This is a genomic window from Serratia sp. CY71090 (assembly GCF_052166845.1).
Classification (GTDB): domain Bacteria; phylum Pseudomonadota; class Gammaproteobacteria; order Enterobacterales; family Enterobacteriaceae; genus Serratia; species Serratia nematodiphila.
This window is the reverse complement of record NZ_JBJNOA010000003.1, coordinates 391,703-447,605: the sequence shown is the minus strand read 5'-3', so window position 1 is coordinate 447,605 and position 55,903 is coordinate 391,703. Positions and strand designations below refer to the sequence as shown.

Genomic DNA, 55,903 nt, shown 5'->3' with positions numbered 1-55,903 from the left:
GAGATCGGTGCACAGCGGCCCCAGCGCGGCCAACAGGCCAAGCACGACGGCGTACACCAGACGTTGTCTGGCTAAGTGTTTGGTCATGGGAGATTAAGATTTCCTGAACAGGTGAGAAATGGCCTGCTGATACAGATCGCGCAGCAGGGACGCATCGGCTTTTTGCGTGGTAAGGATCCGGTAACCGGTGCCTTCGCTCATGACGGCGATAAACTCCACCCGGGCGGCGATCTCTTCCTCGCTGAAATGGGGGTACAGCCGCTGCAGATTGTGGCACACGTGGCGAAACAGCCGCGCTTCCGCATCGCTGAGCATTTTGGCCACCACCGGGTTGCGCGTGGCCTCGGCGGTCACTTCCAGCATCAGCATGTGATCGGTTTCGCTCTCGCCCGGCTGCTGAAACAGCGTGCGCGCCGCCAACGTGCCGGCGATCAGGTTGATGTGATCGCCAAGGTTTTCCAGCCGCTGCATCTTGTTGGTGATGATGCGGTTGACGATCTCTTCGATGATCGCGTCTTTATTGGCGAAATAGCGATAGATTTGCCCGACGCTAAGCTGCGAGCCCTGGGCGATCTCCGCCATGCTGGCGGCGTGGAAGCCGTGGCGGCGAAAGCTGGTTTTCGCCGCTTCGACGATCTGATCGCGGCGAGCCTGCACTTTGGCCTGTTTACTGTCGTTGGGGGGGAGCATCTGCCCGATCCTTTGCTACGCGTGAGCCGGGTTCACATTTTTGGGTGTGAACGTTCATTCTCAATTGTAGTGTAACCGACCGGAAAGACGCAAGATGAACGCGTGCTGCGATAAAAGGCGTTTAAGCGAACAGGTAGGATTTGATAAAGGCGGCGACGATCAGCACGCACAGCGCAACGGCGATCGCTTCGGCGGCGGTTTTCGGCAGGCTTAACATAGCGATTTCTCATCCAGTCAGGGGTACTGGATGAGATTATGCGCATGCAAGATTAAGGAAACATTAAGGCCTTATCGCCCGTTGACCCACATCACCAGCATAAAGGCCAGCAGCGTCATCGCCAGCGAGCCGGCCAGGTTGAGCAGCATGTTGGCCAGCGCCCAGCCGAAGCGGCCATCCTGCATCAGGTATACCACCTCCAGCGAAAAGGTGGAGAAGGTGGTCAGGCCGCCGCAGAATCCGGTGGTGATCAGTAATTTCCAGGTGGGATCCAGATGCGTCATGCGGGTGAAAATCGCCATCGCCAGGCCGATGATAAAACCGCCGATCAGATTGACCATCAGCGTACCGAGCGGAATGTGGGCGTTCAGCGGATTCATTTTCATACTTACCGCCCAGCGCAAAACGCTGCCGACGCCGCCGCCGATAAATACGGCCAGTAAAGAGCTCAACATGGGGCAACTACCTTTCAATCAGAGAAATTCACGAGGCTCGGAAAGGGACAGGCGTAACGCTACGCGCCTCTCTCCGAGAGGTTACGTAGACATCATCAGCCTGTGAAGGCGGTTAGGGAGGAATGTCATCTCCAGCGTGCCGCACGGCCTTTTTCGCCGCACCCGGTGGATGTTACACCTAATGCCGCCTATTTTGTAGTATCGACACTCTGCGAGGTAAAACGGATGGAAATCAGAACGGCGCGTCTGAGCGACCGGCACGCTATCGCTGAATTAATGACGGCGCTGGGTTATCCCGGCACCGAGGCGTTTCTGACACAGCGGATGCACCAACTTCTGGCGCACCCGGACGAGGCGTTGCTGGTGGCGGAGCAGGGCGAACAAGTGCTGGGCGTGTTGTCGTTGCATTTTCTGCCGCAGTTGGCGTTGGCCGGCGACATTGGCCGCATCAGCTATTTTTGCGTCGACGATCGGGCGCGCGGCGCGGGCGTAGGGCGGCGGTTGCTGGCGGCAGGCGAGGCGCTGGCGCACCGTCGCGGCTGCGATCGGCTGGAAGTCCATTGCCACAGCCGCCGCGAGCGGGCGCATGCGTTTTACCGGCGTGAAGGCTTTATCGAAGCGCCGAAGTATTTTGCCAAGTTATTAAGTCAGTAAGTTACTCCCCTGGCGGCGCCGCCGTTTCCAGCCGGTTGCGGCCATTCTGCTTCGCCCGATAGAGCGCGCCGTCGGCCGCTTTCAGCCAGTCCAGATAACCGCCCAGCGCGGGGTGGAAGTTAGCGATGCCGGCGCTGATCTGCAGCCGCAGCTGCGGCGCCTCCTTGAAGCTGACCGCGTCCAGCCGCTGCTGGATACGGCGCAGAACGATTTCCGCCTGTTCAGCACTGGTGTTCGGCAGCACTGCGCCAAACTCGTCGCCGCCGTAGCGCCCGACGATATCCACGTTGCGCATGCCGATCAGCAGCTCTTCCGCCAACGCCGCCAGGGCTTCATCTCCCAGCGGATGACCGAAGGTGTCGTTGATGGTTTTGAAGCGATCGATATCCATCAGGATCAGCGTGGCGTTGTCCTGGTAGCGGCGGCAGCTGTCGAACTGGCGATGCAGCAGGTGCTCCCAGTGGCGGCGGTTATATAAGCCGGTCAGCCCATCGCGGGTGCTGATGCGCTGCAGCTCCTGTTTCTTTTCCGCCAACCGTTTGGCGGTGCGGTAGGTCACCAGACCAAGCAGCGTCGGATAAAGGTAGATCATCGGCAGGCACAGATAGATTTGCAGTGCCGTGCTGTGCGGGTGAAACGGGAAGCCGAGCAGCGCGGCGGTGAGCATCGCCGTGGCCAGTTGAATGACCAATCCTTTCACAAACAGCGTTTTGCCGGCTGAAGCGATGTTATTCATGCTCATCATCGACAGGATGACGATGGCGGGCAGCGCGTTGAACGCCATCATCGCCGCCCAGAAGCCGCCGAAGGCGGAGTCGATCAAGAGGTTGCGGATCTCGGCTTTGAACGGATCTTTGGCGCGGCAGGCCAGGCGATAGGCGAGATGCGGCCAGAGAAAGCCGTGAAAGGCCAGCAATAGCCAGACCGCCGTGGGCGGAGCCAAGGGGTAGAGCGCGGCGCAAACGCAGATAAAGCCGAGCCCCAGACCGGCGACGCGGGGCAGATAGGTGCGTTTGGCGAAGCTGAGGCCGGATTTTCGGGCATCGAAAATGGGTGGAGCAATATACATCCGGCATCTCCCTGATAGGCATCACGGCAGAGTAGCATGCGGGTGATAAACTAAGAATAGTCTGGGATTCACGCCGCGGGGGCGCGTGACATTCCTGCGACCGATCTCACTCTGTTACATGTTGCGGTTGTGCAAGCCGAAGGAAAGTCGCTAAATATTCGCAGGCAAGGTCAGTTTTTCTCGCTGTTCACGCAGCGTTTTATGATAAGAAGGTGAGTATGGAAGGTATCAGCATTACCAAACTTCTGGTGATTGCGGTGTTGGTGATTTTACTGTTCGGCACCAGCAAACTGCGCACGCTCGGCGCCGATCTTGGCGCGGCGCTGAAAGGCTTTAAAAAAGCCGTAGGCGACGACAGTACGCCGCCGGCCGCCGGCAACAATGCCGCCGAAAGCCAGTCCGCGCAGCAGAGCGTCGAGAAGAAAGACGTTTAATCTCGTCTGATGGCGCACAATAAAAAACGGATGCCTTGCGGACATCCGTTTTTTGGCGTTTTCGCCGTCTTTAGCGTAACAAACTATTACGCGTTATTTCACTTCCATCCCTTTGGCCTGCAGATCGGCGTGGTAAGACGAACGCACGAACGGGCCACAGGCGGCATGGGTGAAGCCCATCGCCATCGCTTCTTCTTTCATCTCGTCAAACTCGGCTGGGCTGACGTAGCGCTGCACCGGCAGGTGGTGACGGCTCGGCTGCAGGTATTGGCCCAGCGTCAGCATGGTCACGCCGTGGCGACGCAGATCGCGCATCACTTCAATGATTTCCGCGTTGGTTTCGCCCAGGCCAACCATCAGGCCGGATTTGGTCGGGATATCCGGGTGCGCTTCTTTAAAGCGCTCCAGCAGCTTCAACGACCACTCGTAGTTGGCGCCCGGGCGCACCTGGCGGTAGACGCGCGGCACGTTTTCCAGGTTGTGGTTGAACACGTCCGGCGGCGTGGCGGTGAGGATCTCCAGCGCGCGATCCATACGGCCGCGGAAGTCCGGCACCAACGTTTCAATTTTGATGTTCGGGCTCTTGGCGCGGATGGCCGAGATGCAGTCGGCAAAGTGCTGAGCGCCGCCGTCGCGCAGATCGTCGCGGTCAACCGAGGTGATCACCACATAACGCAGCGCCATGTCGGCGATGGTTTGCGCCAGCTTTTCCGGCTCGTTGGCGTCCGGCGCGATCGGGCGGCCGTGGGCCACGTCGCAGAACGGGCAGCGACGGGTGCAGATGGCGCCGAGGATCATAAAGGTGGCGGTACCGTGGTTGAAACACTCGGACAGGTTAGGGCACGAGGCTTCCTCACAGACGGAGTGCAGGCCGTTTTTACGCATGGCGGCTTTGATGCCCTGAATGCGCGTAGAGTCGGCAGGCAGTTTGATCTTCATCCACTCGGGTTTACGCAACAGCTCCTGCCGTTCGGTGACCACCGTTTTGACCGGGATCAGCGCCATTTTGTCAGCATCGCGGTATTTGACGCCGCGTTCCATCTGAATTGGTTTACTCATAATCGTGCAGGTTCCAGTTACGAAGCTCGACCGTCTGGTAGCCGAGTAAATGAACAAATTCCTGTACCAGGATTGGGTGTATGTCTTCAATGCCAACGCCGGGCGCCAGCGCGCTGACCTGCGTCATCTGCATGCCGGCGTAACCGCAAGGGTTGATGCGTTGGAAGGGGCTGAGATCCATCGCCACATTCAGGGCCAGGCCGTGGAATGAACTGCCTTTGCGGATCCGCAAACCCAACGAACAGATTTTCTGCTCCCCCACGTACACGCCGGGCGCATCCGGACGGGCGCGCGATGCGAGGCGGAAGTGGGCGAGGGTGTTGATAACCGTATCTTCTATCGCCGTGACCAATTGGCGTACGCCGACCTTATTGCGTTTCAGATCGACCATCACGTACATCACCTGCTGGCCCGGCCCGTGGTAGGTCACCTGGCCGCCGCGATCGCTCTGGACAACCGGGATATCGCCGGGCATCAGCACGTGTTCGGCTTTGCCGGCCTGGCCCTGGGTGAATACCGGGTGATGCTGCACCAGCCACAGCTCGTCCGGCGTAGTCTCGGTACGACTGTCGGTGAAGTTATGCATGGCTTGGGATACAGGCGCGTAGGGCTGCAACCCCAGCTGACGCAAAATGATCTTGTCTGGTTGCAAAAGAGTCATCGTCAGGTTACAGAAGTGGTAAAGCCATTATACCGGGCGCTCCGGCTTGCGGCCAGCCTTTCGCTGACCAAAAATGCGCAACCCGGGAAGACGCTGCGCCATCCCGGGTTGATAAGCAGGGTTTTATGCTGGAATTACAGCACCATGCGAACAATTTCAATGTTGCCCAACTCCTCGTACAGGGTTTCGACCTGCTCGATATGAGTGGCGTTGATGGTGATGGAGACCGAGTGGTAGTTGCCTTTACTGCTTGGCTTAACCTGCGGGTTGTAATCGCCCGGCGCATGGCGCTGCACCACTTCAACTACCTGGTCAACCAGCTCAGGCTGCGCCAGGCCCATCACCTTGTAGGTAAACGAGCAAGGGAATTCGAGCAGTTCGTTCAGTTTAGTTTTTTGCATGTGCGTGCGCTCCAGAGTGCTAGCTAATCTATAAATTATAACTCCCGCCGGGGCGGGAGTTAATGTTATTCAGTATATGGGGGCAATTTCGCCCGTTTCAACCGTTAACCGAACCAGTGGTGGAACATCAGTTTGATGTAGTCCACGATGCGGCTGAAGAAACCACCTTCTTTCACTTCGTTCATCACCACCAGCGGACGCTGGTCGATGGTTTTGCCGTCCAGCTGGAAGTTGATGCTGCCCACCACCTGGTTTTTCGCCAGCGGCGCGTGAATTTCCGGCGTGTTCAGCACATAGCTGGCCTTCAGATCTTTCATGCGGCCGCGCGGGATGGTCAGGTAGACGTCTTTATCCACGCCCAGCTCAACGCGATCGGCATCGCCGAACCAGACCGGCTCGGAGGCGAACTCTTTACCGACTTTCAGCGGCGCCACGGTTTCGAAGAAGCGGAAGCCCCAGGTCAGCAGCTTCTTGCTCTCGGCTTCGCGGCCTTTGTAGGTGCGGCCGCCCATCACGGCGGAGATCAGACGCATCTGGCCTTCGGTCGCCGAAGCCACCAGGTTGTAACCCGCCGCGTCGGTGTGGCCGGTTTTGATGCCGTCGACGTTCAGACTGTTATCCCACAGCAGACCGTTGCGATTCATCTGGCGGATATTGTTGAAAGTGAACTCTTTTTCTTTGTAAATCGCGTACTCTTCCGGCACGTCGCGGATCAGCGCCTGGCCGATCAGCGCCATGTCGCGCGCCGAGCTGTACTGGCCCTGGGCATCCAGGCCGTGTACCGTCTGGAAGTGAGTGTTCTGCAGGCCCAGCTTGCTGACGTAGGTGTTCATCAGGTTGACGAACGCGTCCTGGCTGCCGGCGACGTAGTCGGCCATCGCCACGCAGGCGTCGTTACCGGACTGCAGGTTGATGCCGCGGGTCAGTTTGGAGACCGGCACGCGATCGCCCGGCTTCAGGAACATCAGCGAGGAACCTTTGAACACCGGGTTGCCGGTCGCCCAGGCGTCCTGGCCGACGGTCACCAGATCGTCCTGGCCGATTTTACCCGCTTTCAGCGCCTGGCCGATGACGTAGCTGGTCATCATTTTGGTCAGGCTGGCCGGATCGCGACGCGCATCGGCGTTCATCTCGGCCAGCACCTTGCCGGAGTTGTAATCAATCAGGATGTACGCTTCCGCATCGATCTGCGGGACACCTGGGATCATGGTTTTGATGTTAACGTCATCGGCATGTGCAACGGAGGCTGCGCTCATTGCGATAACGGTGCCGAGTGCGATGCTTTTGATTAAGCGAAAAGAAGTTACTTGTTTCATGATCGGGACTACAACATCCGTGAAAGTAAAGTTAAAAAACGAGCCACACTATAGCAGATGCGATCCCGGCAGGCATTATCCATTCATCTGACTAATTGCGGTTAGTGCCCTTTTAGCTGCAAGAAAATGTTTCAGCTAAATAACCGCTTAACAGCCGTGAATGCCCGCCGGGTTTAACGCTCAGGGTGCAGCAGTAACGAAAGACTGTTGTTGCGCTTCGCTGGCCAGGCGTTGTTGCAGTTGGGCCGCCTGCTGACGGCTGCTGAACGGGCCGAGCTGGACGCGGTAAACGTTGCCGCTGGCCGCCACTTTGCCCGGCACGCCAAACTGTTGGCTCAGGCTTTGCTGCCAGCTCTGGGCGCGCTCGGCGCTGCTCAACGCACCGACCTGCACCACGTAGCCGCCGGAGGAGGAAGCGGCAGCCATGCCGGCAGCGGCAGCGCCGGCCGCGACCGGTGCGGCTACTGCGGCGGCTTCAGGCTCGGCACTTTCCAGCACGCCGGCCGGTAATGCGCTTGGCGCGCCGAGGAAACCACTGCGGCCGTTGGCTGCGTTGCCGGCGTTCGCAGGCGCGTCGTCATCGGTGCGCAGGGTGCTGTTATCAATAGGGCGCACCGCCGCGCCGCTGGCGACCGGCACGTCCTGTTGGATCGGGGTGCCCATGCCGCTGGAGCCAAGATCCGGGCGCGCCGGCAATGCGTAGCTCTGTTTCGCCACGATGGTGCCGATGGTGCCAGGGCCGCTCAGCGTGCCGTCCGGCGCCACGTTGATGAAATCGACTTTGACCTTGGTGTTGTTGGACAGGTTGAGACGATCGGCGGCGGCTTTCGACAGATCGATGATACGGCCCTTGGTGTAAGGCCCGCGATCGTTGACGCGCACCACCAACTGACGGCCGTTGGCCAGGTTGGTGACGCGCACGTAGCTTGGGATCGGCAGCGTTGGGTGGGCCGCAGTCAGGCCATTAGGATCGAACTGCTCGCCCAGCGCGGTGGTGTTGCCGTTGGCCTCTTCGCCATACCAGGCCGCCAGGCCGGTCTGCGAGAAGTTCTGCGGATCTTTTACGATGCGGTAAGTATCGCCATTAACCTTATAATCCTGCATGTTATTAGGGTTATAGGGTTCATATTGAGGCTCGACGCCGCCGATTTCCACCACCGGGCCGTTGTACGGCTGCGGAGGGGCTTGCTGTTCCGTGGTTGGGGCGGTACAGGCGGAGAGCAACACCGCCGCGACGCCGATCCAAAGCCATTCCTTACGCATTACTCACCTCTTATAAACTTTTAGACAGCATTTTCCGATGCGTGTGGATCGACATGATGATGCCGAAACCGGCCATCAACACTATCAGCGCCGAACCCCCGTAACTGACCAGAGGCAAAGGTACGCCAACTACCGGCAAAATGCCACTGACCATACCGATGTTAACAAAGACATAAACGAACAAAATCAGCATCAAGCCGCCGACCATCACGCGGCCGAAGGTGGTTTGCGCCTTGGCGGCGATCATCAGCCCGCGGATGATCACCAGCAGGTAGAGCGCCAGCAGCACCAACACCCCGATCAGCCCCAGCTCTTCGGCCAACACGGCGAAGATAAAGTCGGTATGGCGCTCCGGCAGGAACTCCAGCTGCGACTGGGTGCCGTGCAGCCAGCCCTTGCCGGACAGGCCGCCGGAGCCGATGGCGATCTTGGATTGAATGATATGATAACCGGCGCCGAGCGGGTCGCTCTCCGGATCGAGCAGCATCATCACGCGGTCGCGCTGATAGCCGTGCATCAGGAAGAACCACAGCACCGGGATGAAGGCCGCCAGCGCGACGGCGGCGACGGCGATCAGCTTCCAGCTCATGCCGGACAGGAACAGTACGAACAGGCCGGAAGCGGCGATCAGGATAGAGGTGCCCAGATCCGGCTGCGCGGCCACCAGCAGCGTCGGCAGGAAGATCAGCACCAGCGCGATGGCGGTGTTTTTCAGCGAAGGCGGGCAGACATCGCGGTTCATAAAGCGCGCCACCATCAGCGGCACGGCGATCTTGGCGATTTCCGATGGCTGGAAGCGCACCACGCCGAGATCCAGCCAGCGCTGCGCGCCTTTACTGATCTGCCCGAAGGCGTCCACCAGGATCAGCAAAATCACGCAGAAAATATACAGATAGGGCGCCCAGCTTTCGTATACGCGCGGCGGGATCTGCGCCATGACGGCCATCACGATCAGCCCCATGACGATCTGCCCGATCTTGCGCTCCATCATGCCGATGTCCTGGCCGCTGGCGCTCCACATCACGAAGGCGCTGTAGACCAGCAGGGCCAGGATCAGCAGCAGGAACGTCGGATCGATGTGGATTTTGGTCCAGATCGAGCCTTTTTGTTGGCTTTCAGTCATGTTCTACCTTAGTCACCTTCTACGCCAGGCGGCAGCGGGGCCTCGCTTGGCAATTGCGTATTGTTGTCGCCCAGCAGAATATGGTCGAGGATCTGGCGGGTGATGGTGCCCACCGCCGGACCGGAGCCGCCGTTTTCCAGAATGATGGCGACCGACACCGTCGGGTTGTTGAACGGCGCAAAGGCGGTCATCAGCTTGTGATCGCGCAGGTGCTCCGCCAGTTTATGGGCGTTGTAGGTTTCGTAACCGAAGACCTGTGCGGTGCCCGATTTCGCCGCGGCTTTATAAGATGCGTCCGCAAAGTACTTGCGCGCCGTCCCGTTCGGACGGTTGGCCACACCGTACATGCCGTCTTTGGCGATTTCCCAGAAGCCGGAGTGAATATCGCCGATCTGCGTGCTTTCTTCCTGTTTGAACGGCACCAGCGCGCCGTTGACGCGGGTGCTCTGCAGCAGGTGCGGCGTTTTGACGGTACCGTCGTTGATCAGGGTGTTCAGCGCCTTGGCCATCTGGATCGGCGTGGCGGTCCAGTAACCCTGGCCGATGCCCACCGGAATGGTGTCGCCCTGATACCACGGTTTTTTATAGCGTTTCAGCTTCCATTCGCGCGTCGGCATCAGGCCGGAGCGCTCTTCGGCCAGATCGATGCCGGTGTACTGGCCGTAACCGAATTTGGTCAGCCAGCTCGACAGCCGATCGATCCCCATATCATAGGCGACCTGATAGAAGTAGGTATCCGCGGATTCTTCCAGCGCTTTGGTGACGTTCAGGCGGCCGTGCCCCCATTTTTTCCAGTCGCGAAAGCGTTTTTCCGAGCCGGGCAGTTGCCACCAGCCGGGATCGAACACTACGGTGTTCTTGGTGATCACCCCGGCGCTGAGTGCCGACACGGCGATATAAGGTTTCACCGTCGACGCGGGCGGATAAACCCCCTGCGTGGCGCGGTTGATCAGCGGGCGATTCGGATCGTTCAGCAGACCCTGATAGTCCTTGCTGGAAATGCCGTCCACGAACAGGTTCGGATCGTAGCTCGGATTGGACACCATCGCCAGGATGGCGCCGGTGCGCGGATCGCTCACCACTACCGCGGCGCGGCTGCCAACCAGCAGCTGTTCGATATAGCGCTGCAGATCAAGATCGAGCGTCAGGTAGACGTCCTGGCCGGCGGAAGGCGGCTGCTCGTGCAATTGGCGGATCACCCGGCCGCGGTTGTTGACTTCAACCTCTTCGTAACCGGTTTTACCGTGCAGCGTGTCTTCGTAATAGCGTTCGATGCCCAGCTTGCCGATATCGTGGGTGGCGGCGTAGTTGGCCAGCTTGCCGTCTTTGTCCAGACGTTCAACGTCGCGGTCGTTGATCTTCGACACATAGCCGGTGACGTGGGTGAGGGCGGATCCGTAAGGATAGTAGCGGCGCTGGTAGCCTTTCACTTCCACGCCGGGGAAGCGGAACTGATTGACCGCAAAGCGGGCGACCTGCACCTCGGTCAGCGCGGTTTTCACCGGAATGGAGACGAAACGGCGCGAGCGCTTGCGCTCTTTTTCGAAATTGGCGATGTCGTCGTCAGTCAGATCGACCACAGTGCGCAGCGCCTGCAGCGTGGCCTTGAGATCGTCGACCTTCTCCGGCATCAGCTCCAGCTGATAAATGGTGCGGTTGAGCGCCAGCGGGGTGCCGTTGCGATCGTAGATAATGCCGCGGCTGGGCGCGATGGGCACCAGTTTGATGCGGTTTTCGTTGGAGCGGGTGCGGTAATCCTCGACGCGGACCACTTGCAGATTATACAGGTTGGCGATCAGGATGCCGGACAGCACCAGGATGACCAGGAACGCCACCAGGGCGCGGCGTACAAACAGGGCGGATTCAGCCGTATAGTCGCGAAAAGGGTTACGTTCTATTTTCATCCCGCTGCTTTATTTCACTCTGTCACGGTCACCACCGGCTATTCCCGGTGGTAAGGATGATTTGTTGTAATACTCCAGGCGCGGTAGAGGCTTTCGGCCACCAGGACGCGCACCAAAGGATGCGGCAGCGTCAACGGAGAAAGCGACCAGCTCTGCTCGGCAGCGGCTTTGCAGGCGGGCGCCAGCCCTTCCGGGCCGCCGATCAGCAAGCTGACATTGCGGCCATCCTGCTTCCAGCGCTCAAGCTGCTGTGCCAGCTGCGGCGTTTCCCACGGCGTGCCTGGGATATCCAGCGTAACGATGCGGTTGCCTTTGCCCACCGCCGCCAGCATCTGTTCGCCTTCCTTGTCCAGAATGCGCTTGATGTCGGCGTTTTTGCCGCGTTTGCCGGCCGGGATCTCGGTCAACTCAAACGGCATGTCTTTGGGAAAGCGGTGCAGGTAATCCATAAAGCCGGTTTGCACCCAGTCTGGCATTTTGGTGCCGACCGCCACCAATTGCAGTTTCACCGCTTAGCTCCAGAGTTTTTCCAGCTCGTACAGGCGACGGCTTTCTTCCTGCATCACGTGCACGATCACTTCGCCCAGATCGACCACGATCCAGTCGGAGGCTTCCTGGCCTTTCATGCCGTACAGCTCCATGCCCGCGGCGCGGGATTCCTGCACCACGTGGCTGGCGATCGACATCACGTGGCGCGTTGAGGTGCCGGTGCAGATGATCATGCAATCGGTGATGCTGGATTTGCCCTGGACGTCCAGAGCGACAATGTCTTGGCCTTTCAGATCATCGATTTTATCGATGACGAAATCTTGGAGCGCTTTACCTTGCAAAGGTTCCCCCTCGGGTGTGTTCTGTTCAGTCGGCTGCGGCGGGCAAAATGCGCGCGCCGCGGCGTAACCGGATAATGGTTTCGGCAGGCTGCCGCTGAAAGCCAGCTAACTGGTGACTGCCCGGCCAGCTAAGGTTTCCGGGGTTTTCAGCGGATACCTGAAAAATAGCGGCGCAGTATATCACGCACCTTTCACTAGCGATATAAACCCTGCAACTCGATATAGCGCTGCACCGGGCGCGGCAGCAGGTCGTCGCAGTTGAGGCCCTGATGGCGGCGCTGGCGGATCTCGGTGGCGGAAATTTCCAGCTCCGGCGTATCGGCCAGATAGATATGGCCGTGCGGGCGACGGCTGAGCAGCGCCGGGTCGGCGGTGCGATGGCGTTCCAGCCACTGCTGCAGTTCCGGCGTGTCCATGCGATCGTTATAGCCCGGGCGCGCCAGCACCAGCAGGTGGCAGACGTCCAACAGCGCCTGCCAGCGGTGCCACTTATGCAGCGTCAGCAGCGAGTCCTGGCCAATAATAAACGCCAGCGGCTGGGCGGCGCCACGCTCTTTACGAATCGTTTCCAACGTCTCGATGGTGTAGGAGGGCGTGGTGCGGTGCAGTTCGCGATCGTCGACCGCAAACAGCGGGTTGCCGGCGATCGCCAGCTCGACCATCTTCAGGCGCTGCTGCGCATTGGCCTCCGGCTGCGGGCGGTGCGGCGGCACATGGTTAGGCAGCAGCGTGACGCGATTCAGGCCCACTTCGGCGGCCAGCGCCTCCACCGGCCGCAGGTGGCCATAGTGGATCGGATCAAAGGTGCCGCCGAACAGCGCGTGCAAAACGGTGGGGTTTTCCGGGTTAGTGGGCATCGCTAAAACTCGTGGCCAGGGGTTTGCCGCACAGCAGCATCGACAGGGTTTCCAGTTCCGGCCAGACCGACTGGCCATAGTCCTGCTTGAGGGTCAGCTCGATTTGCGTCAGCAGCTGTACCGCCTGCTGCAACTGGGGGCCGGACAGGCGTTGCAACGCCTGGGTCACCAGCGGGCGGCGGTTCTGCCAGACCTTGTGCTGATCGAACAGCGAGCGCAGCGGCGCGGAAGCCATGCGGCGCTGCAGCGTCAGCAACAGCAACAGTTCGCGCTGCAGGGTGCGCAGCAGGATCACCGGCTCCACGTCCTCTTGCTGCAGCTGCTGCAGAATATGCCAGGCGCGCTTGCTCTTGCCGGCCAGCAGGGCGTCCAGCCAGTGGAACGGCGTGAAGTGGGCGGCGTCGTTCACCGCCTGTTCGACGCGCGGCAGGGTGAGCTTGCCGTCCGGGTGCAGCAGCGACAGCCGCTCCAGCGCCTGCGACAGCGCCAGCAGGTTGCCTTCGTAGCAGTAGCACAGCAGCTGATTGGCCGCGTCGTCCAACTCCAGTTTCATCGACTTGGCGCGCGTGGCGACCCAGCGCGGCAGCTGCGCCTGTTCAGGCGTCTGGCAACTGACGAGAGCGCCGTGCGGGCTGAGCGCCTTGAACCAGGCGCTGTTTTCCTGCGCTTTGGTGAGGCGCGGGCCGCGCAGGATCAGCAAAATATCCTCGTGCAGCAGCGTGGCGAGCTTGGTCAGCTGTTCGCCGATCGGCGCCGTCGGGCCGTTTTCCGGGAAGATCAGCAGCAGCGTCTGGCGGCTGGCGAACAGGCTCATCGCCTGGCAGATGCCGAAGATGGCGTCCCAGTCAGTATGGGCGTCGAGGGAAATGCTGTAGTGCTCGCTGAACTGCTGCTGTTGCGCGGCCTGCCGGAGCAAATCCTGGCTTTCCTGCAGCAGCAGCGGTTCATTGCCGCTCAATAAATAACAAGCGCGCAGCCCCTCTCGGAGCTGCGCGGCAAGTTGTTCCGGATAAATGCGGATCATTGTGCGGTTTGGCTTGCCGCTCGTTCGCCGACGGCAGCGGCTTTCTGCCGGTTTTCTTCTTCCGCCGCGTGCACGGTCAGCAGTTTGCGCACCAGTTGCTGCGCCGCCTGCTCACGCATTTCCTGGCGAATGATCTCCTGCTCGGAGTCCTTGGCCAGCGCGGTCAGCGGGTTGTCGAAGAACGAACGGAACACTTTCACCGACAGCGGATACAGGTCGTGGCCCGGGATCAGCACCTGGGCCTGCACGGTCAGCACCAACTGGTACTCGGCGGTTTTACCGTCCTGGAAGATCGAGGCGGTATCCTGGCTTTCCGTCGCGCCGACGATGCGCAGAGAAGGCACGTCTTTACGCTTCGGATCGCTGACGATGGTCACGGCGTTCAAACGCAGTTGCTCACGCACCGCGCGCGTCAATGGCCCGTAAGGATCCGAACTGTCCAGGATCAGCGTTTTCATTTCATTAGGCACCTGCGTGGTGCCACGCAGGTGAAAACCGCAGCCGGCGGTGACCAGCACCGCCAACCCCAGCAACAGCGTCAGAATACGTTGTCGCACAACTCCTCCTTGTGTTAACCCACAACCAGGTTAAGCAGTTTGCCCGGAACGTAAATCACTTTGCGAATCGTGACGCCGTCCAGATATTTAGCCACCAGATGCTCTTCGGCAGCGCGCGCGCGCACTTGCTCTTCGGTCGCATCGGCAGATACGGTGATTTTAGCGCGAACCTTGCCGTTCACCTGCACCACCACCAGCTTGGAGTCTTCGACCATCGCCTGCTCGTCGGCAACCGGCCATGGCGCGGTGTCCACGTCGCCTTCGCCACCCAGCGCCTGCCACAGGGTGAAGCACACGTGAGGGGTGAACGGATACAGCATGCGCACCACGGCCAGCAGCGCTTCTTGCAGCAGCGCGCGATCCTGCTCGCTCTCCTGCGGCGCGCGGGCCAGCTTGTTCATCAGCTCCATCACGGCGGCGATTGCGGTGTTGAAGGTCTGACGGCGGCCGATATCGTCGGTCACCTTGGCGATGGTTTTGTGCAGATCGCGGCGCAGCGCTTTCTGATCTTCGTTCAGCGACGCCACGTTCAGCGGCTGCACCGCGCCTTTTTCCACGTGATCATAGGCCAGTTTCCACACGCGTTTCAGGAAGCGGTTAGCCCCTTCCACGCCGGATTCCTGCCACTCCAGCGTCATTTCTGCCGGTGAAGCGAACATCATGAACAGACGCACGGTGTCCGCGCCGTATTTTTCCACCATCTCCTGCGGGTCGATGCCGTTGTTCTTCGACTTCGACATTTTGCTCATGCCAGCATAGACCAGTTCACGGCCTTGCGGATCCGTAGCCTTGATGATGCGGCCCTTGTCGTCGCGCTCGACGGTGGCGTCAACCGGGGATACCCAGACGCGCTCGCCGCTGTTGCCGGTGTAGTAGAAGGCGTCGGCCAGCACCATGCCCTGACACAGCAGGCGCTTGGCCGGCTCATCGGAATCCACCAGGCCCGCATCGCGCATCAGCTTGTGGAAGAAGCGGAAGTACATCAGGTGCATGATGGCGTGCTCGATGCCGCCGATATATTGATCGACCGGCAGCCAGTAGTTGGCGGCGGCCGGATCCAGCATGCCCTGGTCATACTGCGGGCAGGTGTAGCGCGCGTAGTACCAGGAGGACTCCATAAAGGTGTCGAAGGTGTCGGTTTCGCGCAGCGCCGGCTGGCCGTCGACGGTGGTTTTCGCCCACTCAGGATCGGCCTTGATCGGGCTGGTGATGCCGTCCATGACCACGTCTTCCGGCAGGATCACCGGCAGCTGGTCTTCCGGCGTCGGCATTACGGTGCCGTCTTCCAGCGTCACCATCGGGATTGGCGCGCCCCAATAACGCTGGCGGGAGACACCCCAGTCGCGCAGACGGTAGTTAACCTTACGCTGGCCTACGCCCTTGGCGACCAGTTTGTCGGCGATGGCGTTGAAGCCCGCTTCATTGTCCAGACCGTCGAACTCGCCGGAGTTGAACAGCGCGCCTTTGTCGGTCATCGCTTCGGCGCTCACGTCAGGCTGGCTGCCGTCGAGGTTCAGGATCACCGGTTTGATCGGCAAATCATATTTGGTGGCGAATTCCCAGTCGCGCTGGTCGTGCGCCGGTACTGCCATCACGGCGCCGGTGCCGTATTCCATCAGCACGAAGTTGGCGACCCACACCGGCAGCTTCTCGCCGCTCAGCGGGTGGACCACGAACAGGCCGGTCGGCATGCCTTTCTTCTCCATCGTCGCCATTTCTGCTTCGGCCACTTTGGTGTTGCGGCATTCGTCGATGAACTCGGTCAGCGCCGGGTTGTTGCGCGCGCCCTGTTGCGCCAGCGGGTGGCCCGCGGCGACCGCCACGTAGGTGGCGCCCATGAAGGTGTCCGGGCGGGTGGTGTAAACCGTCAGCTTCTCTTCGCTGCCAGCCACGTCGAAGGTGATTTCCACGCCTTCGGAGCGGCCAATCCAGTTGCGCTGCATGGTTTTCACCTGCTCCGGCCAGCTTTCAAGCGTGTCCAGATCGTTCAGCAGCTGATCGGCGTAAGCGGTGATTTTGATGAACCACTGCGGGATCTCTTTACGCTCGACCTTAGTGTCGCAGCGCCAGCAGCAGCCGTCGATAACCTGTTCGTTGGCCAGCACGGTCAGATCGTGCGGACACCAGTTCACCGCCGAAGTCTTCTTGTAGACCAGGCCTTTTTCATACAGCTTGGTGAAGAACCACTGTTCCCAGCGATAGTATTCCGGCTGGCAGGTGGCGATTTCGCGATCCCAGTCGTAGCCGAAGCCCAGCAGTTTCAGCTGGTTCTTCATGTATTCGATGTTGTCGTAGGTCCACGGGGCCGGCGCGGTGTTGTTTTTCACCGCTGCGCCTTCCGCCGGCAGGCCGAACGCATCCCAGCCGATCGGCTGCAGTACGTTTTTGCCCAGCATGCGCTGATAGCGCGAGATCACGTCGCCGATAGTGTAGTTACGAACGTGGCCCATGTGCAGTCGGCCGGACGGGTAAGGCAGCATGGATAGGCAGTAGTACTTTTCCTTGCTGTCGTCTTCGGTAACTTTGAAAGTCTGCTTCTCTTGCCAGTGAAGCTGTACGTTCGATTCTATGTCTTCTGGACGGTATTGCTCTTGCATGGCGGCCGGTGGTCCTGTAGGTGTAAACCGTTGCCCCGGTCAGAGGCAACGCAATGAACATTTAGTATTCGTAGATCCGCATAGCATAGCTGATAAGACCTCCCGGCAACAACTCCAAGCGCCTGACTCGGCGCATTTAAAAAAAACGCCGTCATGACGCGGCTCACAACCTGCGGATCCCGCGTCTTGCCAAGTGACATCAGTCATTTACGGCTAAAATAAGAACAAGTAGCTTAGGGGGGATCCCTACAGCCAAGTCCGGCGCAGCGTTTATCGAGGAGAGTCTATGAACAAGGTTGCTCAGTATTACCGCGAATTGGTGGCATCGCTGAGCGAACGCCTGAAAAACGGCGAACGCGATATCGATGAACTGGTGGCCAGCGCGGAGCGGCGCTTGAACGAGGCCGAAGATTTGACCCGCGACGAAGTGCGGCAGGTGACGCAGGCGGTGCGGCGCGATCTGGAGGAGTTCGCCCGCAGCTATCAGGAGAGCCGGGACGAGTTTACCGACAGCGTGTTTATGCGCGTGATTAAAGAGAGCCTGTGGCAGGAACTGGCGGATATCACCGACAAAACCCAGCTGGAGTGGCGCGAGGTGTTCAAGGATGTCAGCCACCACGGCGTTTACCACAGCGGTGAAGTGGTGGGGCTGGGCAATCTGGTGTGCGAGCAGTGTCACTACCATCTGGCGTTTTACACGCCGGAGGTGCTGCCGCTCTGCCCGAAATGCGGTCACGACCAGTTCCAGCGCCGGCCGTTTGAACCTTGAGGACGTTCCCCGCCAGGGCGGGGAACGCTAAGGCCGGCGTTTAACGGAACAGTTTCTTCAGCAGGTTGCTCAGGAAACCGCCGCTGACGGTTGCCGGGGCAACGTCCGCCTGCGCCGGTGCGCTGGCCGGTACGGCGACGCCGGCCGGGATTTTCTGCACGACCGCGATGCGGCTGTCCTGGGCGGCTTTCTCCGCCGCTTCCGGGCCATAGGCGAAGCCTTCCGCCAGCACGAATTCAACGTCGGTGATGCCGATAAAGCCCAGGAACAACTTCACGTACGGCGTGATTAGATCCGTCGGCGTGTCGGCGTGGATGCCACCGCGGCTGGAGATGACGATCGCTTTCTTGCCCGTCACCAGCCCTTCGGCGCCGGCGGAGGTATAGCGGAACGTCTGGCCGGCGCGGGCGATAAGATCGAAGTAGATCTTCAGCTGCGTCGGGATGTTGAAGTTGTACATCGGGGCGCTGATGATCAGCGTGTCGTGCGATTTCAGCTCGGCAATCAGCTCATCGGACAGCGCCAGGGTGCTTTGCTGATGCGGCGTCAGCGGTTTGTCGCCGGCGGTAAAGCCGGCCATCACTTCACCATCCAGCTCCGGCAGCGTTGGGTTGGCCAAATCGCGCATGGTAAACGTGTCTTCAGGGTGAGTTTCACGCCATTGTTCAACAAAAAAATCGACTAATTTTCCAGACTGGGAATATTCACCCAGAATGCTTGATTTCAGGACCAGTACGCGGCTCATTGGCTTATCTCCAGGCGAAGGCTAATCGGTAACGATGTCAGTCGGTGTAAACGCATGGTAGAGGCAAGCCATGAACAGTGATAGCGCAAAAATTCGCTGAGTTAAATCAAAAAAGTTGAATGAGGGGCGCGAGCGCGCCCCGATAGGATCAATAACGCGCTACGCGCTCGGCCAGCAGATCGATAAAGCCCTCGCGGTTGATGCCGGTCAGCACTTCCACGTTGGCCGCGTTGCCGGTTTGCTGGAAATAGTCCACCACCGTCATGCCGACGGTGTATTCCCCTTTGGTCTCCACGCCGACCCAGCGTTCTACGCCGGTGAACAGCTGTGGCGCCAGCAGCCAGGCGATGGTGCAGGGATCGTGCATCGCTGCGCCGGGCAGGCCGCGCGGATGGCTGAGGTACAGCGGCAGATAAAAATCGAGCATCTCCGCGACCGCCTGCGCGACCGGATTGTCTATCTGACGAATGCGCTCGATATCCTGCGGCAACACCAGCGCCTGATGGGTGACGTTCAGCCCGGCCATGGTCAGCGGCACGCCGGATTTCAGCACCATTTCGGCGGCTTCGGGATCGACGAAGATGTTGAACTCCGCCACCGGCGTAGTATTGCCGGCGTTCATGCCGCCGCCCATGAATACGATGCGCTCGATGCGGCTTTTCAACTCGGCATGCTGGGCCAGTAGCAGGGCGATATTGGTCATCGGGCCGGTCACCACCAGGGTGATCGGCTGCGGGCTGGCGCGCAGCAGGTCGGCGATCAGCTCGACGGCGCCGCGGGGATCGGGTTTGAGGGTTGGCGTCGGCAGGTGGGTGTTGCCCATGCCGGTTTTGCCGTGGACATAGTCGGCGATCACCAGCTCGCGCATCAGCGGGCCGCCGGCGCCGGCGGCGACCGGGATGTCCTCGCGCTGCATCAGGGTCAGCAGGCCCAGCGCATTATGCAGGGTTTTCTCCGGCGTCTGGTTGCCGGCGGAGGTGGTAATGGCTTTGACGTCCAGCTCCGGCGAACGCAGCGCCATGGCCAGCGCGATGGCGTCGTCGAGGCCGGGATCGCAATCGATGATAATAGGGCGGGGCATGTTCTTTCTCCTCTGTTTGTTATCCAGCGAGCATCGGATCAAAACCGGGGAGAAACAAGCGCTTTTAGTGCCGGGAGAAAAGATGCGCCCCTGGCGGGGCGCATCGAGAGCGTTTAGTGCAGGATCTTGGCCAGGAAGTCCTTGGCGCGATCGGACTCGGGGTTGTTGAAGAAATCGTCTTTGTTGCGGTCTTCGACGATTTTGCCTTCGTCCATAAAGATCACCCGATTCGCCACCTTGCGGGCGAAGCCCATTTCGTGGGTTACCACCATCATGGTCATGCCTTCGTTCGCCAGTTCGACCATCACGTCCAGCACTTCGTTGATCATTTCCGGATCGAGCGCCGAGGTCGGTTCATCGAACAGCATGGCTATAGGATCCATGCACAGCGCGCGGGCGATGGCGACGCGCTGCTGCTGGCCGCCGGACAGCTGGCCGGGGAACTTGTTGGCATGGGCGGAGAGGCCGACGCGTTCCAGCAGCTTCAGGCCCTTCTCGCGTGAGGCGGTCTTATCGCGCTTGAGCACTTTCACCTGCGCCAGCGTCAGGTTGTCGATGATAGACAGGTGCGGGAACAGCTCAAAATGTTGGAACACCATGCCGACTTTGGCACGCAGCTGCGCCAGGTTGGTTTTCTTGTCGTTGACCGGCGTGCCGTTCACCAGGATGCTTCCCTGCTGGATCGGCTCGAGGCCGTTGACGGTTTTGATCAGGGTGGATTTGCCGGAACCTGAAGGACCGCAGACGACGACCACTTCGCCTTTTTTCACTTCGGTGGTGCAATCGGTCAACACTTGGAAGTGACCGTACCACTTGGAAACATTTTTCAGGGATATCATCAAACAGTCCTTTTCTTCAAATAGCTTACCAGCGCCGAGGCGGCGAGGCTGATAACAAAATAGACAAAACCGGCGAACAGGATCATTTCAACCTGGGTGCCGTCGCGTTCGCCGATGGTCGACGCGGTGCGGAAGAAGTCGGCCAGGCTCAGTACGTAAACCAGCGAGGTATCCTGGAACAGTACGATGCCCTGGGTCAGCAGCAGTGGCACCATGGCGCGGAACGCCTGCGGCAGGATCACCAGCCGCATGGACTGCCAGTGGGTCATGCCCAGCGCCAGCGCGGCGGAGGATTGGCCGCGCGAGATGCTGATGATACCGGCGCGGATGATTTCCGAGTAATAGGCCGCTTCAAACAGGGAAAAGGCTACCATAGCCGAGATCAGGCGAATATCGGTTTTCGGCGACAGCCCTAGAACCTGTTGTAATAAGCTTGGAACCACCAGATAGAACCACAGCAGCACCATCACCAGCGGTACCGAACGGAACAGGTTGACGTACAGGGTGGCGAACCAGCTTATCGGCTTGAACGGCGACAGACGCATCACCGCCAGCACGGTGCCCCACAGGATGCCGACCACGATGGCGGTCACGGTGATCTTCAGCGTGATCACCATGCCTTGCAGCAGATAAGGGAAGCTTGGGACGATCGACGCCCAGTCAAATTCGTACATTATTTACTCCCCAGGTTGCCAGGCAACTGCACTTTCTTTTCGACCAGACGCATAAACAGCATGATAACGGCGTTGATGCCGATATAAGCCAGCGTGATGGCGGTAAAGGATTCATAGGCGTGTGCGGAGTAATCCAACAGCTTGCCGGCCTGCGCGGCCATGTCCACCAGGCCTATGGTGGAGGCGATGGCGGAGTTTTTGACCAGGTTGAGCATCTCCGAGGTCATCGGCGGCACGATCACCCGGTAGGCGTTCGGCAACAGCACGTAGCGGTAGGTTTGCGGCAGCGTCAGGCCCATCGCCAGCCCGGCGGCTTTCTGGCCGCGCGGCAGGGACTGAATGGCGGCGCGCACCTGTTCGCAAACGCGGGCGGCGGTAAACAGCCCCAGGCAGAGCATGGAAGAAACAAAGAACTGCACGTTGGGATCCAGCTCGGTTTTGAACCAGGTGCCGATATTGGCCGGCAGCAGCTCGGGGATCACCAGATACCAGGTAAAGAATTGCACGATCAGCGGCACGTTGCGGAACAGTTCGACGTAACAGGTGCCGAGGGTGGAAAGAAAGCGGTTGGGCACGGTACGCAAGATACCGAACAGTGAACCGACGAAGAAAGCGATAATCCAGGCACAGACGGAGAGGGCCACCGTGACCTGAAAGCCGGACCAGATCCAGCCGAGGTAAGTGGTGTTCCCAAACGGGGCCTGCTGCATGAAGATACCCCAGTTCCAATCTATTGACATAACAAACTCCGATAAACGGGCGCAGGGCGCCGAAGATTGATGACTTGATGAGCGCCGATCGCCGCGCGGCCAGTCTGGCTGGCTTGTTGTGTACGGGTGTCGGTGATGCGCCTTGGGGAAAATGAGGGAGGGGAACGGCCCCCCTCATTCCTGTCTGTCCCAGTCATCAACTGGGCCGGTTTGGCCTGGCGGCCGCGCCGGCTTTTGTTCTATTTAGTTCAACGCTTTGTCGTTTGGCTCTTTGAACAGTTGCTTCATGTCGTCCGACAGTTCGAAGTTCATGTTGAGGTTTTTCGGTGGAATAGGCTGCTTGAACCATTTCTCAAACCACTTGGCCGCTTCACCGGAGGTTTGCGCCTGGGCGATAGTGTCATCGACCAGCTTTTTAAACTCAGGATCGTCTTTGCGCAGCATGCAGCCGTAGGCCTCTTTCGACTGCGGCGTGCCGATGATTTCCCACTGATCCGGTTTCTTGGCCTTGGCGCGTTCGCCCGCCAGCAGGGCATCATCCATCATGAAGGCCACGGCGCGGCCGCTTTCCAGTGTGCGGAAGGAATCGCCGTGGTCTTTGGCGCTGATGATGCGCATGTTCATCTTGTCGCTGTCGTTCAGCTTGTTCAGCAGCACTTCGGAGGTGGTGCCGGAGGTGACCACCACCGGTTTGCCGGCCAGGTCTTTAAAGTCTTTGATGTCGGAGCCCTTTTTCACCAGCAAGCGGGTGCCGACCACGAAAATGGTGTCGGAGAAGGCGGCCTGTTTCTGGCGCTCGAGGTTATTGGTGGTGGATCCGCACTCGAAATCATAGGTTCCGTTTTGCAGCAGCGGGATGCGGTTCTGCGAGGTAATCGGCAGCATTTTCACCTGCAGATTCGGCGCATTCAGCTTTTTCTTAACGGCTTCAACGATTTGGTTGGAGTAGTCCTGAGAGTAGCCCACAACTTTTTGTTGGTTGTCGTAGTAGGAGAACGGCACTGACGATTCGCGGTGGCCGACAACGATCACGCCATTGTCTTTGATTTTCTTCAGCGTACCGGTCAGGTCTTCCGCATGCGCCACGCTACCTGCCGCACCGAGCAGCAGTAACGATAACGCCAATTTACGCATTTGCATGGTCCAACTCCTTTGCTGTTGTTGTGGCTCTGACTAAAGAGCGTCAGGTTAAATCGACTGTTTATTGCTCAAGTTATAAAGATAGTCTTATGAACTGAACGCTGTTAAAAAATAACCGATTGTGAACACCTTGAAACTAAAATGTTTCATTTTTTGAGACGCCGCGCGCACCAAATCAATGCAACAAAACGTCGGCGCACCCGCGCGGTGCGCTTAATGCACCCAAAATGTGCGCAGGTGCGACAAAACGTCAGCAAAAGTAAACCGGCGCGCGATGTCGCCATAGATAAAAGCAAGGAGTGTGCCAGCCGCGTTGATTTAACGACGTTTTCTGACTGAGGCGGGGATATTGACGGGAACGCGGGGCGCGGCGGGCGCGCCCCGGCGAAGAGGATTATTTGCGGCGCAAGCCCAACATCAGCGCCCAGCCGCCCAGCAGCAGGGTAATCACCCACAGCGGTGTGGCGCCGAAGCGCGCATAAGGCGTGACGCCGGTGGTCGGCGTGACCTTCACTTCGAGCACCTGGCGGGTAAACTGCGGGATCTCGGCGATCACCTCGCCGTTTGCATCCACCGCGGCGGTGACGCCGTTATTGGTGCTGCGCAGCAGCGGCCGGCCGAGCTCCAGCGCCCGCATGCGCGCCATCTGGAAGTGCTGCCACGGGCCGATGGAGTGGCCGAACCAGGCGTCGTTGGAGATGGTCAGCAGGAAGTTGGTGTCCGGGCGGAAGTTATCGCGCACCTGCTGGCCCAGCACGATCTCGTAACAGATGGCCGCCGTCAGGTTGTAGCCGCGTACGCTGAGCTGCGGCTGCACGTAGTCGCCGCGGCTGAAACCGGACATCGGCAGATTGAAGAACGGCGCGATAGGGCGCAACAGTTCACCCAGCGGCACGAATTCGCCGAACGGCACCAGGTGATGCTTGTTGTAGCGATCTTTGGCCGGGTAGCTGTACGGCGTCGGTTCGCCCAGCACGATGGCGCTGTTGTATTCCTGCACGCCTTGTGGGGTGGCGCGCGCATCGACGATGCCGGTGATCAGGCTGCTGTTCTTCGCCCGCATCAGGTCATCCATCATGGTCAGGAAGCCGTTCTGACGCGGCTCGAAGTCAGGGATGGCGGACTCTGGCCAGATGATGATCGGCGCCTTGCCCATGTAAGGGCGGGTTTCGTCCAGATAGGTTTGCAGCGTGCTGAGCAGGATGCTCGGATCCCACTTCATTGACTGGGGAATGTTGCCTTGCACCATGGCGACGTTCACCGCTTTCTCCGGCTGCGGGGTAAACCACTGCAGCTGGCGCAGCGGCCACGGCAACAGCAGCAGCGCGGCGGCGATCACGGCTGCCGACAGGCGCCGTTGATTGACGGCGTACACCAGCAGGCCGGCGATGGCCATCAGCACAAAGGTGATGGCGTCAACACCCAGCAGCGGCGCGATGCCCTTCAGCGGGCCGTTGATCTGGCTGTAGCCGAACTGCAGCCACGGGAAGCCGGTCAGCACCCAGCCGCGCAGGAATTCGGTCACCTGCCACAGCGCCGGCGCGGCGATGGCCAGCCGCCACCAACTGGTGGCCGGCCACAGGCGCGTCAGCAGCCCGGCGAACAGCCCGGTGTACAGCGACAGGTAAGCGGCGAGCAGTACCACCAGGAAGACGTTGACGGCGAACGGCATGCCGCCGAAATCGGCGATGCTGACATACACCCAGTTGATGCCGCTGCCGAACAGCCCGAAGCCCCAGACAAAGCCGAGCAGGGCGGACTGTTTGGTGGTGCGATTGAGGGTAACGGCCAGCAGGCCGAACAGGGAGACGATGGCCGCGGGCCAGAAGTCGTAGGGCGAGAACGCCAGCGTCCCGCCGGCACCTGACAACAGCGCCAGCAGGGCGCGAACCCGCTGGCGTTCAAGTAATGAGGCTTTAGCCATGTTGGATTTAATCTTCCAGTTTCGGTGGTGGAGAATCGTCCGGAATTTTTACATGAACCTGGATGATACGTCGACTGTCGGCCATGGCAACTTTAAATAGGTAACCTTCGATTTCAATGGTTTCCCCGCGCGCCGGCAGGTGGCCGAAGGCCTGCATCACCAGACCGCCGATGGTATCGACCTCGTCATCGCTGAAGTGGGTGCCGAAGGCTTCGTTGAAGTCTTCGATCGGGGCCAGCGCGCGCACGGTGTACATGTGGCGGCTGAGCTGGCGGATATCCAGATCGTCTTCGTCGTCATATTCGTCTTCGATCTCGCCGACGATCAGTTCCAGGATATCTTCGATGGTGACCAGGCCGGACACGCCGCCGAATTCGTCAATGACAATCGCCATGTGATAGCGCTGGGAGCGGAATTCTTTCAGCATCCGGTCGACGCGCTTGCTTTCCGGCACCACCACCGCGGTGCGCAGCACCTTGTCGATGCTGAACGGCTCGGAATCTGCGCGCATGAACGGCAGCAGATCCTTGGCCATCAGGATGCCTTCGATGTGATCTTTGTCTTCGCTGATCACCGGGAAACGCGAGTGGGCGGAGTCGATAATCACGTCCAGGCACTCTTCCAGCGTCTGGTTGCGCTTGAGCGTCACCATCTGGGAGCGGGGGATCATGATGTCGCGCACGCGCTGTTCGGCGATATCCATCACCCCTTCCAGCATGTCGCGGGTATCGGGATCGATCAGGTCGTTTTGTTCGGAATCGCGGATCAGCTCGACCAGATCGCCACGGTTTTTGGGCTCGCCGTGGAACAACTGGTTAAGGATAAGAGTAAAGAACCCCTTCTTGGGACTGGGGCTGTCATTGCTTTGTGAATGGTCGTCGCTCATGGCGTTTTCGTTACTGTCACTCATGTCAGAGTTAAGGGGCGTCAGCGACAGCCCCGCAGAGGGGCTGTAGGGTAAACGGCTGACGTCAGACGGGGTCTTTTTCCGCCAGGTACGGATCAGGATAGCCCAGTCCGTGCATGATTTCGGTTTCCAAAGACTCCATTTCTTCGGCTTCATCGTCTTCGATGTGGTCATACCCTAGCAGATGGAGGCTGCCGTGGACAACCATATGCGCCCAGTGGGCCTCCAGCGCCTTGCCTTGCTCAATCGCTTCCTGTTCAACCACCTGGCGGCAGATGATCAGATCGCCGAGCAGCGGCAGCTCGATGCCCGGCGGGGCTTCGAACGGGAAAGAGAGCACGTTGGTCGGCTTGTCTTTGCCGCGGTAGGTCAGGTTCAGCTCGTGGCTTTCCGCTTCGTCCACCAGACGCACGGTCACCTCGGCCTCTTCCTGAAATTGCGGCAGCACGCCTTCCAGCCAGCGCTGGAAGGTGGCCTCGTCCGGCAGGCCGTCGCTGCTTTCACAGGCAATCTGCAAATCCAAAATCACCTGGCTCATGGTGTCTCCTGCTCGGAGGCGGCGAGCGCCTCGCGCTTACGTTGTTCGGCAATCGCGTCTTTGCGTTTCTGTTCGGCCGCTTCCCAGGCCTCATAGGCGATGACCACGCGGGCCACCACCGGGTGGCGCACCACGTCTTCGCTGTGGAAGAAGTTGAAGCTCAGCTCTTCCACGTCCGACAGCACTTCCACCGCGTGACGCAGACCGGATTTCTGGTTGCGCGGCAGGTCGATCTGGGTGACGTCGCCGGTGATGACCGCCTTCGAGTTGAAACCGATGCGCGTCAGGAACATCTTCATCTGTTCGATGGTGGTGTTCTGGCTCTCATCCAGAATGATAAAGGCGTCGTTCAGCGTGCGGCCGCGCATATAGGCCAGCGGCGCGACTTCGATCACGTTACGTTCGATGAGCTTCTCCACGCGCTCGAAGCCCAGCATTTCGAACAGGGCGTCGTACAGCGGGCGCAGATAAGGATCGACCTTCTGGCTCAGATCGCCCGGCAGGAAGCCCAGCTTTTCGCCGGCTTCGACCGCGGGACGGGTCAGCAGAATGCGGCGAATTTCCTGGCGTTCCAGCGCATCCACCGCGGCGGCGACCGCCAGGTAGGTTTTGCCGGTGCCCGCCGGGCCGATGCCGAAGGTGATGTCGTGATCGAGAATGTTGGCGATGTATTGCGCCTGGTTAGGCGTGCGCGGTTTCACCATGCCGCGCTTGGTTTTAATGGTGACCGCCTTGCCGTAATCCGGCACGCTGTCGGCCACCTGTTCCAGCACCCGGCTCTCTTTGATCGCCAGATGGATTTGCTCCGGATCGATATCCGGGATCACGCCGCGAATCGGCGCGGTATCCACGTAAAGATGGCGCAGGATATCGGCGGCGGCGACCACGCACAGGTTCTTGCCGACCAGCTTGAAACGGTTGTCGCGGCGATTGATTTCGATGCCCAATCGGCGCTCGAGTTGCTTGATGTTGTCATCAAACGGGCCGCACAGGCTGAGCAAACGCTGGTTGTCTGCGGGCTCTAACAAAATTTCTTGTGTTGCGACGTTCAAACTATTCCTCTAGGTCACATCGGGCCTGGTTGATGTCACATAGCGCGTCCGGGACGCGCGCGTTCAGGACGAGCCTGAATACTCTCTTTCTTGAATTATTCATGGTGCGCCGCAACGGCGCAAGTTTACCGCTGATCTATCTGTGCGCCGTCGGCGGAATTCAAGGGAAGACAAGGAAAAAACGCGGCGGGGCGCAAAGCCCGCCGCGTCATCACAGGACAAGACAGCTGGGAATCAGTTCTTTTTCACGAATTCGGATTTCAGTTTCATCGGGCCGAAACCGTCGATTTTGCAGTCGATGTTGTGATCGCCTTCCACCAGACGAATGTTTTTCACCTTGGTGCCGATTTTCAGCATCGAGGAACTACCTTTGACCTTCAGGTCCTTGATCACGGTGACCGCGTCGCCGTCCGCCAGCAGGTTGCCGTTGGCGTCTTTGACGATCAGCGCGTCCTGATCTTCCGCCGGGGCGCTGTCGCTCCACTCATGGGCGCACTCAGGGCAGATGAACAGGGCATTGTCCTGGTAGGTGTATTCGGAGTTGCACTTCGGGCAGTGTGGGAGTTGCATGTTATGTCGCCTCTTCAACAATAAAAAAATAAAAAAAAACATCACCGGGCGCGGACGCCCGGCGGAGAAACGGTAAGGAGTAGCGCGAACGGGCGGCGATAAGGCGGCCGCCGCGGCGTCAGGGCTGGTAAATGCCGACGCCCAGCGCGTTTTCTTTGCGGGTACGGGCGATCACCGACTGCGGGGATTCATGTACGCGCAGATCCATCTGCTGTTCGGTGCGCACCACTGCGCCACGCAGGGTGTTGGTCAGCACCTCGGTAATTTCCACGTCGACAAACTGGCCGATCATGTCAGGCGTGCCTTCGAAGTTTACCACACGGTTGCATTCCGTGCGCCCGGCCAGTTCCATCACGCTTTTGCGCGAGGTGCCTTCCACCAGAATGCGCTGGACGGTGCCGAGCATGCGGCGGCTGAACTGCAGCGCCTGCTGGTTGATGCGATCCTGCAGAATGTACAGCCGCTGCTTTTTCTCTTCTTCGCTGACGTCGTCAACCATGTCCGCCGCCGGGGTGCCCGGGCGCGACGAATAGATGAAGCTGAAGCTGACGTCGAAGTTGACGTCGGCGATCAGGTTCATGGTCTGTTCGAAGTCGGCCTGGCTCTCGCCCGGGAAACCGACGATGAAATCGGAGCTGAGCTGAATGTTCGGGCGCGCCTTGCGCAGCTTGCGGATAATCGCCTTGTACTCCAGCGCGGTGTGGGCGCGTTTCATCATGGTCAGGATGCGATCCGAACCGCTCTGCACCGGCAGATGCAGGAAGCTGACCAGCTCCGGCGTGTCTTCGTACACCGCGATGATATCGTCGGTGAACTCGATAGGGTGGCTGGTGGTGAAGCGAATGCGATCGATGCCGTCGATGGCCGCCACCAGGCGCAGCAGTTCGGCGAACGAGCAGATATCGCCGTCATGCGTGGCGCCGCGGTAAGCGTTGACGTTTTGGCCGAGCAGGTTGACCTCGCGCACGCCCTGCGCCGCCAGCTGGGCGATTTCGAACAGCACGTCGTCGCTCGGGCGGCTCACTTCTTCACCGCGGGTGTAAGGCACCACGCAGAAAGTGCAGTATTTGTTGCAGCCTTCCATGATCGACACGAACGCGGTCGGGCCTTCGGCGCGCGGTTCCGGCAGACGGTCGAATTTTTCGATCTCCGGGAAGCTGATGTCGACCACCGGGCTGCGGGTGCCCTGGACGTGGTTGATCATTTCCGGCAGGCGGTGCAGGGTCTGCGGGCCGAATACCACGTCGACGCAGGGCGCGCGGCTGCGGATCAGTTCACCTTCTTGCGAGGCCACGCAACCGCCGACCCCGATGATGACAGACGGGTTCTTTTCTTTCAGCAAGCGCCAGCGCCCCAGCATGGCGAAAACTTTCTCCTGCGCTTTTTCGCGGATCGAGCAGGTGTTAAGCAACAGCACGTCCGCTTCTTCGGCGTTTTCGGTCCACTCGAAGCCGTGCGTGCTGTTCAACAGGTCGGCCATTTTCGATGAATCGTACTCATTCATCTGGCAGCCCCAGGTTTTGATATGTAGTTTTTTCGTCATTGACTTGCCATTACTCAGTGCGGAGCGAAAGTTGCGTTACGCGACATGCAGGGCGCGTATTGTAATCATTTGCCGCCGTTGTGACCAGCGCGGGGGAAAATGGCACGCAACCTGAAGCCGAAGCGAAAATCCGGTACACTGCGCAAAACGCCATGCCGGGTGGGATGGCGAGCATTCACACAGAAAACATAGCCAATATGAAGACATCTCAAAATCGGTATGACGCGGTGGTGGTGGGCGGCGGCATGGTCGGCGCGGCGGCGGCCCTCGGGCTGGCGCAGGCGGGCTGGTCGGTGGCGTTGCTGGAACATCAGGCGCCGCAGGCGTTCGAGGCGCAAAGCCCGCCGGATCTGCGCATTTCCGCTATCGGCTGCACCTCGGTGGGGCTGCTGAAACAGCTTGGCGCCTGGTCCGCAGTGACGGCGATGCGCACGGCGCCGTATCGCCGGCTGGAGACCTGGGAATGGGCATCGTCGCGGGTAGCGTTCGACGCGGTGTCACTGGGGCTGCCGGAGCTGGGCTTTATGGTGGAAAACCGCATTCTGCAGCTGGCGCTGTGGCAGCAGTTCGCGCAGTGCGCCAATCTGACGTTGCTGTGCCCCGCCAGGCTGCAATCGCTGCAGCGGGCGGACAAGGCCTGGCAGTTGACGCTGGACAGCGGTGAAACGCTGCAGGCGCGGCTGGTTATCGGCGCCGATGGCGCCAACTCGCAGGTGCGCAAGCTGGCGGCGATCGGCACCAACGGCTGGCAGTATCGTCAGGCGTGCATGCTGATCACCGTCGATACCGGCGCGCCGCAGCAGGATGTGACCTGGCAGCGCTTCTTCCCGTCCGGGCCGCGCGCCTTCCTGCCGCTGTACGACAGCTGGGCATCGCTGGTGTGGTATGACAGCCCGCAGCGCATTCGCCAACTGCAGGCGATGCCGCCGGCGCAGCTGGAGCGCGAGATCGCCGCCGCTTTTCCAGCGCGGCTGGGCCCGGTCAAGGTGCACGCCGCCGGATCGTTCCCGTTGACGCGGCGTCATGCGCAGCGCTACGTGCTGCCGGGGTTGGCGCTGCTGGGGGATGCGGCGCATACCATCAACCCGCTGGCCGGACAGGGCGTCAATCTGGGATATCGCGACGTGGATGCCTTGCTGAGCGTGTTGAGCGAGGCGCGGGAGCAGGGAGAGGACTGGAGCAGCGAGGCGGTGCTGCTGCGCTATCAACGCCGCCGCCGTACCGACAATCTGCTGATGCAGAGCGGGATGGATCTATTTTATACCGCCTTCAGCAATAATCTGGCTCCGCTGAACGTGGCGCGCAATCTGGCGCTGATGGCCGCGCAGCGGGCGGGCAAGTTGAAAGAACATGCGTTGAAGTACGCCTTGGGATTGTAACCGACAGGGCTCAGCTGCGGCTGGGCCTATTAAGGATGGCAGAACGCCAGACAGCAAAAAGCCCGCCGAAGCGGGCTTTTCTAAATATGGCTGGGGTGCCAGGATTCGAACCTGGGTATGCTGGTATCAGAAACCAGAGCCTTACCGCTTGGCGACACCCCAATTATGGTGGCTACGACGGGATTTGAACCTGTGACCCCATCATTATGAGTGATGTGCTCTAACCAGCTGAGCTACGTAGCCGATGTTACTTTTTACTTCTTTGATTTGCAAGCAGTTTGTTATGGCTGGGGTACCTGGATTCGAACCAGGGAATGCCGGTATCAAAAACCGGTGCCTTACCGCTTGGCGATACCCCACCTGCAAACAAATCTTATGTTGAAACCCCGTTCCCGAAAGAATATGGCTGGGGTACCTGGATTCGAACCAGGGAATGCCGGTATCAAAAACCGGTGCCTTACCGCTTGGCGATACCCCATCAACATACTGCGCCGACGATGAAGAGAAATGGTGCGGGAGGCGAGACTTGAACTCGCACACCTTGCGGCGCCAGAACCTAAATCTGGTGCGTCTACCAATTTCGCCACTCCCGCAAATGCAAAAAAGAGATGGTGGCTACGACGGGATTCGAACCTGTGACCCCATCATTATGAGTGATGTGCTCTAACCAGCTGAGCTACGTAGCCCTCTTTTTTTGCTTTGCCTTCATCGGCGTTGCGGGGCGCATTATGCGTATATGACCGATTTGCGTCAACAAGTTTTTTCCCGAAAAAGCGCCCGGAAGCGCCGTTTGTCTGGGTTGTGAACATTATGGCGATAAAATCGGCAATTCAGGCAGTTGGCGGGCGGAAAAGGCAACAAAAAGGCGGGCCAAGAGGCCCGCCCCAAGGGAAAACGCCGCGCGATTATTTATAGGCGGCCTGGTGCACGCCGACGGCGCGGCCGGAAGGATCGTCCATCTTCTTGAACGATTCGTCCCATTCGATGGCCTTGGCGGACGAGCAGGCGACGGACGGGCCGCCCGGCACGCATTCGGCGGCGCTCGGCAGCGGGAACAGCTCCTCGAAGATTTCGCGGTACAGGTAGCCTTCTTTCGAGGTCGGCGTGTTGTACGGGAAGCGGAAACGCGCGGTTTCGAGCTGTTGATCGCTGATTTGCTGCGCAGCCACCTCTTTTAGCGTGTCGATCCAGCTGTAGCCGACGCCGTCGGAGAACTGCTCTTTCTGGCGCCAGGCCACGCTGGCCGGCAAATAGGACTCGAAACATTCGCGAACGATGTGTTTTTCCATTTTGCCGTTGCCGCACATTTTATCTTTCGGGTTGATGCGCATCGCCACGTCGAGGAATTTCTTGTCCAGGAACGGCACGCGGGCTTCGACGCCCCAGGCGGACATCGCCTTGTTGGCGCGCGCGCAGTCGAACATGTGCAGCGCCAGCAGTTTGCGTACGGTCTCTTCGTGGAATTCGCGGGCGTCCGGCGCCTTATGGAAGTACAGGTAGCCGCCGAACACTTCGTCCGCGCCTTCGCCGGAAAGCACCATCTTGATGCCCATCGCCTTGATTTTGCGCGACATCAGGTACATTGGCGTCGAGGCGCGAATGGTGGTGACGTCGTAGGTTTCGATGTGATAAATCACGTCGCGGATGGCGTCCAGGCCTTCCTGTACGGTGAAGTGGATTTCATGGTGCACGGTGCCCAGATGGTTGGCCACCTCCTGCGCGGCGCGCAGATCCGGCGAGCCCTCCAGGCCGACGGCGAAGGAGTGCAGCTGTGGCCACCAGGCCTCGCTGCGTTCCTGATCTTCCACGCGGCGCGCGGCGTACTTCTTGGTGATCGCCGAAATGACCGAGGAATCCAGCCCGCCCGACAGCAGCACGCCGTAAGGCACGTCGGACATCAGGTGGCTTTTCACCGACTCTTCCAGCGCGGTGCGCAGGGCGGCGGCGTCGGTCACGTTGTCCTTGACGCTGTCGTAATCGAACCAGTCGCGGCGATAATATTCACGAATCTCACCGTCCTGGCTCCACAGGTAGCTGCCGGCCGGGAATTCCTTGATGGTGCGGCACACTGGCACCAGCGCTTTCATTTCCGAGGCGACGTACAGGTTGCCGTGCTCGTCGTGGCCCATGTACAGCGGAATGATGCCCAGGTGATCGCGGCCGATCAGGTAGGCGTCTTTTTCGGTGTCATACAGGGCGAAGGCGAACATGCCTTGCAGATCGTCGAGGAAGTCCGGGCCTTTCTCCTGGTACAGCGCCAGGATCACTTCACAGTCGGAACCGGTCTGGAACGCGTAGCGGTCGCTCAACTGTTGGCGCAGCGCCTGATGGTTGTAAATTTCGCCGTTGACCGCCAGAACGTGGGTGTGCGCAGCGTTGTACAGCGGTTGAGCGCCATTATTGACGTCGACGATCGACAGGCGTTCGTGAGCCAGAATGGCTTTGTCGCTGGCGTAAACGCCGGACCAATCCGGGCCGCGGTGGCGCATCAGACGTGACAGCTCCAGCGCTTTCTTACGCAGTTCAACGGGATCGGACTTCAGATCGAGCACACCGAAAATAGAACACATACAACTCTCCTAACGGGCTTTTATGACTGTGATGTTGTTATGGGCAGCATTGCCGATTTATCAGCGATAACCCGGTTTTGCTGCGCTGTGGTTATGAAAATGCGCCAAAAGCTGCGAGAGATGCAAGTGTTTTAGCCATGCGTTGATAAATAGTTGTTTGCTTAGGTGTGGTTTTTAACGGATGTTCAGTTATCGACGCGAAAAATTATCGATTATGCAATTTTTAGCGTGATGGCGGGATTGCCGGCCAGTTTGGCCGGCAATCGATTAGCGATTAGGCGATGAGCTGCCACAGGGTGAAGGCGGCGTCCGGCGTCCAGCCGGCGTTGGAGGTGTGCGCCTGGATACAGGTATATTTCTTGCCTTTATAGCTCACCACGTCGCCAGCCTTGTAACTGTGGTTGTTCTGCCACTCGGGCGCCCCCGGATCGGGCGGCGTGCCGTCGTTGGCGGTTTTGACCGCCAGCGCGCTGCTCGGCAGCGAGGTATTGCCCTGGCTGTCGGTCGCGGTAACGAAGTAGCTGTACTGGGTCGCCGGCGTCAGACCGCCGTCGGCCAGCGACAGACCGGCGGTTTGGCCGATCGGGTTGCCGTTGCGGTAGACGGTGTAGCTGGCGATCGGTGAGGCGCCGGTGGCGGCGGCCCAGCTCAGTTTCAGCGAGGTGGCGCCCAGCTCGGCGACCGTCAGCGCCGTCGGCGCATTAGGCTTTCCCGGCGGTGGGGTGACGCCGCCCTGAATCAGCGGCGCATAGCGGGTTTTGAACTCCCAATTGTAGGCGACGCCGGCTTTGCTCTTGCCGTTGTCCCAGTTGATTGACCAGGTCATCAGGCCCTTGATCGACAGGTTTTTGGCGTCGAGACGCGAGAAAGCGTTATACACCGCCTGTTTGTCGATCACGTAGCCAGTGGCGGCGGCATCGTTGTTGCTTGGCAGGCCGATGACGAATTTCGCCGCCGGGATCTTCGCATAGCCGCGGGTGCCGGTGACCAGGCTTTCCGTCAGATAGTAGAGGAAGTCCTCTTTCATGGCGTCGTTATTCTGCGTGATCCAGGCGTTGAGTTCATCCACCCAAATACCGTCGCCGCCCTGATTGTAATATTGCGGCGCGATAAAGTCGTAATAGCCTTCTAGGGCGTTGATATAATCCAGGTAGGTGCCGTTGGTGCGTAAATACGGGAATTCCGGCGCCATGCTGATAATAAAGTTTTTTCCCTGCTCGGCGTAATGGTCTTTTACTTTTTTCAATGCCGCAGGCAAGACGGTTTTATTATTGGCGGCGCCGATCGCCGCCTGTTCCAGATCGATATCCAGGCCGTCGAAGCCATAGACTTCCACCAGGCGAATAATCTCGTCTTTCAGCTTGTCTTCATCGCCGGTCTTTAGCTCGATATGCGCGTCTGCGCCGCCGAGGGAGATCAGCACCGCGCGGCCCTGGCTGTTCAGCACGCCCACCTGGCGGCGGAACTCGGCGTCGGACAGGTTGTAAGGCTTGAAGGTCGGGATGCCCTGGCCTTTCATAAAGGCGACGGCCACCACGTTGTATTCGGCGGGAATGTCGGTCAGGTTCATCGTGGCGAACTGCCCTTGCTGGTAGCCGTCACTGGCGCCGGCGGCCCAGTTGTGCCAGAAACCCATCAGGATCTTTTTATTGGCGATAGACGGCATAATGGCCGCGTCATCGGCGGCGACGGCATTAATAATGTTATTGGTGCTCATGGTAGCCTCATTAATTAGGGGTAAGAGTTTTCCGCTCGCCGGCAATATCAGCTATTGGCGGGGCGTAAATTTATAATGAGGATTTTTAGCGCAGGCAGGCTGAAACCTTTTGTGGCCATGAACGAATTAAATTCAAACTGACGCTGAGGGAGAAGGAAATAATGGCGGCCGGGCGGCCGCCATGGCCGCATCAGAAGATGGTGATATCGGCGACGGAAGGGTAGACGTAGCTCGGACGGAACGGCATGGTTTCGATGTCGCTCAGCGTGGAGACGCCGGACAGCACCAGCACGGTTTCCAGGCCGGCCTGGAAGCCCGCCAGAATGTCGGTGCGCAGGTTGTCGCCGACGATCACCGTCTCTTCCGAGTGCGCCTGCATTTTGTTCAGTGCGGCGCGAATGATCCACGGGCTGGGCTTGCCGACATAAAACGGCTTGCGGCCGGTGATCTTCTCGATGGGCGCGCACAGGGCGCCGCAGGCCGGCGAGAAGCCGTGGCCGTGGCTATCCGGATTGGTCGCGATAAAGCGCGCGCCGTTACTGACGAAGTAGGCGGCTTTGTGCATCATGTCCCAGTTGTAAGAGCGAGTTTCACCGACGATCACAAAATCCGGGTTGATGTCGGTGATGGTGAAACCGGCTTTGTACAGCTCATGGATCAGCGCGCCTTCGCCGACCACATAGGCTTTTTTGCCTTCCTGACGGCGCAGGAAGTCGGCGGTGGCCATCGCCGAGGTATAGAACGCGCTCTCCGGCACTTCCAGCCCGGCGGCGGCGAAGCGGTTCGCCAAATCCTGTGCGGTCTGTGACGGGTAGTTGGTCAGCACCACCAGCGGCATGCCTTGTTCCTGGATGCGCGCCAGGAACAGATCGGCGCCGGGCACCGGCGTATTGTCATGCAGCAGCACGCCGTCGATATCGCATATAACGTTTTTGATTTTCATTTGTCGCTGTTTCTCATGATTACGGCAGGCAAGGGGTGACGATAACACACCTGCCAGAAGCGGCGGATCAGCTTTCCAGCAATCGCTGCAAGAGCACGCCGTTGAGCATCGCGCGTTTGGCCAGGGCGAAAGCGCCGATCGCCGAGCGATGATTGAGTTCGGAGGTCACCACCGGCAAGTTTTTGCGGAAGTCCTTCAGCACCTGGGTATTGATGCAGCTCTGGATCGCCGGCAGCAGCACCTTGTCCGCTTCGGTGATCTCACCGGCGATCACCACCTTCTGCGGATTGAACAGGTTGATGGCGATGGCCACCGCCTTGCCCAGATAGCGGCCGACGTGTTCGATCACTTCGCTGGCCAGCAGATCGCCGCGGTTGGCGGCCTTGCAGATGGCGTTGATGCCGCAGTCTTCCAGCGTCAGTTTGCTCGGGTAGCCCTGGCTCAGCAGTTGGCGCACGCGCTGTTCGATCGCCGCGTTGGCGGCCACCGTCTCCAGGCAGCCGAAGTTGCCGCAGTGGCAGCGTTCGCCGAGCGGATCGATCTGGATATGGCCGATCTCACCGACGTTGCCGTTGTTGCCGAGAAAAATCTGCCCGTTAACGATGATGCCGGCGCCGGTGCCGCGGTGCAGGCGCACCAGAATCGAGTCTTCACAGTCGCGGGTGGCGCCGAAGTAGTGCTCCGCCAGCGCCAGGCTGCGGATGTCGTGGCCGACGAAGCTGGTGACGTTAAAGCGCTGCTGCAGGTTGTCTACCAGCGCCCAGTTGCTGACGCTGATGTGCGGCATATAGCGCACCACGCCCAGCGCCGGATCCACCAGGCCAGGCAGGATCACCGCGATGGCGATCAGTTCGCGCAGGCGGCGCTGGTTCGCTTCGATGAATTGGGCGATGGCGGCGAACAGCGCATTCTCCAGTGTTTCCTGGGTGCGTTCCGGCAGCGGATAGTGTTCTTCGCTGAGCGATTTACCGCTCATGTCATACAGCGTGATGGTGGCGTCGTGGCGGCCGAGACGCACCGCGACGGTATGGAAATGACGGGTTTCCGACACGATGGAGATCGCGCGGCGGCCGCCGGTGGAGGCTTGCTGATCGACTTCTTTGATCAGCCCGCGCTCCAGCAGCTGGCGAGTAATCTTAGTGACGCTGGCGGGGGCGAGCTGGCTGAGTTCGGCGATTTGAATGCGCGAGATCGGGCCCTGTTGGTCGATCAGGCGATAAACTGCCGCGCCGTTAAGTTGTTTGACTAAGTCAACGTTCCCTATTTGTGCTTGTCCGCCAGTGCTCATCAATAATGTTACTCGCTGTTCATTGAATTAAACCTCGTTACCGTTAACGAGCGTTTTGGTGATCTTGAAATCACGGGTGAAGGCGGTCAGGTTAGCCACCTTGCCGGCTTCGATGGTGCCCAGACGGCGATCGGCGCCGATCGCGCGCGCCGGGTACAGCGTCGCCATGCGCAGCGCTTCGTCCAGCGCGATGCCGATATGCTCGACGCTGTTTTGCACCGCTTCGATCATGGTCAGCGCGGAACCGCTCAGGGTGCCGTTCTCATCCACGCACAGCCCGTCCCGATAGTATATTGTTTTACCGGCGAAAATAAATTGGTCAATATCTGCACCCGCCGGTGCGGTCGCGTCGGTGACCAAGACCAATTTATCACCTTTCAGGCGTTTGGCGTTACGGATACTCGCCCAGGCCACGTGATGGCCGTCGGCGATGATGCCGGTATAGACCTCCGGCGTGTCGAAGATAGCCCCCATCAGCCCCGGTTCGCGGCCGGTGATATACGGCATGGCGTTGTACAGGTGGGTGGCGAAGCTGATGCCGGCGGCGAAGCCGGTGCGCGCCTGATCGTAGGTGGCGTTCGAGTGGCCGGCGGAGACCACGATGCCGGCCTCGGTCAGCTGCTTGATAAAGTGCGGCTCAACCATTTCCGGCGCCAGCGTCACTTTGGTGATCACGTCGGCGTTGGCGCACAGGTAATCGATCATGTCCTGAGTCGGCTTGCGAATGAACGCCGGGTTGTGGGTGCCTTTTTTCACCGGGCTGAGGTACGGCCCTTCCAGGTGCAGGCCCAACGCCTGGTTTTGGTGCTTTTGCAGATAAGCGCGCATCACGTCGACGCTGTGCTTCATGAATTCGTCGCTGCTGGTGATCAGCGTCGGCAGATAGCTGGTGCAGCCGGATTTCTCGTTGGCGCGCTGCATGATCTCCAGCGTTTCTTCCGAGATCGCTTCCAGCGAATCGTTGAACTGGACGCCGCCGCAGCCGTTCAACTGCACGTCGATAAGCCCGGGGGCCAGGATGGCGCCACCCAGGTCGCGCGTTTCGATGCCGGCGGGCAATTCAGCCACCGGGCAGACTTTCTCGATCAGCCCATCAGCGATAATGACTGCATGGTCATCAAGTACGTCGTGGCCGGTATAGATTCGGCCGTGGGTTAAAGCGAACATCGTAGCCCCCTGCAAAGATTAAAGACTTTTCACGCTTTCCGCTTCTAACTCGCGGAAGTATTTGACGGTTTTGACTTTCAGTTCCATGGTGGCCGGTTCGTCGCACACCACCACCGCTTTGGCGTGCAGCTGCAGGCAGCTGATGGTCCACATGTGGTTGATGTTGCCTTCCACCGCGGCTTCCAGCGCCTGCGCCTTGGCGTGGCCGGTCACCAGGATCATCACTTCTTCCGCGTCCAACAGCGTACCCACGCCGACGGTCAGCGCATATTTCGGCACCAGGCTGACGTCGCCGCCGAAGAAGCGCGAGTTGGCGATGCGGGTGTCTTCGGTCAGCGTTTTGATGCGGGTGCGCGAAGCCAGGGACGAAGCCGGCTCGTTGAACGCGATATGGCCGTCGATGCCCACGCCGCCCATGAACAGGTTAATTTTGCCGTAAGACTTGATCTTCTCTTCGTACTGGCGGCACTCGGCGTCGACATCCGCGGCGTTGCCGTTCAGCAGGTTGATATTTTCACGAGGAATATCAACGTGATCAAAGAAGTTGCGGTACATGAAGGTGTGGTAGCTTTCCGGGTGTTCCTGCGGCAGGCCAACGTACTCGTCCATGTTGAAAGTCACAACATGCTTAAAGCTTACTTCACCTGCTTTGTGCATCGCAATCAGATGTTTGTAGGCTTCCAGCGGCGTGCCGCCGGTAGGCAGGCCGAGTACAAACGGGCGCTCTGCGGTTGGCTTGAATGCGTTGATGCGTTGAACGATATGACGCGCGGCCCATTTGCCGACTTGTGCGGTATCTTTCAGTGGGATAAGTCTCATCTAACACCTCTTGGGATAAGTAAACTAAAGCTATACTGTACGGGCCTGCGGGAGTCCTAAGCGTAACCCAGCTTTATGATTCTCGCGTGAATCGTCCGTCCGGTTGATTTTTTGAATGATAAAATAAGTTTTGTGTGATGGCCAGCAATCTGGGAGGTAAAGACTACTTTTTGGTGATATTTATCACAAAAAGGGAGGTTTTAATTTGCGATACAAAATAAATTTTTTACACTCGGCATGAGTGATACGTGCCATGCGTTTTTTCTAAAAAGGTAGTGAGAGCTCCAAATAAACTACTAATAGGGTCCGTCCGCGGACAACATAGGGGGAAAAGGTGAACATTCTTAGTTATTTGCAAAAGGTGGGACGGGCGCTGATGGTGCCGGTCGCCACGCTGCCCGCCGCCGCCATCTTGATGGGCGTCGGGTACTGGATTGACCCTGTTGGTTGGGGCGGCGACAACGCGCTCGCCGCTTTCTTCATTAAATCCGGCTCCGCTATCATCGACAACATGTCGGTGCTGTTCGCTATCGGCGTGGCCTACGGTATGTCCAAAGACAAGGACGGCGCCGCCGCGTTGACCGGCTTCGTTGGTTTCCTGGTGCTGACCACCCTCTGTTCGCCGGCCGCCGTGTCGATGATTCAGAAGATCCCGCTGGATCAGGTGCCTGCCGCGTTCGGCAAGATCCAGAACCAGTTCGTCGGTATTCTGGTGGGCATCATTTCCGCCGAAGTGTACAACCGCTTCAGCGGCGTCGAGCTGCCTAAGGCGCTGTCGTTCTTCAGCGGCCGCCGCCTGGTGCCGATCCTCATCTCCTTCCTGATGATCTTGGTGGCTTTCATTCTGATGTACATCTGGCCGGTGATCTTCAACGGTCTGGTGAACTTCGGTGAACACATCCAGAAAATGGGCTCGGTCGGCGCGGGCATCTATGCCTTCTTCAACCGCCTGCTGATTCCGGTTGGCCTGCACCACGCGCTGAACTCGGTGTTCTGGTTCGACGTGGCCGGCATCAACGATATTCCTAACTTCCTCGGCGGCCAGCAGTCGATCGAAGCCGGTAAAGCGGTTGTCGGCATCACCGGCCGTTATCAGGCGGGCTTCTTCCCGATTATGATGTTCGGTCTGCCGGGTGCGGCGCTGGCCATTTATCACTGCGCGCGTCCTGAGAACAAAGCCAAAGTGGCGGGCATCATGCTGGCGGCCGCGTTCGCCGCCTTCTTTACCGGTATCACCGAACCGCTGGAATTCTCCTTCATGTTCGTGGCGCCGGTGCTGTACGTGATCCACGCCGTGCTGACCGGTATCTCGGTGTTCATCGCCGCCAGCATGCACTGGATCGCCGGTTTCGGCTTCAGCGCCGGCCTGGTGGATATGGTGCTGTCTTCCCGCAACCCGCTGGCGACTCACTGGTACATGCTGATCCCGCAAGGCCTGGTGTTCTTCGTCATCTACTACGTGGTGTTCCGCTTCACTATCAATAAGTTCAACCTGATGACCCCGGGCCGCGAACTGGCGGTTGCCGGTGACGAAACCGACGGCTACGACGTCAACGTCGACAGCAACGCCGGTAAAGACGAGAACGAAACCACCACGCTGGCCCGTCGCTACGTCGGCGCGATCGGCGGTTCCGACAACCTGACCGGCATCGATGCCTGCATCACCCGTCTGCGCCTGAACGTGAAAGACTCCGCGCTGGTGAACGACGCATTGGCGAAACGCCTCGGCGCATCGGGCGTTATCCGCCTGAACAAGCAAAGCGTGCAAGTGATCGTCGGCACCCGTGCCGAACTTATCGCCAGCGCGATGCGCAACGTGATCGCGTCCGGCCCGGTAGCGGCAGCGGCGGCTCCGGCGGCGGCCCCTGCTGCAGAAGCCAAACCGCAGGCGGTGCCGAACGCGCCGAAAGCCGCGTTTGAAACGCTGGTGGCGCCGGTAACCGGTGAAGTGGTGGCACTCGATCAGGTGCCGGACGAAGCCTTCGCCAGCAAGGCGGTAGGCGACGGCCTGGCGATTCGCCCGACCGACAACATCGTGGTGTCGCCGGCTGACGGCACCGTGGTGAAAATCTTCAATACCAACCACGCCTTCTGCCTGGAAACCGACAAGGGCGCTGAGATCGTGGTGCACATGGGGATCGACACCGTCGCGCTGGAAGGCCAGGGCTTCAAACGCCTGGTGGAAGAGGGCGCGGAAGTGAAAGCCGGTCAACCGATTCTGGAACTGGATCTGGATTACCTGAACGCCAATGCGCGTTCGATGATAAGCCCGGTGGTAGTCAGCAACTCTGACGACTATGCCGGCCTGGCGGCGCTGGCCAGCGGCTCTGTGGTCGCCGGTCAGACCAAGCTGTACGAGATCCAGAAATAAGGCTGTTTTTACCTGAGTAGTACCCGGGGCCGGTCACGCATCATGGCGGAGTTTGCCCCGACTTGGCGGGAAGAGAGCGATCTCTTCCCGCTTTTTTTATCCCATCTCGCTCCACGGCGGTGCGCTGCGCGCCGATGGTGCAATATGCCGCATTTTTCGTGAAACAAACGGTTGTTTCCAGACGTGGCTTGTTGGATCATAGGCGGTTATGTGTAGCGCTTTGCATTGAGGAACAGTGAAATGAGTGAGGCTGAAGCCCGCCCAACCAATTTTATCCGTCAGATCGTCGATGAAGATCTGGCGTCGGGGAAACACACGTCGGTACATACCCGTTTCCCGCCGGAGCCTAACGGCTATCTGCATATCGGCCACGCCAAGTCCATCTGCCTGAACTTCGGCATCGCCAAGGACTATCAGGGCCAGTGCAACCTGCGTTTCGATGACACCAACCCGGTGAAAGAAGACATCGAGTTCGTGGAGTCAATCAAGCACGACGTGGAGTGGCTGGGCTTTGAGTGGAGCGGCAACGTTCATTACTCCTCAGACTATTTCGATCAGCTGCATCAGTATGCGGTTGAGCTGATTACCAAGGGGCTGGCCTACGTCGATGAGCTGTCGCCGGAGCAGATCCGTGAATATCGCGGCACCCTGACCTCGCCGGGCAAAGACAGCCCGTACCGCGACCGCAGCGTGGAAGAGAACCTGGCGCTGTTCGAGAAGATGCGCAACGGCGAGTTCGCCGAAGGCGCCGCCTGCCTGCGCGCCAAGATCGATATGGCTTCGCCGTTTATCGTGATGCGCGACCCGGTGCTGTACCGCATCAAGTTCGCCGAACACCACCAGACCGGCGACAAATGGTGCATCTACCCGATGTACGATTTCACCCACTGCATTTCCGATGCGCTGGAAGGGATCACCCATTCGCTGTGCACCCTGGAGTTCCAGGATAACCGCCGTCTGTATGACTGGGTGCTGGATAACATCACCATTCCTTGCCACCCGCGGCAGTACGAGTTTTCGCGTCTGAACCTCGAATACGCCATCATGTCGAAGCGCAAGCTGCACCAACTGGTGGCCGAGAAGATCGTCGAAGGTTGGGATGACCCGCGCATGCCGACCGTCTCCGGTCTGCGCCGCCGCGGTTATACCGCCGCCTCGATTCGCGAGTTCTGCCTGCGCATCGGCGTGACCAAGCAAGACAACAACGTCGAGATGGTGGCGCTGGAATCCTGCATTCGCGACGATCTGAACGAGAACGCCCCGCGCGCCATGGCGGTGCTGGATCCGGTGAAAATCGTCATCGAGAACATGGGCGATGCGGTGGAAATGGTCACCATGCCTAACCACCCGAACAAGCCGGAAATGGGCAGCCGCGATGTGCCGTTCAGCCGCGAGATCTATATCGATCGCGCCGACTTCCGCGAAGAAGCCAACAAGCAGTACAAGCGTCTGGTGCTGGGCAAGGAAGTGCGTCTGCGCAATGCGTACGTGATCAAGGCCGAGCGCGTCGAGAAGGACGAAGCGGGCGAGATCACCACCATCTTCTGCAGCTACGATGCGGAAACGCTGAGCAAAGATCCTGCCGACGGCCGCAAGGTGAAGGGCGTGATCCACTGGGTGTCCGCGGCGCACGCGCTGCCGGCGGAAATTCGCCTGTACGATCGCCTGTTCAGCGTGCCTAACCCGGGCGCGGCGGAGGATTTCCTCTCTACCATCAACCCGGAATCGCTGGTCATCAAGCACGGTTTCGTTGAGCCGAGTCTGGCGGCAGCCCAGCCGGAGAAGGCCTACCAGTTCGAGCGTGAAGGCTACTTCTGTGCCGACAACCGTTACTCGTCGGCCGACCATCTGGTGTTTAACCGCACCGTTGGCCTGCGTGATACCTGGGCGAAAATCGAAGGCTAATCTTATTCGCCTTGGAAATTAATGAATCAGCGCGGCTTAGGCCGCGCTTTTTTTATGTCTGCCATTGAGCAAATCATCTATTCCTGCAGCGTTATTCCGGGCTGTGCTTAATTAACCTCGGTGCGTTAATCAATAAGTTTTCTGATATTGGACTTAATAGCCTTAATTTTTACTTATATATTCGTGATGCGAATTAATTTCATTTGGAGAGCGCTCTCAATTTTTATTGTCTGAATGACGGATTTGGTCAGGCTGAAACCATTAATCGTCTCTGGTTGACCTTGTATCTCAATTTATTCTGATTTAATTGAATTTTTTATTCGACACCTTCCATGAACACTGGCGTAACAAAATCTCACTGATATGTGCTCCTTGTCATATTTTGACAAATCTCCCGCATTTTTCATTTGATAATTCGCGTCGCGAAAAATAGTCTGTCTGTAGCAATTAGTGCTGTGGGAATAACATCTCGTCGGCAATTTTTTTTACCCGTTCGGGTTTTTTATTGGCAGTCGTGCAGGGCAGTGGTGAACACAGGCGGCTGCAACTTTTAAGTTAAGTCAAAGAGGAATTTCAATATGGGTACGCACGGTGCTCAGCGTAAAACGCTGGCGCTCGCAGTCGCGGGCGCGCTGTTGGGAACAGGGTTTGCCATGGCGCCTGAGGCGAAAGCCGCAGGGTTTATCGATGATTCCACGCTGACCGGCGGCATCTATTACTGGCAACGTGAGCGCGACCGTAAAGATCTCAATCCGGACAGCAAGGATTACAACCAATACACCACCAACCTGTCGCACTCTACCGCCAACCTGAGCCTGGATTTCGCCTCGGGCTACGCCTGGGACATGTTCGGCTTGGATGTCGGTGCCTTTACCGCCATCGAGCTGGCTGAATCCAGCGCCAGCGGCCACCCGAACGAGATCGCGTTCTCCTCAAAAAACCGTACCTACGACGAAGACTATTCCGGTGACAAAGGCGGCGTCAGCCTGTACAAAGCCGCCGCCAAGTTCAAATACGGCCCGGTCTGGGCGCGCGCCGGCTATATTCAGCCGAGCGGCCAAACCCTGCTGGCGCCGCACTGGAGCTTTATGCCGGGCACCTATCAGGGCGCCGAGGCCGGCGCCAAGTTCGACTACGGCGATGCCGGCGCGTTGAGCTTCTCCTACATGTGGGCCGACAAATACAAGGCGCCGTGGCATATCGAGGTGGACGACTTCCGCCAGAACGATAAGAAAACCCGCGTCTCCTACCTGCACTCGCTGGGCGCCAAGTACGATTTCAAAAACGATCTGGTGCTGGAAGCCGCCTTCGGCCAGGCCCAGGGTTACGTGAATCAGTACTTCACCAAGGCGTCTTACAAATTCGATGTGCTGGGCAACCCGCTGACCACCAGTTACCAGTTCTACGGTGCGGAAGATCGCATCAGCGACAAGAACGATCCGAACAGCATCTACGACGGGCTGGCCTGGCTGCAGGCGCTGACCTTCGGTTACACCACCGGCCAGTTCAACTGGCGTCTGGAAGGCACCATGGTCAAGGCGGAAGGCAACCAGGGCTTCTTCCTGCAGCGCATGACCCCGACCTACGCCTCGTCCAACGGCCGCCTGGATGTGTGGTGGGATAACCGCTCCGACTTTAACGCCAACGGCGAGAAAGCGGTGTACGCCGGCGTGATGTATGACCTCAGCAACTGGAACCTGCCGGGCATGGCGGTCGGCGGCTCCTACGTTTACGCCTGGGACGCCAAGCCGAGCACCAACCCGATCTACGATCAGAGCCAGCGCCTGAAAGAGAGCGCCTGGAGCCTGGACGCGATGTACACCATCCAGGAAGGGCGCGCCAAGGGCACGCTGATCAAGCTGCACTACACCCAGTATGACAACCACACCAACATCCCGAGCTGGGGCGGCGGTTACGGCAACATCTTCCAGGACGAGAAAGACGTCAAGTTCATGGTCATCGCGCCATTCACCATCTTCTGATGCGTTCCCCGGCCTCGTCGCCGGGGGCAGTTAAGGGAATTCAACGATGAAAAAAATCATGCTGATGTTGGCGGCCGCCGCGGCCTTGAGCGCCTGCGCGCAACCCGCCGCGCCGCCGGAAGACGCCAAATTGAAGCAGGCTTACAGCGCCTGCATCAACACCGCCGAAGGTTCGCCGGAGCGTCTGCAGCCCTGCAAGGCGGTGCTGAACGTGCTGAAACAAGAGAAACAGCACCAGCAGTTTGCTGAGCAGGAAACGGTGCGGGTGATGGATTATCAGAACTGCATTATGGCGGTGCACAGCGGTAACGGTCAGGCTTACGACGCCAAGTGCGGCAAGCTGTGGCAAGAAATTCGCGATAACAATAATTAAGAAGGACGAGAAGATGAACGCATTCAAACTGAGCGCGCTTGCCGCTTTGACGGCAACGATGGGATTCCTGGGCGGCATGGGTAATGCCATGGCCGATCAACAGCTGGTGGATCAGCTGAGCCAGCTGAAGCTGAACGTGAAAATGCTGGATAACCGCGCCGGCGAAAACGGCGTGGATTGCGCGGCGCTGGGCGCCGACTGGGCCTCATGCAACCGGGTGTTGTTCACCCTCAGCAACGACGGGCAGGCGATCGACGGCAAGGACTGGGTCATCTATTTCCACAGCCCGCGCCAGACCTTGCGGGTGGATAACGATCAGTTCAAGATCGCGCATCTGACCGGCGATCTGTACAAGCTGGAGCCGACCGCCAAATTCAGCGGTTTCCCGGCCGGCAAGGCGGTGGAAATCCCGGTGGTCGCCGAATACTGGCAGCTGTTCAGAAACGACTTCCTGCCGCGCTGGTATGCCACCTCCGGCGACGCCAAGCCGAAAATGCTGGCGAATACCGACACCGAAAACCTGGACCAGTTCGTGGCGCCGTTCACCGGCGATCAGTGGAAGCGCACCAAGGACGACAAAAACATTCTGATGACGCCGGCTTCGCGCTTTGTCAGCAATGCCGATCTGCAGACGCTGCCCGCCGGCGCGCTGCGCGGCCAGATCGTGCCGACACCGATGCAGGTGAAAGTGCACGCACAGGACGCCGACCTGCGCAAAGGGGTATCGCCGGATCTGAGCACGCTGGTCAAGCCGGCGGCGGACGTCGTCAACCAGCGCTTCGCGCTGCTGGGCGTGCCGGTTCAGGCCAACGGTTACCCGATCAAGACCGACATCCAGCCGGGCAAGTTTAAAGGCGCGATGGCGGTGTCGGGCGCTTATGAGCTGAAAATCGGTAAGAAAGAGGCGCGGGTGATCGGCTTCGATCAGGCCGGGGTGTTCTACGGGTTGCAGTCGATCCTGTCGTTAGTGCCGAGCGACGGCAGCGGCAAGATCGCCACGCTCGACGCCAGCGATGCGCCGCGCTTCCAGTATCGCGGCATTTTCCTTGACGTGGCGCGCAACTTCCATAAGAAGGACGCGGTGCTGCGCCTGCTGGATCAGATGGCGGCTTACAAGCTCAATAAATTCCACTTCCACTTGAGCGATGACGAAGGCTGGCGCATCGAGATCCCCGGTTTGCCGGAGCTGACGGAAGTCGGCGGCCAGCGCTGCCACGATCTGAGCGAAACCACCTGCCTGCTGCCGCAGTACGGCCAGGGGCCGGATGTCTACGGCGGTTTCTTCACTCGTCAGGACTACATCGACATCATCAAATACGCCCAGGCGCGCCAGATTGAGGTGATCCCGGAGATCGACATGCCGGCGCACGCCCGCGCCGCGGTGGTGTCGATGGAGGCGCGCTATAAAAAGCTGCATGCCGCCGGCAAAGAGCAGGAGGCCAACGAATTCCGCCTGGTGGATCCGACCGATACCTCCAATACCACCTCGGTGCAGTTCTTTAACCGCCAGAGCTACCTGAACCCGTGCCTGGATTCCTCCCAGCGCTTTGTCGACAAGGTGATTGGCGAGATTGCCCAGATGCATAAAGAAGCCGGGCAGCCGATCAAAACCTGGCACTTCGGCGGCGATGAGGCGAAAAACATCCGCCTGGGCGCCGGCTACACCGACAAAGCGAAACCGGAGCCGGGTAAAGGCATCATCGACCAGAGCAACGAAGACAAGCCGTGGGCCAAGTCGCAGGTTTGCCAGACGATGATCAAAGAAGGCAAGGTGGCCGACATGGAACACCTGCCGAGCTACTTCGGCCAGGAGGTCAGCAAGCTGGTGAAGGCGCACGGCATCGACAGAATGCAGGCCTGGCAAGACGGCTTGAAAGACGCCGAGAACGCAAAGGCGTTCGCCACCTCGCGCGTGGGCGTCAACTTCTGGGATACGTTGTATTGGGGCGGTTTCGATAGCGTCAACGACTGGGCCAACAAAGGATATGAAGTGGTGGTCTCCAACCCGGACTACGTCTACATGGACTTCCCTTACGAGGTGAACCCGGACGAGCGTGGTTACTACTGGGGCACCCGCTTCAGCGACGAGCGCAAGGTGTTCAGCTTCGCGCCGGACAACATGCCGCAGAACGCGGAAACCTCGGTCGACCGCGACGGCAACCACTTTAACGCCAAAAGCGACAAGCCGTGGCCGGGCGCCTACGGTCTGTCCGCTCAGCTGTGGAGCGAAACCCAGCGCACCGATCCGCAGATGGAATACATGATCTTCCCGCGCGCGCTGTCGGTGGCGGAACGCGCCTGGCACCGAGCCGGTTGGGAGCAGGACTATCGCGCCGGCCGTGAATACAAAGGCGGGGAAACCCACTTTGTCGACACCAAGGCGCTGGAGAAAGACTGGTTGCGCTTCGCCAATATCCTGGGCCAACGAGAACTGGCCAAGCTGGACAAAGGCGGCGTCGCTTACCGTCTGCCGGTGCCGGGCGCGCGCGTGGCGGGCGGCAAGCTGGAAGCGAATATCGCGCTGCCGGGATTGGGCATCGAGTACTCCACCGACGGCGGCAAGCAGTGGCAGCGTTATGACGCCAAGGCCAAGCCGGCGGTATCGGGTGAGGTGCAGGTGCGTTCGGTCAGTCCGGACGGTAAACGTTACAGCCGCGCCGAGAAGGTCTAAGCCCGGCACATCGGCCTGTCGTCATGGCGGCGGGCCGCTTAACGAAGGGGGAATGCGTTCGCCCCCGCGCGTGCCGGCGTGGGGCGGATGTTGAAGTGAGAGCAGTACGTGGAGTCGCAGTGCCGCTGCAATTGTAGTATTTCATGACATGATCTTTCCCCGGCTGGTCCGGGGATTTTTTTGCCCGTTGTACGGCGGGCATAAAAAAACCGCCTCAATGTGAGGCGGTTTCTCATAGCCGGTCAGGCTTATTTCTTGTCGTGCAGCGATTCGTCTTCGCGGCAGTCACCGGTTTCACAGTGGCCGTACAGGTACAGACTGTGGTTGGTGAGCTTGATGCCGTGCTGCTTGGCGATATCACGCTGGCGCACTTCGATGGATTCGTCGCTGAATTCGATCACTTTGCCGCAGTCCAGGCAAATCAGGTGATCGTGGTGATGCTGTTGGGTCAGCTCGAACACGGACTTGCCGCCTTCGAAGTTGTGACGTGTCACAATGCCCGCATCGTCAAACTGGTTCAGTACGCGATAAACCGTTGCCAGGCCGATCTCTTCGCCCATATCAATCAGTTTTTTGTACAAATCTTCCGCACTGACGTGATGGCATTCCGGATTTTGCAGTACTTCCAGGATTTTGAGTCGCGGAAGCGTGACTTTTAAGCCGGCCTTCTTCAATGCGATGTTGTTGTCGGTCATGCGAATTCAGTCCTGTTACTATGCTAATCAAGTTGAGGCGTACTCGCCTGTGGCATCGGTCGGCACAAAGAGTTAATGCGTCTCATTATAGAACCGGTTGTACTAAATGGAAACCGCCGGTTGTTAACAAAGATATAATTGCACTATTGCATGTTTTGCATGCAACGCCTTGATGGATGGGATAAACCGATATCTCAGTCTACCGTGACGGGGTGGGAAGTTACAAATCTGTAGCTTCTATCGCAGCAATCCCTGTTGCCGATGACGGCCCTGTCGGCACACTATGCACTTTACAGGGCCTTTGTTCAACCTTTCGCCAGTCCCGGCGTTTAGCCGACGATATCGGCCAGGCTCAGCTCTTCGACAATCTGTTTGACCCAGGCGTCGACGCGCTCGTTGGTCAGCTCCGGCTGACGGTCTTCGTCGATCGCCAGACCGATGAAGTGGTTGTCGTCCGCCAGGCCTTTGGAAGCTTCGAAGTGGTAGCCTTTGGTCGGCCAGTGGCCCACGATGGCCGCGCCGCGCGGTTCGATGATGTCGCGGATGGTGCCCATCGCGTCACAGAAGTATTCCGCGTAGTCTTCCTGGTCGCCGCAGCCGAACAGCGCCACCAGTTTGCCGTTGAAATCGACTTCTTCCAGCGTCGGGAAGAAATCGTCCCAGTCACACTGCGCTTCACCGTAGTACCAGGTCGGGATACCCAGCAGCAGGATATCGAACCCTTCCAGGTCTTCTTTGCTGCTTTTGGCGATGTCGTGCACTTCAGAGACGTCGTCGCCAAACTGTTTCTGGAGAATTTTCTGGATCATTTTGGCAATGTTTTCGGTATTGCCAGTGTCGCTGCCAAAGAAAATGCCTACAGTAGCCATATCGCGTATAACCTTTAAATTCAATTAATTGCATTACTCGGCGCCGGCACTGCCGCCGATTAAAATGATGCCATGGCAAGAGCCTTTCGCCACGGTGGCGGGCGCCGACAGGCGCAGTCTCTTACCGGTAAATGCGTATCATGCCAGAAAGTGGCGCCGGGGTTTTATCGCATTTATGCGATGCCGAAGGATGAAGAAAAGCGTGGTCGATCCGGCGTTGTCCTTAACGCCGCGCCGCGCGTGCGGCCGAAGAGATCAATGTTCCGGCTGTTCTTCCGCCAGTTGCGCCAACAGCATCTGCTCGATGAGTTCGCTGCGGCTGATGTTGCGCTGTTCCGCCAGTTTGTTCAGGGCGTCCACCGCATCCGCGTTGATTTTCAGCTCTACGCGCCGCAATCCGCGCACTTTATCGCGCCGTAACTGATTGCGCTTATTGATTCTAAGCTGTTCATCGCGGGAAAGCGGGTTGGTTTTCGGGCGCCCCGGACGGCGTTCATCTGCGAACAGATCCAGCGTCGTGCGATCCGTTTGTTCTTTTGCCATAGGTAGCGGTACTGCAAGGGAGTTTGCATCAAAAAGCGCTCGCACGCTTCCGGAGGCATCGGTTAACACACTTCGGGCCAATAAACCCTAACCCAAATTTACCCCCGAACCGGCGTTCGCGAACGCGCTGGCGCGGCGGCAAAATTATAGCGCGCCATATTACCCCAGCAGATGGAGCGGCGACAATGCCTAACTGCGGGCTAAACGCGCTAAGCCGTTATCTTTAGCGCGTTTTTTCGCCAGGTAAGCGCGTTTTTCAGGCTTCGCCGAGGAAACGGTGGATGGCGCGCAGCACCGCTTCCGGTTTTTCGGCGTGCACCCAATGGCCGGTGCCGGCGACGACGTGCGCGCGTGCCTGCGGGAATTGGCGGGCGATGTCTGCACGGTAGCTGTCCTGCACGTACGGCGACAGGCCGCCGCGAATGAACAGGGTCGGGTGTGGCCAGGCCGGGACTTCCTGCCAGCCGGTGATGTCTTCGTAGCGTTCGATCAGCACCGGCAGGTTGAAGCGCCATTCACCGTTATGGAAGGACTTCAGCAGGAACTGGATCACGCCTTCTTCCTGCAGGTAGTCGCGCATCAACTGGGCGGCCGCCTGGCGCTGGGTAATGCCGGCGGCGCTGACGGCCTTCAGCGCGGCGAAGATCTCGTCATGGCGTCGGGTCTGGTAATCCACCGGCGCGACGTCAATGACGATCAGCTTGGCGATGCGCTCGGGCGCGATGGCGGTCAGCGCCATCGCCGCTTTGCCGCCCATCGAGTGGCCGATGACGATCGCTTTCTCCAGCTGCAGGTCGTCGAGCAGCGCCAGCAGATCCTGCGCCATGGCGGGGTAGTTCATGTCGTCGGCGCGCGGGGAGAGGCCGTGGTTGCGCAGATCGACTTTGATCACAGTGTGCTGTTTATGCAGATCGCGCGCCAGCACGCCCAGGTTGTCGAGATTGCCGAACAGCCCGTGGATCAGCAGCACCGGCAGCGCGTCTGACTCGGCGGCCAGCAGTTGATAATGTAATTTCATGGCGAAGTTCATACTGAGAGAGATTCAGATTAGGGTATCATGATTGAATCGCACGATGAATCATGCGGAATTTTCGCGGCGCGGGCTTGGCAGTGCCGGCTATAGGTATTAGTCTGCATTTGCCGTCCGGAGGCACATTGTTGTGTTCGCCCCAGCGCTTTTAACCTTATAATCCCATGGCTTGAATGCAGGATCTGGCTTCAGGTTCTAAGTAGAAAAAACAGTATTGGATAAAGATGAAAACTATTGAAGTCGACGAAGAGCTTTACCGTTATATTGCCAGCCACACGCAACACATCGGTGAAAGCGCGTCCGATATTTTACGCCGCATGTTGAAATTTACCGCCGGCCAGCCGGTGCGCGCGTTGCCTGCCGCCAGTGCGTCGCCGTCCGTCGAGCTGGAAAAAACGGCGCCGGTTCAGCGTCCGCGCGATCGCGTGCGCGCCGTGCGTGAACTGCTGCTGTCGGATGAATACGCCGAGCAGAACAAAGCGGTCAACCGTTTCATGCTGGTGCTCTCCACGCTGTACACCCTTGATGCCGCCGGTTTTGCCGCCGCCACCGAGGCGTTGACCGGCCGTACCCGCACCTATTTCGCCGGCGATCAGCAGACCCTGCTGGCCAACGGCACGCATACCAAGCCGAAGCATGTGCCTGGCACCCCTTACTGGGTGATCACCAATACCAATACCGGCCGCAAACGCAGCATGATCGAACACATCATGCAGGCGATGCAGTTCCCGGCGGAACTGATCGAGAAAGTTTGCGGTACCGTCTAATTTAGCGAACAGCCCGTCATGATGGCCGTGCGCGACGTATTTGCCCGGTCACCGACAGGGATGAGGGAGATATGTCGATGGCGAATAATCCACGTGCCGGGCAGCCCGCCCGCCAAAGCGATCTGATCAACGTAGCCCAGCTGACGTCGCAGTACTATGTGCTGCAACCGGAAGCCGGCAATGCCGCACATGCGGTGAAGTTTGGCACCTCCGGCCACCGCGGCAGCGCGCAGCGCCACAGCTTCAACGAAGCGCACATCCTCGCCATCGCCCAGGCGATCGCTGAAGTTCGTCATCAGCAGGGCACCACCGGCCCGTGCTACGTGGGTAAAGACACCCATGCGTTGTCCGAGCCGGCCTTTATTTCCGTGCTGGAAGTGCTGACCGCCAACGGCGTCGATGTGATCGTGCAGGAAAACAACGGCTTCACGCCAACGCCGGCGGTATCGCACGCCATTCTGTGCCACAACCGCCGCGGCGGCGCGCAGGCCGACGGCATCGTCATTACGCCGTCCCACAACCCGCCGGAAGACGGCGGCATCAAGTACAACCCGCCGAACGGCGGCCCGGCCGACACCAACCTGACGTCGGTGATCGAAAAACGCGCCAACGATCTGCTGGCGCAACAGTTGAAAGGCGTTCAGCGTCAGTCGCTGGACAAGGCCTGGAACAGCGGCCACCTGCACGCCAAAGATCTGGTGCAGCCTTATGTCGAAGGCCTGGTTGACGTGGTCGACATGCCGGCCATTCAACGCGCCGGCCTGAAACTGGGCGTGGATCCGCTCGGCGGTTCCGGCATCGCCTATTGGCAGCGCGTGGCGGAACACTACAAGCTGGATCTGACGCTGGTGAACGACTCCATCGATCAGACCTTCCGCTTTATGCACCTGGATCACGACGGTATCATCCGCATGGACTGCTCGTCCGAGTCAGCGATGGCCGGCCTGCTGGCGCTGCGCGACAAATTCGATCTGGCGTTCGCCAACGATCCGGATTACGACCGTCACGGCATCGTCACGCCGAAGGGCCTGATGAACCCGAACCACTATCTGGCGGTAGCCATCAACTACCTGTTCCGGCATCGCCCGCAGTGGGGCGCCGATGTGGCGGTAGGTAAAACGCTGGTGTCCAGCGCGATGATCGATCGCGTGGTGGCTGACCTGGGCCGCAAGCTGGTGGAAGTGCCGGTCGGTTTCAAATGGTTCGTGGACGGCCTGTTCGACGGCAGCCTGGGCTTTGGCGGCGAAGAGAGCGCCGGGGCCTCGTTCCTGCGTTTCAACGGCCAGCCGTGGTCGACCGACAAAGACGGCATCATCATGTGCCTGCTGGCGGCTGAAATCACCGCGGTAACCGGTGAGAACCCGCAGCATCACTATGACGATCTGGCCAAGCGCTTCGGCGCGCCAAGCTACAACCGTATCCAGGCGCCGGCAACCCATGCGCAGAAAGCGGCGCTGTCCAAGCTGTCGCCGGAGATGGTCAAGGCCAGTACGCTGGGCGGGGACCCGATCACCGCGCGTCTGACCGCAGCGCCGGGCAACGGCGCGTCGATCGGCGGCCTGAAAGTGATGACCGACAACGGTTGGTTCGCGGCCCGTCCTTCCGGTACCGAAGAGGCATACAAGATCTACTGCGAGAGCTTCCTCGGGGCGGAACACCGAGAGAAAATCGAGCACGAAGCGGTTGAGATCGTCAGCGAAGTGCTGGCTTCCGCCAAATAATCGCTGTTCTCGTCTGATAAAAAGCGCTGTTTTTACAGCGCTTTTTTTATGCCTGTAATTTAGATATATCTTTTTTTCGGCGCAGGCTTGCGCATTTAGATATATCGATCTAGATTAGCGTTATCGACGCTGTTTAGATATATCTAAACAACCTCATATTGATGTTCACTGTTAGAGCGAGGTATCACCCTATGTTTCATCGATTAGGTTTACACCGGCATCATCACCATCATGAATGTGAAGAGGGGCGCCGTCATCGCGGTGGGCGCCATCACTTCGGCGGCGACGGCGAAGAGCATGGCCGTGGCGGACGCGGCGGCCGGGGCGGGCGTCATCGTCTGTTCGAACACGGCGATCTGCGCCTGGTGCTGCTGGCGCTGGTGGCGCGCAAGCCCAGCCACGGGTACGAATTGATCAAGGCGATCGAGGAAGCCTCTTCCGGCCTGTATGTGCCGAGCCCGGGGGTGATTTACCCCACGCTGACGCTGCTGGAAGAGCAGGATTTCCTCGAACCGCTCACCACCGGCAACGGCCGCAAAAGCTACCGCATCACCTCGGCGGGCGAGGGCGAGCTGCAAAAGCATCAACAGGTGGTTGAGGTCATTCTGGCGCGTTTGGCGGGCGCCGGCCGCGAGCATCATCGGCACGGCAACCTGGCGGAAGGCATTTACGACGCCATGAACCGTCTGCGCAGTCTGCTGCGCGGCAACGTGATGCGCGCCGATCTTACGCCGCAGCAGGTGGAGCGCATCAACGCTGCACTGTTGACCGCCGTGGCGGCGATCGAAAGCGAAATGCACATTCAACCCACGCAGCAGGAGGAGAACTGATGCCCGGCTACCGTTTTAACATTACCGTTGAAGCCCTGAGCGACCGCCAGGGCAACCCCGTCGAGAAGGCACCGCTGAGTTTTGAGGTGACCAACCATGACGATATTCTCGAGATCGTCGAGCGCATTCGGGCGCGTGACGATCTGAACTTCGGCCCTGAGCAGAGCGCGGCCTTCGCCGTGGGGTTGAAACTGTTCTCCGAAGTGATGATCGAAAACCGCAAACACCCGGTGTTCGCTCCGCTGCGCGAGGCGTTCAAGGAATTTATGGTCGGATTGAAGAAGGGCCCGGCGGCGTAACGGCGCGGCAAACCGCGCCCACCGGGATTAAGGCATGAAACGGTAGCCGACGCCGGTTTCGGTCAGCAGGTGTTTGGGCCGGGCCGGATCGGCTTCCAGCTTCTGCCGCAAATGGCCCATGTAGATGCGCAGGTAGTGGCTGTGCTCCACGTAGTTCGGCCCCCAGACGTGGCTCAACAGCTGGCGTTGGGTGATCACCTTGCCGGCGTTGGCCAGCAGCTCCGCTAACAGGCGAAACTCGATCGGCGTCAGATGCAGATCTTCGTCGTTGCGCAGCACCCGGCGATTCACCAGATCGACGGTGATAGCCGAAAAGCTCACCAGCGGGCTTTCCTGTTGGTTGGCGGAGTGGCGGCGCAGC

General features: G+C 59.3%; 53 protein-coding genes, 6 tRNA genes and 1 riboswitch (2 of these 60 cut by a window edge). Of the genes, 13 read left to right on the top strand and 46 right to left on the bottom strand.

The genetic code is table 11. The features are described 5' to 3' along the window. The 3 genes from ACJ8OK_RS08545 to crcB form a co-directional block, all read right to left on the bottom strand. A protein-coding gene (locus tag ACJ8OK_RS08545; protein WP_033633939.1) for a multidrug effflux MFS transporter crosses the window boundary here: on the bottom strand, window positions 1–87 show its 5' portion. 1,104 nt of this gene lie to the left of the window's left edge; 87 of the gene's 1,191 nt are visible here — the first part of the coding sequence; it begins with the start codon at window positions 85–87; the stop codon falls past the left edge of the window. Between the two features lie 6 nt (window positions 88–93). Continuing rightward, complete coding sequence (locus ACJ8OK_RS08540) at window positions 94–690, bottom strand: TetR/AcrR family transcriptional regulator (RefSeq protein ID WP_033633938.1); 597 nt, start codon at window positions 688–690, stop codon at window positions 94–96. A 288-nt stretch (window positions 691–978) separates the two neighbouring features. Further along, window positions 979–1,362, bottom strand: coding sequence for a fluoride efflux transporter CrcB (gene crcB, locus ACJ8OK_RS08535; RefSeq protein WP_004940022.1), 384 nt, complete (start codon window positions 1,360–1,362; stop codon window positions 979–981). A gap of 79 nt (window positions 1,363–1,441) precedes the next feature. Beyond that, a riboswitch (Fluoride riboswitch) is annotated at window positions 1,442–1,504 on the bottom strand. 83 nt (window positions 1,505–1,587) lie between these two features. Here crcB and ACJ8OK_RS08530 point away from each other — a divergent pair. Beyond that, window positions 1,588–2,016: a GNAT family N-acetyltransferase gene (locus ACJ8OK_RS08530; protein ID WP_338910245.1), complete on the top strand. Its 429-nt coding sequence runs from the start codon at window positions 1,588–1,590 to the stop codon at window positions 2,014–2,016. A gap of 1 nt (window position 2,017) precedes the next feature. On the opposite strand, the gene ACJ8OK_RS08525 is transcribed toward ACJ8OK_RS08530, so the two are convergent. Then, the gene (locus ACJ8OK_RS08525) at window positions 2,018–3,085 is read right to left on the bottom strand and encodes a diguanylate cyclase (protein ID WP_033633936.1); all 1,068 of its coding nucleotides are present in this window, start codon (window positions 3,083–3,085) and stop codon (window positions 2,018–2,020) included. 218 nt (window positions 3,086–3,303) lie between these two features. Between ACJ8OK_RS08525 and tatA the strand changes: the two genes are divergently transcribed. Next, the gene (tatA, locus tag ACJ8OK_RS08520; protein ID WP_004940019.1) at window positions 3,304–3,519 is read left to right on the top strand and encodes a Sec-independent protein translocase subunit TatA; all 216 of its coding nucleotides are present in this window, start codon (window positions 3,304–3,306) and stop codon (window positions 3,517–3,519) included. 93 nt (window positions 3,520–3,612) lie between these two features. Here the strand turns inward: tatA and lipA are convergent, their stop codons facing one another. The 13 genes from lipA to leuS form a co-directional block, all read right to left on the bottom strand. Next, window positions 3,613–4,578 carry a lipoyl synthase gene (gene lipA / locus ACJ8OK_RS08515; protein ID WP_004940018.1) on the bottom strand — a complete coding sequence of 322 codons (966 nt, stop codon included), beginning with the start codon at window positions 4,576–4,578 and terminating at the stop codon, window positions 3,613–3,615. Further along, complete coding sequence (lipB, locus tag ACJ8OK_RS08510; protein WP_015376934.1) at window positions 4,571–5,239, bottom strand: lipoyl(octanoyl) transferase LipB; 669 nt, start codon at window positions 5,237–5,239, stop codon at window positions 4,571–4,573. The genes lipA and lipB overlap by 8 nt, the downstream gene beginning before the upstream one ends. 134 nt (window positions 5,240–5,373) lie before the next feature. Beyond that, on the bottom strand, window positions 5,374–5,640 hold the full coding sequence (gene ybeD, locus ACJ8OK_RS08505; protein ID WP_004940012.1) for a DUF493 family protein YbeD: 267 nt from the start codon (window positions 5,638–5,640) through the stop codon (window positions 5,374–5,376). A 104-nt stretch (window positions 5,641–5,744) separates the two neighbouring features. Continuing rightward, window positions 5,745–6,956 (bottom strand): D-alanyl-D-alanine carboxypeptidase DacA, encoded by a 1,212-nt coding sequence (gene dacA, locus ACJ8OK_RS08500; protein WP_004940010.1) that lies wholly within the window; start codon window positions 6,954–6,956, stop codon window positions 5,745–5,747. 180 nt (window positions 6,957–7,136) lie between these two features. Further along, a complete protein-coding gene (gene rlpA / locus ACJ8OK_RS08495; RefSeq protein ID WP_033633935.1) occupies window positions 7,137–8,219 on the bottom strand; it encodes an endolytic peptidoglycan transglycosylase RlpA in 1,083 nt (360 codons plus the stop codon). A gap of 10 nt (window positions 8,220–8,229) precedes the next feature. Beyond that, window positions 8,230–9,342: a peptidoglycan glycosyltransferase MrdB gene (gene mrdB / locus ACJ8OK_RS08490; protein WP_004940006.1), complete on the bottom strand. Its 1,113-nt coding sequence runs from the start codon at window positions 9,340–9,342 to the stop codon at window positions 8,230–8,232. 8 nt (window positions 9,343–9,350) lie between these two features. Continuing rightward, window positions 9,351–11,246, bottom strand: coding sequence for a peptidoglycan DD-transpeptidase MrdA (gene mrdA, locus ACJ8OK_RS08485; RefSeq protein ID WP_004940004.1), 1,896 nt, complete (start codon window positions 11,244–11,246; stop codon window positions 9,351–9,353). A gap of 38 nt (window positions 11,247–11,284) precedes the next feature. Further along, window positions 11,285–11,755 carry a 23S rRNA (pseudouridine(1915)-N(3))-methyltransferase RlmH gene (gene rlmH, locus ACJ8OK_RS08480; RefSeq protein WP_004940002.1) on the bottom strand — a complete coding sequence of 157 codons (471 nt, stop codon included), beginning with the start codon at window positions 11,753–11,755 and terminating at the stop codon, window positions 11,285–11,287. A 3-nt stretch (window positions 11,756–11,758) separates the two neighbouring features. Beyond that, window positions 11,759–12,076: a ribosome silencing factor gene (gene rsfS / locus ACJ8OK_RS08475; RefSeq protein ID WP_015376937.1), complete on the bottom strand. Its 318-nt coding sequence runs from the start codon at window positions 12,074–12,076 to the stop codon at window positions 11,759–11,761. A 194-nt stretch (window positions 12,077–12,270) separates the two neighbouring features. Beyond that, a complete protein-coding gene (gene nadD / locus ACJ8OK_RS08470) occupies window positions 12,271–12,933 on the bottom strand; it encodes a nicotinate-nucleotide adenylyltransferase (RefSeq protein WP_082997018.1) in 663 nt (220 codons plus the stop codon). Continuing rightward, window positions 12,923–13,957 carry a DNA polymerase III subunit delta gene (gene holA, locus ACJ8OK_RS08465; RefSeq protein ID WP_442530516.1) on the bottom strand — a complete coding sequence of 345 codons (1,035 nt, stop codon included), beginning with the start codon at window positions 13,955–13,957 and terminating at the stop codon, window positions 12,923–12,925. Before holA ends, nadD begins: the two co-directional genes overlap by 11 nt. Next, entirely contained in the window at window positions 13,954–14,514 is a 561-nt protein-coding gene (lptE, locus tag ACJ8OK_RS08460) for an LPS assembly lipoprotein LptE (protein WP_033633932.1), read from the bottom strand. The genes holA and lptE overlap by 4 nt, the downstream gene beginning before the upstream one ends. Window positions 14,515–14,528: 14 nt before the next feature. Next, window positions 14,529–17,111, bottom strand: a complete 2,583-nt coding sequence (leuS, locus tag ACJ8OK_RS08455; RefSeq protein ID WP_442530515.1) for a leucine--tRNA ligase — start codon at window positions 17,109–17,111, stop codon at window positions 14,529–14,531. A gap of 286 nt (window positions 17,112–17,397) precedes the next feature. Between leuS and ACJ8OK_RS08450 the strand changes: the two genes are divergently transcribed. After that, window positions 17,398–17,880, top strand: a complete 483-nt coding sequence (locus tag ACJ8OK_RS08450) for a zinc ribbon-containing protein (RefSeq protein ID WP_004939988.1) — start codon at window positions 17,398–17,400, stop codon at window positions 17,878–17,880. A gap of 40 nt (window positions 17,881–17,920) precedes the next feature. On the opposite strand, the gene ACJ8OK_RS08445 is transcribed toward ACJ8OK_RS08450, so the two are convergent. From ACJ8OK_RS08445 to miaB, 12 genes are all read right to left on the bottom strand, one after another. Beyond that, on the bottom strand, window positions 17,921–18,625 hold the full coding sequence (locus ACJ8OK_RS08445; RefSeq protein ID WP_442530514.1) for an FMN-dependent NADH-azoreductase: 705 nt from the start codon (window positions 18,623–18,625) through the stop codon (window positions 17,921–17,923). A 148-nt stretch (window positions 18,626–18,773) separates the two neighbouring features. Then, window positions 18,774–19,706, bottom strand: a complete 933-nt coding sequence (rihA, locus tag ACJ8OK_RS08440) for a pyrimidine-specific ribonucleoside hydrolase RihA (protein ID WP_015376943.1) — start codon at window positions 19,704–19,706, stop codon at window positions 18,774–18,776. A 113-nt stretch (window positions 19,707–19,819) separates the two neighbouring features. Further along, a complete protein-coding gene (locus ACJ8OK_RS08435; protein ID WP_004939983.1) occupies window positions 19,820–20,545 on the bottom strand; it encodes an amino acid ABC transporter ATP-binding protein in 726 nt (241 codons plus the stop codon). Continuing rightward, window positions 20,545–21,219: a glutamate/aspartate ABC transporter permease GltK gene (gltK, locus tag ACJ8OK_RS08430; RefSeq protein ID WP_004939982.1), complete on the bottom strand. Its 675-nt coding sequence runs from the start codon at window positions 21,217–21,219 to the stop codon at window positions 20,545–20,547. Before gltK ends, ACJ8OK_RS08435 begins: the two co-directional genes overlap by 1 nt. Next, entirely contained in the window at window positions 21,219–21,959 is a 741-nt protein-coding gene (locus tag ACJ8OK_RS08425; RefSeq protein ID WP_442530513.1) for an amino acid ABC transporter permease, read from the bottom strand. The genes gltK and ACJ8OK_RS08425 overlap by 1 nt, the downstream gene beginning before the upstream one ends. A 213-nt stretch (window positions 21,960–22,172) precedes the next feature. Then, complete coding sequence (locus ACJ8OK_RS08420; protein ID WP_004939976.1) at window positions 22,173–23,069, bottom strand: amino acid ABC transporter substrate-binding protein; 897 nt, start codon at window positions 23,067–23,069, stop codon at window positions 22,173–22,175. Window positions 23,070–23,463: 394 nt separating this feature from the next. Continuing rightward, window positions 23,464–24,993: an apolipoprotein N-acyltransferase gene (gene lnt, locus ACJ8OK_RS08415; RefSeq protein ID WP_015376946.1), complete on the bottom strand. Its 1,530-nt coding sequence runs from the start codon at window positions 24,991–24,993 to the stop codon at window positions 23,464–23,466. Between the two features lie 7 nt (window positions 24,994–25,000). Beyond that, the gene (gene corC, locus ACJ8OK_RS08410) at window positions 25,001–25,879 is read right to left on the bottom strand and encodes a CNNM family magnesium/cobalt transport protein CorC (protein ID WP_004939973.1); all 879 of its coding nucleotides are present in this window, start codon (window positions 25,877–25,879) and stop codon (window positions 25,001–25,003) included. Window positions 25,880–25,964: 85 nt separating this feature from the next. Beyond that, window positions 25,965–26,438, bottom strand: coding sequence for an rRNA maturation RNase YbeY (gene ybeY, locus ACJ8OK_RS08405; RefSeq protein WP_004939970.1), 474 nt, complete (start codon window positions 26,436–26,438; stop codon window positions 25,965–25,967). Continuing rightward, complete coding sequence (locus tag ACJ8OK_RS08400) at window positions 26,435–27,490, bottom strand: PhoH family protein (protein ID WP_004939969.1); 1,056 nt, start codon at window positions 27,488–27,490, stop codon at window positions 26,435–26,437. The genes ybeY and ACJ8OK_RS08400 overlap by 4 nt, the downstream gene beginning before the upstream one ends. Before the next feature lie 234 nt (window positions 27,491–27,724). Beyond that, window positions 27,725–28,060, bottom strand: coding sequence for a zinc ribbon domain-containing protein YjdM (locus ACJ8OK_RS08395; RefSeq protein ID WP_004939967.1), 336 nt, complete (start codon window positions 28,058–28,060; stop codon window positions 27,725–27,727). A 118-nt stretch (window positions 28,061–28,178) separates the two neighbouring features. Beyond that, window positions 28,179–29,603 carry a tRNA (N6-isopentenyl adenosine(37)-C2)-methylthiotransferase MiaB gene (gene miaB, locus ACJ8OK_RS08390; protein WP_033633929.1) on the bottom strand — a complete coding sequence of 475 codons (1,425 nt, stop codon included), beginning with the start codon at window positions 29,601–29,603 and terminating at the stop codon, window positions 28,179–28,181. 197 nt (window positions 29,604–29,800) lie between these two features. Here miaB and ubiF point away from each other — a divergent pair, with 197 nt between their 5' ends. Continuing rightward, entirely contained in the window at window positions 29,801–30,982 is a 1,182-nt protein-coding gene (gene ubiF, locus ACJ8OK_RS08385) for a 3-demethoxyubiquinol 3-hydroxylase (protein ID WP_033633927.1), read from the top strand. An 87-nt stretch (window positions 30,983–31,069) separates the two neighbouring features. Here the strand turns inward: ubiF and ACJ8OK_RS08380 are convergent. The 12 genes from ACJ8OK_RS08380 to nagB form a co-directional block, all read right to left on the bottom strand. Then, window positions 31,070–31,144 (bottom strand) — tRNA-Gln (locus tag ACJ8OK_RS08380). A 4-nt stretch (window positions 31,145–31,148) separates the two neighbouring features. Further along, window positions 31,149–31,225, bottom strand: a tRNA-Met gene (locus ACJ8OK_RS08375). A gap of 41 nt (window positions 31,226–31,266) precedes the next feature. After that, window positions 31,267–31,341 (bottom strand) — tRNA-Gln (locus ACJ8OK_RS08370). A 44-nt stretch (window positions 31,342–31,385) separates the two neighbouring features. Then, window positions 31,386–31,460 (bottom strand) — tRNA-Gln (locus ACJ8OK_RS08365). A 30-nt stretch (window positions 31,461–31,490) separates the two neighbouring features. Then, a tRNA-Leu gene (locus ACJ8OK_RS08360) sits at window positions 31,491–31,575 on the bottom strand. 16 nt (window positions 31,576–31,591) lie between these two features. Further along, window positions 31,592–31,668, bottom strand: a tRNA-Met gene (locus ACJ8OK_RS08355). A 219-nt stretch (window positions 31,669–31,887) separates the two neighbouring features. Beyond that, the gene (gene asnB, locus ACJ8OK_RS08350; protein WP_004939961.1) at window positions 31,888–33,552 is read right to left on the bottom strand and encodes an asparagine synthase B; all 1,665 of its coding nucleotides are present in this window, start codon (window positions 33,550–33,552) and stop codon (window positions 31,888–31,890) included. Between the two features lie 274 nt (window positions 33,553–33,826). Continuing rightward, the gene (locus tag ACJ8OK_RS08345) at window positions 33,827–35,269 is read right to left on the bottom strand and encodes a carbohydrate-binding protein (RefSeq protein ID WP_166729662.1); all 1,443 of its coding nucleotides are present in this window, start codon (window positions 35,267–35,269) and stop codon (window positions 33,827–33,829) included. Between the two features lie 190 nt (window positions 35,270–35,459). Further along, window positions 35,460–36,212 (bottom strand): HAD-IIA family hydrolase, encoded by a 753-nt coding sequence (locus ACJ8OK_RS08340; protein WP_004939957.1) that lies wholly within the window; start codon window positions 36,210–36,212, stop codon window positions 35,460–35,462. 67 nt (window positions 36,213–36,279) lie between these two features. Then, window positions 36,280–37,500 carry a DNA-binding transcriptional regulator NagC gene (gene nagC, locus ACJ8OK_RS08335; protein WP_004939956.1) on the bottom strand — a complete coding sequence of 407 codons (1,221 nt, stop codon included), beginning with the start codon at window positions 37,498–37,500 and terminating at the stop codon, window positions 36,280–36,282. 27 nt (window positions 37,501–37,527) lie between these two features. Then, window positions 37,528–38,667 carry an N-acetylglucosamine-6-phosphate deacetylase gene (nagA, locus tag ACJ8OK_RS08330; protein WP_261238355.1) on the bottom strand — a complete coding sequence of 380 codons (1,140 nt, stop codon included), beginning with the start codon at window positions 38,665–38,667 and terminating at the stop codon, window positions 37,528–37,530. Window positions 38,668–38,685: 18 nt separating this feature from the next. After that, entirely contained in the window at window positions 38,686–39,486 is an 801-nt protein-coding gene (gene nagB / locus ACJ8OK_RS08325) for a glucosamine-6-phosphate deaminase (RefSeq protein WP_004939952.1), read from the bottom strand. A gap of 334 nt (window positions 39,487–39,820) precedes the next feature. Between nagB and nagE the strand changes: the two genes are divergently transcribed. The 5 genes from nagE to ACJ8OK_RS08300 all read left to right on the top strand — a co-directional run bounded on the left by nagE (window position 39,821) and on the right by ACJ8OK_RS08300 (window position 48,788). Further along, window positions 39,821–41,857: an N-acetylglucosamine-specific PTS transporter subunit IIBC gene (gene nagE, locus ACJ8OK_RS08320; RefSeq protein ID WP_033633925.1), complete on the top strand. Its 2,037-nt coding sequence runs from the start codon at window positions 39,821–39,823 to the stop codon at window positions 41,855–41,857. A gap of 240 nt (window positions 41,858–42,097) precedes the next feature. Then, window positions 42,098–43,762, top strand: coding sequence for a glutamine--tRNA ligase (glnS, locus tag ACJ8OK_RS08315; RefSeq protein ID WP_033633924.1), 1,665 nt, complete (start codon window positions 42,098–42,100; stop codon window positions 43,760–43,762). A 578-nt stretch (window positions 43,763–44,340) separates the two neighbouring features. After that, a complete protein-coding gene (gene chiP, locus ACJ8OK_RS08310; RefSeq protein WP_004939945.1) occupies window positions 44,341–45,744 on the top strand; it encodes a chitoporin ChiP in 1,404 nt (467 codons plus the stop codon). A 46-nt stretch (window positions 45,745–45,790) separates the two neighbouring features. Beyond that, the gene (gene chiQ, locus ACJ8OK_RS08305; protein WP_048322392.1) at window positions 45,791–46,117 is read left to right on the top strand and encodes a ChiQ/YbfN family lipoprotein; all 327 of its coding nucleotides are present in this window, start codon (window positions 45,791–45,793) and stop codon (window positions 46,115–46,117) included. A gap of 13 nt (window positions 46,118–46,130) precedes the next feature. Beyond that, window positions 46,131–48,788, top strand: coding sequence for a beta-N-acetylhexosaminidase (locus ACJ8OK_RS08300; protein WP_021504614.1), 2,658 nt, complete (start codon window positions 46,131–46,133; stop codon window positions 48,786–48,788). Between the two features lie 248 nt (window positions 48,789–49,036). Here ACJ8OK_RS08300 and fur read toward each other — a convergent pair whose 3' ends face one another. The 4 genes from fur to ybfF all read right to left on the bottom strand — a co-directional run bounded on the left by fur (window position 49,037) and on the right by ybfF (window position 51,925). Beyond that, complete coding sequence (gene fur / locus ACJ8OK_RS08295) at window positions 49,037–49,483, bottom strand: ferric iron uptake transcriptional regulator (RefSeq protein WP_004939939.1); 447 nt, start codon at window positions 49,481–49,483, stop codon at window positions 49,037–49,039. 329 nt (window positions 49,484–49,812) lie between these two features. Further along, window positions 49,813–50,352, bottom strand: a complete 540-nt coding sequence (fldA, locus tag ACJ8OK_RS08290; protein ID WP_004939938.1) for a flavodoxin FldA — start codon at window positions 50,350–50,352, stop codon at window positions 49,813–49,815. A 255-nt stretch (window positions 50,353–50,607) separates the two neighbouring features. After that, the gene (gene ybfE / locus ACJ8OK_RS08285; protein WP_004939936.1) at window positions 50,608–50,895 is read right to left on the bottom strand and encodes a LexA regulated protein; all 288 of its coding nucleotides are present in this window, start codon (window positions 50,893–50,895) and stop codon (window positions 50,608–50,610) included. Between the two features lie 256 nt (window positions 50,896–51,151). After that, window positions 51,152–51,925: an esterase gene (gene ybfF / locus ACJ8OK_RS08280; RefSeq protein ID WP_250602156.1), complete on the bottom strand. Its 774-nt coding sequence runs from the start codon at window positions 51,923–51,925 to the stop codon at window positions 51,152–51,154. A gap of 224 nt (window positions 51,926–52,149) precedes the next feature. Here ybfF and seqA point away from each other — a divergent pair, with 224 nt between their 5' ends. The 4 genes from seqA (at window position 52,150) to ACJ8OK_RS08260 (ending at window position 55,542) form a co-directional block, all read left to right on the top strand. After that, window positions 52,150–52,692: a replication initiation negative regulator SeqA gene (gene seqA / locus ACJ8OK_RS08275; protein WP_033633921.1), complete on the top strand. Its 543-nt coding sequence runs from the start codon at window positions 52,150–52,152 to the stop codon at window positions 52,690–52,692. Between the two features lie 77 nt (window positions 52,693–52,769). Then, the gene (gene pgm / locus ACJ8OK_RS08270; protein WP_033634139.1) at window positions 52,770–54,413 is read left to right on the top strand and encodes a phosphoglucomutase (alpha-D-glucose-1,6-bisphosphate-dependent); all 1,644 of its coding nucleotides are present in this window, start codon (window positions 52,770–52,772) and stop codon (window positions 54,411–54,413) included. Window positions 54,414–54,604: 191 nt separating this feature from the next. Next, on the top strand, window positions 54,605–55,243 hold the full coding sequence (locus ACJ8OK_RS08265; protein ID WP_015376959.1) for a PadR family transcriptional regulator: 639 nt from the start codon (window positions 54,605–54,607) through the stop codon (window positions 55,241–55,243). Continuing rightward, the gene (locus ACJ8OK_RS08260) at window positions 55,243–55,542 is read left to right on the top strand and encodes a DUF3861 domain-containing protein (RefSeq protein WP_033633920.1); all 300 of its coding nucleotides are present in this window, start codon (window positions 55,243–55,245) and stop codon (window positions 55,540–55,542) included. Before ACJ8OK_RS08265 ends, ACJ8OK_RS08260 begins: the two co-directional genes overlap by 1 nt. A 27-nt stretch (window positions 55,543–55,569) precedes the next feature. Here the strand turns inward: ACJ8OK_RS08260 and kdpE are convergent, their stop codons facing one another. After that, window positions 55,570–55,903: the final stretch of a two-component system response regulator KdpE gene (gene kdpE / locus ACJ8OK_RS08255; protein ID WP_016928747.1), read on the bottom strand. It continues 356 nt past the right edge of the window; the window shows 334 of its 690 coding nt (coding positions 357–690); its start codon lies off the right edge, out of view; its stop codon occupies window positions 55,570–55,572.

What these genes read in the sequence shown, in the direction of transcription:
- ACJ8OK_RS08540 (WP_033633938.1), bottom strand. Translation starts at nt 690, where the DNA reads ATGCTCCCCCCCAACGACAGTAAACAGGCCAAAGTGCAGGCTCGCCGC.
- crcB (WP_004940022.1), bottom strand. Translation starts at nt 1,362, where the DNA reads ATGTTGAGCTCTTTACTGGCCGTATTTATCGGCGGCGGCGTCGGCAGC.
- ACJ8OK_RS08530 (WP_338910245.1), top strand. Translation starts at nt 1,588, where the DNA reads ATGGAAATCAGAACGGCGCGTCTGAGCGACCGGCACGCTATCGCTGAA.
- ACJ8OK_RS08525 (WP_033633936.1), bottom strand. Translation starts at nt 3,085, where the DNA reads ATGTATATTGCTCCACCCATTTTCGATGCCCGAAAATCCGGCCTCAGC.
- tatA (WP_004940019.1), top strand. Translation starts at nt 3,304, where the DNA reads ATGGAAGGTATCAGCATTACCAAACTTCTGGTGATTGCGGTGTTGGTG.
- lipA (WP_004940018.1), bottom strand. Translation starts at nt 4,578, where the DNA reads ATGAGTAAACCAATTCAGATGGAACGCGGCGTCAAATACCGCGATGCT.
- lipB (WP_015376934.1), bottom strand. Translation starts at nt 5,239, where the DNA reads ATGACTCTTTTGCAACCAGACAAGATCATTTTGCGTCAGCTGGGGTTG.
- ybeD (WP_004940012.1), bottom strand. Translation starts at nt 5,640, where the DNA reads ATGCAAAAAACTAAACTGAACGAACTGCTCGAATTCCCTTGCTCGTTT.
- dacA (WP_004940010.1), bottom strand. Translation starts at nt 6,956, where the DNA reads ATGAAACAAGTAACTTCTTTTCGCTTAATCAAAAGCATCGCACTCGGC.
- rlpA (WP_033633935.1), bottom strand. Translation starts at nt 8,219, where the DNA reads ATGCGTAAGGAATGGCTTTGGATCGGCGTCGCGGCGGTGTTGCTCTCC.
- mrdB (WP_004940006.1), bottom strand. Translation starts at nt 9,342, where the DNA reads ATGACTGAAAGCCAACAAAAAGGCTCGATCTGGACCAAAATCCACATC.
- mrdA (WP_004940004.1), bottom strand. Translation starts at nt 11,246, where the DNA reads ATGAAAATAGAACGTAACCCTTTTCGCGACTATACGGCTGAATCCGCC.
- nadD (WP_082997018.1), bottom strand. Translation starts at nt 12,933, where the DNA reads ATGCCCACTAACCCGGAAAACCCCACCGTTTTGCACGCGCTGTTCGGC.
- holA (WP_442530516.1), bottom strand. Translation starts at nt 13,957, where the DNA reads ATGATCCGCATTTATCCGGAACAACTTGCCGCGCAGCTCCGAGAGGGG.
- leuS (WP_442530515.1), bottom strand. Translation starts at nt 17,111, where the DNA reads ATGCAAGAGCAATACCGTCCAGAAGACATAGAATCGAACGTACAGCTT.
- ACJ8OK_RS08450 (WP_004939988.1), top strand. Translation starts at nt 17,398, where the DNA reads ATGAACAAGGTTGCTCAGTATTACCGCGAATTGGTGGCATCGCTGAGC.
- ACJ8OK_RS08445 (WP_442530514.1), bottom strand. Translation starts at nt 18,625, where the DNA reads ATGAGCCGCGTACTGGTCCTGAAATCAAGCATTCTGGGTGAATATTCC.
- rihA (WP_015376943.1), bottom strand. Translation starts at nt 19,706, where the DNA reads ATGCCCCGCCCTATTATCATCGATTGCGATCCCGGCCTCGACGACGCC.
- ACJ8OK_RS08435 (WP_004939983.1), bottom strand. Translation starts at nt 20,545, where the DNA reads ATGATATCCCTGAAAAATGTTTCCAAGTGGTACGGTCACTTCCAAGTG.
- gltK (WP_004939982.1), bottom strand. Translation starts at nt 21,219, where the DNA reads ATGTACGAATTTGACTGGGCGTCGATCGTCCCAAGCTTCCCTTATCTG.
- ACJ8OK_RS08425 (WP_442530513.1), bottom strand. Translation starts at nt 21,959, where the DNA reads ATGTCAATAGATTGGAACTGGGGTATCTTCATGCAGCAGGCCCCGTTT.
- ACJ8OK_RS08420 (WP_004939976.1), bottom strand. Translation starts at nt 23,069, where the DNA reads ATGCAAATGCGTAAATTGGCGTTATCGTTACTGCTGCTCGGTGCGGCA.
- lnt (WP_015376946.1), bottom strand. Translation starts at nt 24,993, where the DNA reads ATGGCTAAAGCCTCATTACTTGAACGCCAGCGGGTTCGCGCCCTGCTG.
- corC (WP_004939973.1), bottom strand. Translation starts at nt 25,879, where the DNA reads ATGAGCGACGACCATTCACAAAGCAATGACAGCCCCAGTCCCAAGAAG.
- ybeY (WP_004939970.1), bottom strand. Translation starts at nt 26,438, where the DNA reads ATGAGCCAGGTGATTTTGGATTTGCAGATTGCCTGTGAAAGCAGCGAC.
- ACJ8OK_RS08395 (WP_004939967.1), bottom strand. Translation starts at nt 28,060, where the DNA reads ATGCAACTCCCACACTGCCCGAAGTGCAACTCCGAATACACCTACCAG.
- miaB (WP_033633929.1), bottom strand. Translation starts at nt 29,603, where the DNA reads ATGACGAAAAAACTACATATCAAAACCTGGGGCTGCCAGATGAATGAG.
- ubiF (WP_033633927.1), top strand. Translation starts at nt 29,801, where the DNA reads ATGAAGACATCTCAAAATCGGTATGACGCGGTGGTGGTGGGCGGCGGC.
- asnB (WP_004939961.1), bottom strand. Translation starts at nt 33,552, where the DNA reads ATGTGTTCTATTTTCGGTGTGCTCGATCTGAAGTCCGATCCCGTTGAA.
- ACJ8OK_RS08345 (WP_166729662.1), bottom strand. Translation starts at nt 35,269, where the DNA reads ATGAGCACCAATAACATTATTAATGCCGTCGCCGCCGATGACGCGGCC.
- ACJ8OK_RS08340 (WP_004939957.1), bottom strand. Translation starts at nt 36,212, where the DNA reads ATGAAAATCAAAAACGTTATATGCGATATCGACGGCGTGCTGCTGCAT.
- nagC (WP_004939956.1), bottom strand. Translation starts at nt 37,500, where the DNA reads ATGAGCACTGGCGGACAAGCACAAATAGGGAACGTTGACTTAGTCAAA.
- nagA (WP_261238355.1), bottom strand. Translation starts at nt 38,667, where the DNA reads ATGTTCGCTTTAACCCACGGCCGAATCTATACCGGCCACGACGTACTT.
- nagB (WP_004939952.1), bottom strand. Translation starts at nt 39,486, where the DNA reads ATGAGACTTATCCCACTGAAAGATACCGCACAAGTCGGCAAATGGGCC.
- glnS (WP_033633924.1), top strand. Translation starts at nt 42,098, where the DNA reads ATGAGTGAGGCTGAAGCCCGCCCAACCAATTTTATCCGTCAGATCGTC.
- chiP (WP_004939945.1), top strand. Translation starts at nt 44,341, where the DNA reads ATGGGTACGCACGGTGCTCAGCGTAAAACGCTGGCGCTCGCAGTCGCG.
- chiQ (WP_048322392.1), top strand. Translation starts at nt 45,791, where the DNA reads ATGAAAAAAATCATGCTGATGTTGGCGGCCGCCGCGGCCTTGAGCGCC.
- ACJ8OK_RS08300 (WP_021504614.1), top strand. Translation starts at nt 46,131, where the DNA reads ATGAACGCATTCAAACTGAGCGCGCTTGCCGCTTTGACGGCAACGATG.
- fur (WP_004939939.1), bottom strand. Translation starts at nt 49,483, where the DNA reads ATGACCGACAACAACATCGCATTGAAGAAGGCCGGCTTAAAAGTCACG.
- fldA (WP_004939938.1), bottom strand. Translation starts at nt 50,352, where the DNA reads ATGGCTACTGTAGGCATTTTCTTTGGCAGCGACACTGGCAATACCGAA.
- ybfE (WP_004939936.1), bottom strand. Translation starts at nt 50,895, where the DNA reads ATGGCAAAAGAACAAACGGATCGCACGACGCTGGATCTGTTCGCAGAT.
- ybfF (WP_250602156.1), bottom strand. Translation starts at nt 51,925, where the DNA reads ATGAACTTCGCCATGAAATTACATTATCAACTGCTGGCCGCCGAGTCA.
- seqA (WP_033633921.1), top strand. Translation starts at nt 52,150, where the DNA reads ATGAAAACTATTGAAGTCGACGAAGAGCTTTACCGTTATATTGCCAGC.
- pgm (WP_033634139.1), top strand. Translation starts at nt 52,770, where the DNA reads ATGGCGAATAATCCACGTGCCGGGCAGCCCGCCCGCCAAAGCGATCTG.
- ACJ8OK_RS08265 (WP_015376959.1), top strand. Translation starts at nt 54,605, where the DNA reads ATGTTTCATCGATTAGGTTTACACCGGCATCATCACCATCATGAATGT.
- ACJ8OK_RS08260 (WP_033633920.1), top strand. Translation starts at nt 55,243, where the DNA reads ATGCCCGGCTACCGTTTTAACATTACCGTTGAAGCCCTGAGCGACCGC.